The 54,857-nt window shown below is 69.2% G+C and carries 53 protein-coding genes and 1 riboswitch (2 of these 54 cut by a window edge); of the genes, 20 read left to right on the top strand and 33 right to left on the bottom strand.

Going from position 1 to position 54,857, the window contains the following annotated elements; translation table 11 throughout:
* Positions 1–137 carry the 5' portion of a GntR family transcriptional regulator gene (locus NBE95_RS17920; RefSeq protein WP_289896396.1) on the bottom strand. It extends 520 nt beyond the left edge of the window, so only the first 137 of its 657 coding nucleotides appear in the window; the start codon lies at positions 135–137; its stop codon lies off the left edge, out of view.
* 175 nt (positions 138–312) lie between these two features.
* On the opposite strand from NBE95_RS17920, the gene NBE95_RS17925 reads away from it, so the two are divergent.
* From NBE95_RS17925 to NBE95_RS17935, 3 genes are read left to right on the top strand one after another with little or no spacing between them, the layout of a single operon-like run.
* Positions 313–1,695: an SLC13 family permease gene (locus NBE95_RS17925; protein ID WP_289896397.1), complete on the top strand. Its 1,383-nt coding sequence runs from the start codon at positions 313–315 to the stop codon at positions 1,693–1,695.
* Positions 1,696–1,726: 31 nt separating this feature from the next.
* The gene (locus NBE95_RS17930; protein ID WP_289896398.1) at positions 1,727–3,097 is read left to right on the top strand and encodes a malonyl-CoA decarboxylase; all 1,371 of its coding nucleotides are present in this window, start codon (positions 1,727–1,729) and stop codon (positions 3,095–3,097) included.
* A 16-nt stretch (positions 3,098–3,113) separates the two neighbouring features.
* Positions 3,114–4,625, top strand: a complete 1,512-nt coding sequence (locus tag NBE95_RS17935) for a malonyl-CoA synthase (RefSeq protein WP_289896399.1) — start codon at positions 3,114–3,116, stop codon at positions 4,623–4,625.
* 157 nt (positions 4,626–4,782) lie between these two features.
* Here NBE95_RS17935 and NBE95_RS17940 read toward each other — a convergent pair whose 3' ends face one another.
* Positions 4,783–5,235: an Lrp/AsnC family transcriptional regulator gene (locus NBE95_RS17940; protein WP_289896400.1), complete on the bottom strand. Its 453-nt coding sequence runs from the start codon at positions 5,233–5,235 to the stop codon at positions 4,783–4,785.
* 327 nt (positions 5,236–5,562) lie between these two features.
* Between NBE95_RS17940 and NBE95_RS17945 the strand changes: the two genes are divergently transcribed.
* The 6 genes from NBE95_RS17945 to NBE95_RS17970 all read left to right on the top strand — a co-directional run bounded on the left by NBE95_RS17945 (position 5,563) and on the right by NBE95_RS17970 (position 12,695).
* Entirely contained in the window at positions 5,563–6,810 is a 1,248-nt protein-coding gene (locus tag NBE95_RS17945; RefSeq protein WP_289896401.1) for a 3-methyl-2-oxobutanoate dehydrogenase (2-methylpropanoyl-transferring) subunit alpha, read from the top strand.
* A gap of 1 nt (position 6,811) precedes the next feature.
* Positions 6,812–7,828: an alpha-ketoacid dehydrogenase subunit beta gene (locus NBE95_RS17950; protein WP_019352893.1), complete on the top strand. Its 1,017-nt coding sequence runs from the start codon at positions 6,812–6,814 to the stop codon at positions 7,826–7,828.
* 1 nt (position 7,829) lies between these two features.
* Positions 7,830–9,140: a dihydrolipoamide acetyltransferase family protein gene (locus NBE95_RS17955; RefSeq protein WP_289896402.1), complete on the top strand. Its 1,311-nt coding sequence runs from the start codon at positions 7,830–7,832 to the stop codon at positions 9,138–9,140.
* A gap of 1 nt (position 9,141) precedes the next feature.
* Entirely contained in the window at positions 9,142–10,530 is a 1,389-nt protein-coding gene (gene lpdA, locus NBE95_RS17960; RefSeq protein ID WP_289896403.1) for a dihydrolipoyl dehydrogenase, read from the top strand.
* 111 nt (positions 10,531–10,641) lie between these two features.
* Complete coding sequence (locus tag NBE95_RS17965; RefSeq protein WP_289896404.1) at positions 10,642–11,049, top strand: YciI family protein; 408 nt, start codon at positions 10,642–10,644, stop codon at positions 11,047–11,049.
* Positions 11,050–11,369: 320 nt separating this feature from the next.
* On the top strand, positions 11,370–12,695 hold the full coding sequence (locus NBE95_RS17970) for a hypothetical protein (RefSeq protein ID WP_289896405.1): 1,326 nt from the start codon (positions 11,370–11,372) through the stop codon (positions 12,693–12,695).
* On the opposite strand, the gene NBE95_RS17975 is transcribed toward NBE95_RS17970, so the two are convergent.
* Genes NBE95_RS17975 through NBE95_RS17985 form a run of 3 tightly spaced genes read right to left on the bottom strand, consistent with a single transcriptional unit; the run spans position 12,667 to position 14,311 of the window.
* Positions 12,667–13,218 carry a hypothetical protein gene (locus NBE95_RS17975; RefSeq protein WP_289896406.1) on the bottom strand — a complete coding sequence of 184 codons (552 nt, stop codon included), beginning with the start codon at positions 13,216–13,218 and terminating at the stop codon, positions 12,667–12,669. The two genes, NBE95_RS17970 and NBE95_RS17975, sit on opposite strands and share 29 nt — an antisense overlap.
* Positions 13,215–13,763 carry a hypothetical protein gene (locus NBE95_RS17980; protein ID WP_289896407.1) on the bottom strand — a complete coding sequence of 183 codons (549 nt, stop codon included), beginning with the start codon at positions 13,761–13,763 and terminating at the stop codon, positions 13,215–13,217. Before NBE95_RS17980 ends, NBE95_RS17975 begins: the two co-directional genes overlap by 4 nt.
* Positions 13,760–14,311 (bottom strand): hypothetical protein, encoded by a 552-nt coding sequence (locus tag NBE95_RS17985; protein ID WP_289896408.1) that lies wholly within the window; start codon positions 14,309–14,311, stop codon positions 13,760–13,762. Before NBE95_RS17985 ends, NBE95_RS17980 begins: the two co-directional genes overlap by 4 nt.
* Positions 14,312–14,804: 493 nt before the next feature.
* Between NBE95_RS17985 and NBE95_RS17990 the strand changes: the two genes are divergently transcribed.
* Genes NBE95_RS17990 through NBE95_RS18000 form a run of 3 tightly spaced genes read left to right on the top strand, consistent with a single transcriptional unit; the run spans position 14,805 to position 18,397 of the window.
* Entirely contained in the window at positions 14,805–16,349 is a 1,545-nt protein-coding gene (locus NBE95_RS17990; protein ID WP_289896409.1) for a hypothetical protein, read from the top strand.
* Complete coding sequence (locus NBE95_RS17995; protein ID WP_289896410.1) at positions 16,346–17,083, top strand: HAD family hydrolase; 738 nt, start codon at positions 16,346–16,348, stop codon at positions 17,081–17,083. Before NBE95_RS17990 ends, NBE95_RS17995 begins: the two co-directional genes overlap by 4 nt.
* Before the next feature lie 27 nt (positions 17,084–17,110).
* Entirely contained in the window at positions 17,111–18,397 is a 1,287-nt protein-coding gene (locus tag NBE95_RS18000; RefSeq protein ID WP_289896411.1) for a glycosyltransferase, read from the top strand.
* Between the two features lie 293 nt (positions 18,398–18,690).
* Here the strand turns inward: NBE95_RS18000 and NBE95_RS18005 are convergent, their stop codons facing one another.
* The 3 genes from NBE95_RS18005 to fmdA all read right to left on the bottom strand — a co-directional run bounded on the left by NBE95_RS18005 (position 18,691) and on the right by fmdA (position 20,798).
* A complete protein-coding gene (locus NBE95_RS18005; protein ID WP_289896412.1) occupies positions 18,691–18,987 on the bottom strand; it encodes a zinc ribbon domain-containing protein in 297 nt (98 codons plus the stop codon).
* A 10-nt stretch (positions 18,988–18,997) separates the two neighbouring features.
* Positions 18,998–19,510, bottom strand: coding sequence for an AmiS/UreI family transporter (locus NBE95_RS18010; protein WP_289896413.1), 513 nt, complete (start codon positions 19,508–19,510; stop codon positions 18,998–19,000).
* Positions 19,511–19,571: 61 nt separating this feature from the next.
* Entirely contained in the window at positions 19,572–20,798 is a 1,227-nt protein-coding gene (gene fmdA, locus NBE95_RS18015; RefSeq protein WP_263566961.1) for a formamidase, read from the bottom strand.
* 228 nt (positions 20,799–21,026) lie between these two features.
* On the opposite strand from fmdA, the gene NBE95_RS18020 reads away from it, so the two are divergent.
* Entirely contained in the window at positions 21,027–23,648 is a 2,622-nt protein-coding gene (locus tag NBE95_RS18020) for an ATP-binding protein (protein WP_289896414.1), read from the top strand.
* On the top strand, positions 23,645–24,760 hold the full coding sequence (locus tag NBE95_RS18025; RefSeq protein ID WP_289896415.1) for a response regulator: 1,116 nt from the start codon (positions 23,645–23,647) through the stop codon (positions 24,758–24,760). Before NBE95_RS18020 ends, NBE95_RS18025 begins: the two co-directional genes overlap by 4 nt.
* Here NBE95_RS18025 and NBE95_RS18030 read toward each other — a convergent pair.
* A complete protein-coding gene (locus tag NBE95_RS18030; RefSeq protein ID WP_289896416.1) occupies positions 24,736–25,488 on the bottom strand; it encodes a response regulator transcription factor in 753 nt (250 codons plus the stop codon). The genes NBE95_RS18025 and NBE95_RS18030 overlap by 25 nt on opposite strands.
* A 464-nt stretch (positions 25,489–25,952) precedes the next feature.
* Here NBE95_RS18030 and NBE95_RS18035 point away from each other — a divergent pair, with 464 nt between their 5' ends.
* Entirely contained in the window at positions 25,953–26,753 is an 801-nt protein-coding gene (locus tag NBE95_RS18035; RefSeq protein ID WP_289896417.1) for a helix-turn-helix domain-containing protein, read from the top strand.
* A 45-nt stretch (positions 26,754–26,798) separates the two neighbouring features.
* Here the strand turns inward: NBE95_RS18035 and NBE95_RS18040 are convergent, their stop codons facing one another.
* On the bottom strand, positions 26,799–28,316 hold the full coding sequence (locus NBE95_RS18040; RefSeq protein ID WP_289896418.1) for a hypothetical protein: 1,518 nt from the start codon (positions 28,314–28,316) through the stop codon (positions 26,799–26,801).
* Between the two features lie 27 nt (positions 28,317–28,343).
* Entirely contained in the window at positions 28,344–28,778 is a 435-nt protein-coding gene (locus NBE95_RS18045; protein ID WP_289896419.1) for a cupin domain-containing protein, read from the bottom strand.
* A gap of 494 nt (positions 28,779–29,272) precedes the next feature.
* Here NBE95_RS18045 and NBE95_RS18050 point away from each other — a divergent pair, with 494 nt between their 5' ends.
* Positions 29,273–29,974, top strand: a complete 702-nt coding sequence (locus NBE95_RS18050) for a gamma-glutamylcyclotransferase (protein WP_289896420.1) — start codon at positions 29,273–29,275, stop codon at positions 29,972–29,974.
* Positions 29,975–30,017: 43 nt separating this feature from the next.
* Here NBE95_RS18050 and NBE95_RS18055 read toward each other — a convergent pair whose 3' ends face one another.
* Together NBE95_RS18055 and NBE95_RS18060 are read right to left on the bottom strand one after the other, a co-directional pair.
* Entirely contained in the window at positions 30,018–30,473 is a 456-nt protein-coding gene (locus NBE95_RS18055) for a DCC1-like thiol-disulfide oxidoreductase family protein (RefSeq protein ID WP_289896421.1), read from the bottom strand.
* A gap of 137 nt (positions 30,474–30,610) precedes the next feature.
* Positions 30,611–30,805, bottom strand: coding sequence for a DUF1127 domain-containing protein (locus tag NBE95_RS18060; protein ID WP_289896422.1), 195 nt, complete (start codon positions 30,803–30,805; stop codon positions 30,611–30,613).
* A 191-nt stretch (positions 30,806–30,996) separates the two neighbouring features.
* Positions 30,997–31,196, top strand: a riboswitch (cobalamin riboswitch).
* Between the two features lie 167 nt (positions 31,197–31,363).
* Here NBE95_RS18060 and NBE95_RS18065 point away from each other — a divergent pair.
* From NBE95_RS18065 to NBE95_RS18075, 3 genes are read left to right on the top strand one after another with little or no spacing between them, the layout of a single operon-like run.
* A complete protein-coding gene (locus NBE95_RS18065; RefSeq protein WP_289896423.1) occupies positions 31,364–32,374 on the top strand; it encodes an ABC transporter substrate-binding protein in 1,011 nt (336 codons plus the stop codon).
* Positions 32,371–33,429 carry an iron ABC transporter permease gene (locus tag NBE95_RS18070; RefSeq protein WP_289896424.1) on the top strand — a complete coding sequence of 353 codons (1,059 nt, stop codon included), beginning with the start codon at positions 32,371–32,373 and terminating at the stop codon, positions 33,427–33,429. The genes NBE95_RS18065 and NBE95_RS18070 overlap by 4 nt, the downstream gene beginning before the upstream one ends.
* Positions 33,426–34,193, top strand: coding sequence for an ABC transporter ATP-binding protein (locus NBE95_RS18075; RefSeq protein ID WP_289896425.1), 768 nt, complete (start codon positions 33,426–33,428; stop codon positions 34,191–34,193). Before NBE95_RS18070 ends, NBE95_RS18075 begins: the two co-directional genes overlap by 4 nt.
* Positions 34,194–34,380: 187 nt before the next feature.
* Here the strand turns inward: NBE95_RS18075 and NBE95_RS18080 are convergent, their stop codons facing one another.
* From NBE95_RS18080 to NBE95_RS18150, 15 genes are all read right to left on the bottom strand, one after another.
* On the bottom strand, positions 34,381–35,193 hold the full coding sequence (locus tag NBE95_RS18080; RefSeq protein WP_289896426.1) for an alpha/beta hydrolase: 813 nt from the start codon (positions 35,191–35,193) through the stop codon (positions 34,381–34,383).
* On the bottom strand, positions 35,194–35,883 hold the full coding sequence (locus NBE95_RS18085) for an ABC transporter ATP-binding protein (protein ID WP_289896427.1): 690 nt from the start codon (positions 35,881–35,883) through the stop codon (positions 35,194–35,196). It abuts the gene before it with no gap.
* The gene (locus NBE95_RS18090; RefSeq protein WP_289896428.1) at positions 35,880–36,644 is read right to left on the bottom strand and encodes an ABC transporter ATP-binding protein; all 765 of its coding nucleotides are present in this window, start codon (positions 36,642–36,644) and stop codon (positions 35,880–35,882) included. Before NBE95_RS18090 ends, NBE95_RS18085 begins: the two co-directional genes overlap by 4 nt.
* Entirely contained in the window at positions 36,637–37,629 is a 993-nt protein-coding gene (locus NBE95_RS18095) for a branched-chain amino acid ABC transporter permease (protein WP_289896429.1), read from the bottom strand. Before NBE95_RS18095 ends, NBE95_RS18090 begins: the two co-directional genes overlap by 8 nt.
* Before the next feature lie 3 nt (positions 37,630–37,632).
* Positions 37,633–38,544: a branched-chain amino acid ABC transporter permease gene (locus NBE95_RS18100; protein ID WP_289896430.1), complete on the bottom strand. Its 912-nt coding sequence runs from the start codon at positions 38,542–38,544 to the stop codon at positions 37,633–37,635.
* A 60-nt stretch (positions 38,545–38,604) separates the two neighbouring features.
* Complete coding sequence (locus NBE95_RS18105) at positions 38,605–39,750, bottom strand: ABC transporter substrate-binding protein (RefSeq protein WP_289896431.1); 1,146 nt, start codon at positions 39,748–39,750, stop codon at positions 38,605–38,607.
* Between the two features lie 100 nt (positions 39,751–39,850).
* Positions 39,851–41,491 (bottom strand): AMP-binding protein, encoded by a 1,641-nt coding sequence (locus NBE95_RS18110; RefSeq protein WP_289896432.1) that lies wholly within the window; start codon positions 41,489–41,491, stop codon positions 39,851–39,853.
* Between the two features lie 67 nt (positions 41,492–41,558).
* The gene (locus tag NBE95_RS18115; protein WP_289896433.1) at positions 41,559–41,957 is read right to left on the bottom strand and encodes a RidA family protein; all 399 of its coding nucleotides are present in this window, start codon (positions 41,955–41,957) and stop codon (positions 41,559–41,561) included.
* Entirely contained in the window at positions 41,947–42,366 is a 420-nt protein-coding gene (locus NBE95_RS18120; RefSeq protein WP_289896434.1) for an acyl-CoA thioesterase, read from the bottom strand. The genes NBE95_RS18115 and NBE95_RS18120 overlap by 11 nt, the downstream gene beginning before the upstream one ends.
* Positions 42,366–42,818 carry a cupin domain-containing protein gene (locus NBE95_RS18125; protein ID WP_019351525.1) on the bottom strand — a complete coding sequence of 151 codons (453 nt, stop codon included), beginning with the start codon at positions 42,816–42,818 and terminating at the stop codon, positions 42,366–42,368. The genes NBE95_RS18120 and NBE95_RS18125 overlap by 1 nt, the downstream gene beginning before the upstream one ends.
* 16 nt (positions 42,819–42,834) lie before the next feature.
* Complete coding sequence (locus tag NBE95_RS18130) at positions 42,835–43,971, bottom strand: acyl-CoA dehydrogenase family protein (protein WP_289896435.1); 1,137 nt, start codon at positions 43,969–43,971, stop codon at positions 42,835–42,837.
* Between the two features lie 3 nt (positions 43,972–43,974).
* The gene (locus NBE95_RS18135) at positions 43,975–44,787 is read right to left on the bottom strand and encodes an enoyl-CoA hydratase family protein (RefSeq protein WP_289896436.1); all 813 of its coding nucleotides are present in this window, start codon (positions 44,785–44,787) and stop codon (positions 43,975–43,977) included.
* Positions 44,784–45,221: a MarR family transcriptional regulator gene (locus NBE95_RS18140; RefSeq protein WP_289896437.1), complete on the bottom strand. Its 438-nt coding sequence runs from the start codon at positions 45,219–45,221 to the stop codon at positions 44,784–44,786. The genes NBE95_RS18135 and NBE95_RS18140 overlap by 4 nt, the downstream gene beginning before the upstream one ends.
* Positions 45,218–45,958, bottom strand: a complete 741-nt coding sequence (locus tag NBE95_RS18145; RefSeq protein WP_289896438.1) for an SDR family NAD(P)-dependent oxidoreductase — start codon at positions 45,956–45,958, stop codon at positions 45,218–45,220. The genes NBE95_RS18140 and NBE95_RS18145 overlap by 4 nt, the downstream gene beginning before the upstream one ends.
* Entirely contained in the window at positions 45,955–48,240 is a 2,286-nt protein-coding gene (locus NBE95_RS18150) for a bifunctional salicylyl-CoA 5-hydroxylase/oxidoreductase (protein WP_289896439.1), read from the bottom strand. Before NBE95_RS18150 ends, NBE95_RS18145 begins: the two co-directional genes overlap by 4 nt.
* Positions 48,241–48,384: 144 nt before the next feature.
* Between NBE95_RS18150 and NBE95_RS18155 the strand changes: the two genes are divergently transcribed.
* On the top strand, positions 48,385–49,536 hold the full coding sequence (locus NBE95_RS18155; RefSeq protein WP_289896440.1) for a 3-hydroxyacyl-CoA dehydrogenase NAD-binding domain-containing protein: 1,152 nt from the start codon (positions 48,385–48,387) through the stop codon (positions 49,534–49,536).
* 69 nt (positions 49,537–49,605) lie between these two features.
* On the opposite strand, the gene NBE95_RS18160 is transcribed toward NBE95_RS18155, so the two are convergent.
* The 5 genes from NBE95_RS18160 to NBE95_RS18180 form a co-directional block, all read right to left on the bottom strand.
* Positions 49,606–50,547, bottom strand: coding sequence for a 2-hydroxyacid dehydrogenase (locus NBE95_RS18160; protein ID WP_289896441.1), 942 nt, complete (start codon positions 50,545–50,547; stop codon positions 49,606–49,608).
* Positions 50,544–52,166: an ABC transporter ATP-binding protein gene (locus tag NBE95_RS18165; protein WP_289896442.1), complete on the bottom strand. Its 1,623-nt coding sequence runs from the start codon at positions 52,164–52,166 to the stop codon at positions 50,544–50,546. The genes NBE95_RS18160 and NBE95_RS18165 overlap by 4 nt, the downstream gene beginning before the upstream one ends.
* Positions 52,159–53,079, bottom strand: a complete 921-nt coding sequence (locus NBE95_RS18170) for an ABC transporter permease (RefSeq protein WP_289896443.1) — start codon at positions 53,077–53,079, stop codon at positions 52,159–52,161. The genes NBE95_RS18165 and NBE95_RS18170 overlap by 8 nt, the downstream gene beginning before the upstream one ends.
* 9 nt (positions 53,080–53,088) lie before the next feature.
* The gene (locus NBE95_RS18175) at positions 53,089–54,003 is read right to left on the bottom strand and encodes an ABC transporter permease (protein ID WP_289896444.1); all 915 of its coding nucleotides are present in this window, start codon (positions 54,001–54,003) and stop codon (positions 53,089–53,091) included.
* A 129-nt stretch (positions 54,004–54,132) separates the two neighbouring features.
* A protein-coding gene (locus NBE95_RS18180) for a DMT family transporter (protein ID WP_289896445.1) crosses the window boundary here: on the bottom strand, positions 54,133–54,857 show its 3' portion. 151 nt of this gene lie beyond the right edge of the window; 725 of the gene's 876 nt are visible here — the last part of the coding sequence; its start codon lies beyond the right edge, outside the window; the stop codon is at positions 54,133–54,135.

Raw genomic sequence — 54,857 nt, forward strand, 5'->3', positions numbered from 1 at the left:
CGGATCGGGGTGCGCGAAACCTCGAATTCCCGCTCCAGCGCCTCGGGGTCCAGGCGGGCGCCGGGCAGGTATCTGCCTTCCACGATGGCGTTTTCCAGCGCGTTGCGGATACGCAGCGGGGTGGGAATCGTCGCCATGAAAGCCTCCTTCGCCTCTCTGCCCGGGAAGATAGGCGCTTCGCCGGCATTTATCCATGTTCCCTTTTGTTATATACAACAACCAAACGGAAACGTATAACAACCCGGTGAGGATTCGCGCGCCGGAGGAGGGCGCGGGAATCGACAAGGAGGTTTGCATGGAGAGGAGCCGCGCATGACCCCGCATCTGCTTTCAATCTATACGCTGGCGGCGATGTTCGTCGTCGCCACGATCTGGCCGATCAACATGGGCGTGCTGGCCTTTGTCGGCGCCTTCCTGGTCGGCACCCTGCTGGCCGGCCAAGCCGCCAAGGAGATCATCGCCGGTTTCCCCAGCGGCCTGTTCCTGACGCTGGTCGGCATCACCTGGCTGTTCGCGCTGGCGCAGAACAACGGCACCATCGACTGGCTGGTGCGCATGGCGGTGCGCGCCGTCAAGGGCCGCATCGGCGCGATTCCGTGGATCATGTTCGGCATCTCGGCCGTCCTGACCGCCGTCGGCGCGGTCAGCCCCGGCGCCGTCGCCATCGTGGCGCCGATCGCGCTGGGTTTCGCCTTTCGCTATCAGATCTCGCCCCTGCTCATGGGCCTGATGGTGGTGCATGGCGCGCAGGCCGGGGGCTTTTCGCCGATCAGCATCTATGGCGGCATCACCAATGGCGTGGTGGCCAAGGCCGGGTTGCCGCTGTCGCCGATGACCACCTTCGCCGCCAGTTTCTTCGTCAACGCGGCGGTGGCGCTTTTGCTGTTCATGGCCCTGGGCGGCCGCAAGCTGATGCAGGCGCGCTCGGACCGGATCGAGCCGGTGACGGTGCCGCATGTCGAGATCGCCCGCCCCGCCACCGGCCCGCAGATCTTCGGCGACAGCGAGGCCGAGGCGCTGAGCCGCCGCATCGGCGAGGAAGGTGGCGGCGAATCGAACCGACTCGTCGCCGAGGTCGAGGAAGGCAACCAGCCCGACGGCACCCCCTATCAGATCGCGACCCTGGCCGGGCTGGCCTTGCTGGCGGTGCTGGTGCTGGCCTTCAACCTCGACATCGGCTTCGTCTCGCTGACCATCGGCCTGGCGCTGGCGCTCTGGGCCCCGACCATGCAGAAACGCGCCATGGCGCAGGTCGCCTGGCCCGAGATCGTGCTGATCACCGGCGTTTCTACCTATGTCGCGGTGCTGGAACACATGGGCACCATCGACTTCGTCGGCGACAGCGTGGCCGGCATGGCCTCGCCGCTGCTGGCGGCGCTGATGCTGTTCTTCATCGGCGCGGTGGTCTCGGCCTTCGCCTCGTCCACGGCGGTGCTGGGCTCGCTGATCCCGCTGGCGGTGCCGTTCCTGCAGGGCGATACCGGCGTCGGCGCCATCGGCTTCATCGCCGGCATGGCCGTCGCCTCGACCATCGTCGATGTCAGCCCCTTCTCGACCAACGGCGCGCTGGTGCTGGCCAATGCCCGCGGGGTGGACCGCCAGATGTTTTTCCGCAAACTGCTGAACTACGGCGCGCTGGTGACGCTGGTCGCCCCGGTGGTGCTGTGGCTGATCTTCGTCGTGCTGCCGGGGTGATCCCGGCATGCCAACCCCTTCGGAGGCCGATATGATCAAGACCGTCGAGACCCCGCGCCCCGGCCGCCCCGCCTTCCTGGGCGAACTGTTCGAGGTGCTGACCGACCGCGGCCGCCGCCTGCTGGGGCGGCGGGGCACCGACACCGCCACCGAAGCGCCCGACCTGTGCGAACTGGGCGAGGCGCTGCTGTCGCGGCGGGGCGAGGCTTCGGGCGTGGCCATCGCCCAGGGCCTGCTCGCGGCCTTCGAGGATGCCGGCGAAGAGGCGCGGCTGGCCTTCCTGCAGAACCTCGGCGACCGTTTCGGCCCCGATCCGGCGGCGGTCCGCACGGCCTTGGAGGCGGTGCAGCGCGACGCCGGCAATATCGAGGCCATCGAGGCGCTGCACGAGATCGCCGAGCCGCGCCGGCAGGAACTGTTCCGGCGCCTGAACCTGGCCCCCGGCGGCACGGCGGCGCTGGTGCGGATGCGCGAGGAGCTGCTGCGCCATCTGAAGGGCAACCCCGCGCTGCGCCGGGTGAACGGCGATTTCGCGCATCTTTTCGCGTCCTGGTTCAACAGGGGGTTTCTCGTGCTGCGCCATATCGACTGGAACACGCCCGCCAGCATCCTGGAAAAGATCATCCGCTACGAGGCGGTGCATGCCATCCAGAACTGGGACGACCTGCGCAACCGCCTGCAGCCGACCGACCGGCGCTGCTACGGCTTCTTTCACCCGCAGCTGGTGGACGAGCCGCTGATCTTCGTCGAAGTGGCCCTGACCGAGGAGATCCCGGACAATGTCGCCGGGCTGCTCGACCTCGACCGCCAGCCGATCCAGGCGGAACGGGCCAGCACCGCGGTGTTCTATTCCATCTCGAACACCCAACGGGGGCTCGCCGGGGTGTCCTTCGGCAATTTCCTGATCAAGCAGGTGGTCGAGGAACTCAAGGCGGAACTGCCCAACATCCGCACCTTCGTCACGCTGTCGCCGGTGCCGGGCTTTGCCGCCTGGCTGGCCCGGCAGCGTCAGGACGAGATGTCGGAACTGATCGACGCCGACCAGCGCCTGGCCTTCGTCCTGCTGGACGAGCCCGGCTGGCACAAGGATGCGGCGAAGGCCGAAAGCCTGCGCGCGCCGCTGATGGCCGCCGCCGCGACCTATTTCCTGCGCGCCCGCGACGGCAAGGGCCGCGTCGTCGATCCGGTGGCGCGCTTCCACCTGGGCAACGGCGCCCGGCTCGAGCGGTTGAACTTCCTGGGCGACGTCTCGGCCAACGGATTGAAGCAGTCGCATGGGCTGATGGTGAACTATCTCTATGATCTCGGCCGGATCGAGGCGAACCACGAAGCCTTCGCCGAACGCAGCGCCATCGCCGCCTCGGACAATGTCAGGCGCGCGCTGCCGGCCTCCAACCCATGAACCACGGGGATAACTCATGAGTGACAATCTGTTCGACCTTCTCGTCGCCGGCATCCGCGACCCCGGGGCCGTGGCCATCGAGACGCAGGCGGGCGAGCGCATCCGCTATGCCGAGCTGATCGCCCGCAGCGGCCGCATGGCCAATGCGCTGGCGGCCTTCGGCGTCCAGCCCGGCGACCGGGTGGCGGTGCAGGTCGAGAAATCGGTGCAGGCGATCATCCTCTATCTCGCCACCCTGCGGGCGGGCGCGGTGTTCCTGCCGCTGAACACCGGCTACACCCCGGCCGAGATCGGCTACTTCCTCGGCGATGCCGAGCCCCGGGTCTTCGTCTGCGACCCGGCCCGGCAAGAGGCGCTGCGCGAACCCGCCGAGGCCGCCGGCGCCCGCATGGTCACGCTGGATGCCGAGGGGCGGGGCAGCCTGACCGACGCGGCCGAGACGGCGCCCGAGGCTTTCGCCACCGCGGCGCGGGACCGCGACGACCTGGCCGCGCTGCTTTACACCTCGGGCACCACCGGCCGCTCCAAGGGCGCGATGCTGACGCATGGCAACCTGGTCTCGAATGCCCAGGTGCTGCGCGAGGCCTGGCGCTTTACCGCGCAGGACGTGCTGATCCACGCCCTGCCGATCTTTCACACCCATGGCCTGTTCGTGGCCACCAATGTGGTGCTGTTCTCGGGCGCCTCGATGGTCTTCCTGCCGAAATTCGACCTGGACCGGATCTTCGAGGCGATGGCCCGCGCCACCGTGCTGATGGGCGTGCCGACCTTCTATGTCCGCCTGCTTCAGGACGACATGCTGAACGCCGAGACCACGGCCAATATGCGGCTGTTCGTCTCGGGCTCGGCGCCGCTTTTGGCCGAGACGCATCGCGAATGGCAGGCCCGCACCGGCCATGCCATCCTGGAACGCTACGGCATGACCGAGACGAACATGAACGCCTCGAACCCCTATGACGGCGAGCGCATCGCCGGCACCGTCGGCCTGCCGCTGCCGGGGACCGAAATCATCGTCACCGACCCCGAGACCGGCGCCGAACTGCCGCGGGGCGAGATCGGCATGATCGAGGTGCGCGGCCCGAACGTGTTCAAGGGCTATTGGCGCATGCCGGAAAAGACCGCCGCCGAACTGCGCGACAACGGCTTCTTCATCACCGGCGACCTGGGGAAATTCGACGAGCGCGGCTATCTGCACATCGTCGGCCGCGGCAAGGATCTGATCATCACCGGCGGCTACAACGTCTATCCCAAGGAGATCGAGACCGAGATCGACGCGCTGCCCGGCGTGGTCGAATCCGCGGTCATCGGCCTGCCGCATCGCGATTTCGGCGAGGGGGTGACGGCGGTGGTGGTCCCGACCGGCAGCCCCGCCCTGACCGAGGCCGCGGTGCTGGCGCCGCTGGAGGGACGGCTGGCGAAGTTCAAGCAGCCCAAGCGGGTGCTGTTCGTGGACGAACTGCCGCGCAACACCATGGGCAAGGTGCAGAAGAACCTGCTGCGCGACCGCTTCGCCGGGCTCTACGACTGACGCTTCTGCCTTCACCGTTTTGCAAATACCCCCGCGACCGCGCACCCCGCGCCGGCGCGGGCCCCCTGCCCGGGCTTCTTCGTTCCTCAAACGCTCGCGACGCGACGGTCACGCCGCGCGCCGCTTCACCATTTCCCCCAATGCCCGGTCCGCCGCGTCAGACCGGCAGGGGCCGCTCGCTCAGGATGTCGCGCAGGCCGATCCGCGTCGACAGGTGCTGGACGCCCGGCAGCGGCAGCAACTGCTCCTTGAGCAGCAGCTCGAAGGCGCGCAGGTCGCGGACGACGATCTCGAGCATGTAATCCTCGTGCCCGGTCAGCAGCGCGCAGCCGACCACCTCGGGGATCCGCGCCACGGCCGCTTCGAAATCCGGCAGGGTGTGCTTGTCGTGGATCTTCAGCGTCACCATGCACCAGGCCCGCACCTGCAACCCCATCGCCAGCCGGTCCAGCCGATAGCGGCGACCGGCCAGAATGCCCGCCTCCTGCAGGGCCTGCATCCGCTTCCAGCAGGGTGTGTGGCTCAGCCCCACGCGCTCGGCGATCTCGCGGATCGACAGGTCGTCCTCTCTTTGGATCACCTGCAGAATCCGGCGGTCCGTTTCGTCCATCCAGCCATTCCCGTGACATTTGTCCCCTGAAATGACGTCTTTATAGGATACGATTGCAATTTCCAGTGCCGCAGACCCGAAAAAAGCAACACCTGTCTTCGCATTCCCGGATTATCCTGACCCTCACCGGACCGGGTCCGGGCGCTCGGGGGAGGAGTGCATGATCCAGAAACACCTTCTGTGGCCGTGGCGCCGGCCGCGACCGCGGCTGCGCCGCGATCGTGGCGCTGCCGCATCGGAAATCGCGCCATCCCGCATCGCCCGACGCAACCAGCCGCCGCGATCCGGCATTATCCTTTCAGCGTAACCCACGGAGCCGCCACGACCATGCCCGATCCAGACGCGCTTCCTCCGCTTAGCCTGACGGTGCCGGAACCCGAGGTCCGGCCCGGCGGCCAGCCCGATTTCTCGCATGTGGCGATCCCGCGCGCCGGCACCGTCCGCCGCCCGCCGGTCGATGCCGACCCCGAGGAGATCCGCGACCTCGCCTTCACCATCATCCGGGTGATGAACCGCGAGGGCGAAGCGGTCGGACCCTGGGCCGAGGCGCTGGACTTCACCCCCGAGGATCTGCTGGAAGGCCTGCGCCACATGATGACGTTGCGCATCTATGACGCGCGGATGCTGAACGCGCAGCGCCAGCAGAAGACCAGCTTCTACATGCAGCACTTGGGCGAGGAGGCGATCTCCTGCGGCTTCCAGCGTGCCCTGGCACCCGGCGACATGAACTTCCCGACCTATCGGCAGGCCGGCTTGCTGATCGCGGCCGGCTACCCGCTCAGCGCGATGATGAACCAGGTGTTTTCCAACGCCGAGGATCCGATGCGCGGCCGGCAATTGCCGGTCTGCTATTCCTCGCGCGAGCATGGCTTCTTCACCATCTCCGGCAACCTTGCCACGCAATACATCCAGGCGGTGGGCTGGGCCATGGCCTCGGCGATCTCGGGCGACCGCAAGATCTCGGCGGCCTGGATCGGCGACGGCTCGACGGCGGAAAGCGATTTCCACGCCGCGCTGGTCTTCGCCTCGACCTACAAGGCGCCGGTGGTGCTGAACGTGGTCAACAACCAGTGGGCGATCTCGACCTTCCAGGGCATCGCGCGGGGCGGTTCGGGCACTTTCGCGGCGCGCGGCCTGGGTTTCGGCATCCCGTCGCTGCGGGTGGACGGCAACGACTATCTGGCGGTGATGGCGGTGGCGAAATGGGCGGCGGAACGCGCCCGGCGCAACCTCGGCCCGACGATGATCGAATATGTCACCTATCGCGCCGGCGGGCATTCGACCTCGGACGACCCCTCGGCCTATCGCCCGGCCGAGGAAAGCACCGCCTGGCCGCTGGGCGACCCGGTCCTGCGGCTGAAGAACCACCTGATCCGGCTGGGCGTCTGGAGCGACGAGCGCCACGCCCAGGCCGAGGCCGAGATCCTGGCCGAGATCACCGCCGCGCAGAAACGCGCCGAGGCCATCGGCACCCTGCATCACGGCCAGCACCCAAGCCCGGTGGACATGTTCGAGGACGTCTATGCCGAAATGCCGCCGCATCTGCTGAAGCAACGTCACGAGGCGGGATTCTGACATGGCACGCATGACGATGATCGAGGCCATCCGCGACGCGCTGGACGTGGCCATGGGCGCCGACCCGACCGTGGTCGTGTTCGGCGAGGACGTGGGCTATTTCGGCGGCGTCTTCCGCTGCACCGCCGGCCTGCAGGCGAAATACGGCAAGACCCGCTGCTTCGACACGCCGATCAACGAATCCGGCATCGTCGGCGCCGGCATCGGCATGGCCGCCTATGGGCTGAAGCCGGTGGTGGAAATCCAGTTCGCCGATTACGTCTATCCGGCCTATGACCAGATCGTGTCCGAGGCGGCAAGGCTGCGCTACCGCTCGGCCGGGCAGTTCACCTGCCCGATGGTGGTGCGGATGCCGACCGGCGGCGGCATCTTCGGCGGCCAGACCCACAGCCAGTCGCCCGAGGCGCTGTTCACCCATGTCACGGGCTTGAAAACCGTGGTGCCCTCGAACCCGCGCGACGCCAAGGGGCTGCTGCTCTCGGCCATCGAAGACCCGGACCCGGTGATCTTCCTGGAGCCGAAGCGGCTCTACAACGGCCCCTTCGACGGCCATCACGACCGGCCGGTGACCGCATGGAAAACGCACGAGCTGGGCGAGGTGCCCGAAGGCCATTACACCGTGCCGCTGGGCCGCGCGGTGGTGCGCCGCCAGGGCCAGGCCGCCACGATCCTGACCTATGGCACCATGGTCCATGTCGCGCTGGCCGCCGCCGCCGAATCGGGCGTCGATGCCGAGGTGATCGACCTGCGCACCCTGCTGCCCTTGGACATGGAGACGGTGGCGGCTTCGGTCAGCAAGACCGGCCGCTGCCTGGTGCTGCACGAGGCGACGCTGACCTCGGGCTATGGCGCCGAACTGGCGGCGCTGGTGCAGGCGGAATGCTTCTGGCATCTGGAAGCGCCGATCCGGCGGGTGGCGGGCTGGGACACGCCCTATCCGCATACGCATGAATGGAGCTATTTCCCCGGCCCCGCACGGGTGGCCGAGGCATTGCGTCAACTGGTCGAGGTGGCCTGACATGGGTATTCACGCAATCCGCATGCCCGATATCGGCGAAGGCATCGCCGAGGCCGAGATCGCCGAATGGCTGGTCAAGCCCGGCGATGTCCTGCGCGAGGACGATCCCATGGTCGCGGTGATGACCGACAAGGCGACGGTGGAAATCCCCTCGCCCGTCACCGGCACCGTGGTCTGGCAGGCCGGGCAGCCCGGCGACGTGATCGCCGTCGGCGCCGAGCTGGTGCGGCTGGAAGTGGACGGGCCCGGCAACGTCGCCGGTGACGCCCAGACCCCGGCGCCGACCGAGGCGCCGGGATCGTCGCGGCAGGCCGAGACCGCGCCGCCCGATCCCGAACCCGCGGAGGCGAAGCCCGAAGCCGAGCCCCGGCCCGAACCCGAACCGGAACCGCCGGCCCCGAAACCGGCGGCGAGGCCCGCCGCCGCCTCGGCCGCGCCGCTGCGCCCCGAGGGGGAAAAGCCCATCGCCTCGCCCTCGGTCCGGGCGCGGGCGCGCGAGGCCGGAGTGGACCTGCGGCTGGTGCGCGGCTCGGGTCCGGCCGGCCGCATCGGGCACGAGGATCTGGAGGCCTTCATCGCCTCGGGCGGCATTCCCGCACCCTCGGGTCCGCAGCCCGACAACACGGTCGAGGAGATCCGCGTCATCGGCCTGCGCCGCAAGATCGCCGAGCGCATGGAGGTCGCGAGCAGCATCCCGCAGATCACCATCGTCGAGGAGGTGGACGCCACCGCGCTGGAAGATCTGCGCGCCCGCATGAACGCCCATGGCAAGGGCGCCAAGCTGAACCCCCTGGCCTTCATCGCCCGCGCCATCGTGCGGGCGGTGCATGAACAGCCGATCCTGAACGCGCATTACGACGCCGAGGCCCGGCTGATCCGCCGCTTCGGCGCCGTGCATCTGGGCATCGCCGCGCAGACGCCCTCGGGGCTGATGGTGCCGGTCGTGCGCCATGCCGAGGCGCTGGACCTGCGCGCCACCGCCGCCGAGATCGCCCGCATCGGCAATGCCGCCAAGGACGGCACCGCCAAGCGCGACGAGCTTTCCGGCTCGACCATCACCATCACCTCGCTGGGCCCCTTGGGCGCCATCGCCTCGACCCCGATCCTGAACGTGCCCGAGGTCGCCATCGTCGGCGTGAACCGGCTGGCGGTGCGGCCCCACTGGAACGGCGCGGCCTTCGAGCCGCGCAAGATGATGAACCTGTCCTGCAGCTTCGATCACCGGGTGATCGACGGCTGGGACGCCGCCGTCTTCGTGGCGCGGCTGAAAGAGCTGCTGGAAACCCCGGCGCTGATCTTCGTGGAGGGCTGAGATGCGCGAGATCCAATGCAGGCTGCTGGTCATCGGCGCCGGTCCCGGCGGCTATGTCTGCGCCATCCGCGCCGGACAACTGGGCGTCGACACGGTCATCGTCGATGCCGAGCCGCCGGGCGGCACCTGCCTCAATGTCGGCTGCATCCCCTCGAAGGCGCTGATCCATGCCGCCGAGGAGTTCCACCGCCTCACCCAGCTTGCCGCGACGCCGGCCATGGGCATCTCGGCCAGCGGCGCGACGCTGGACCTGGCCGCGACCATGGCCTGGAAGGACGGCATCGTCGAGCGCCTGACCGGCGGCGTGGCCACGCTTCTGCGCAAGGCCAAGGTGCGGCTGGTGACCGGCCGGGCCACGGTGCGCGACGGCAAGACCGTGCTGGTCGAGACGCCCGAGGGCCCGGTGCAGATCCGCACCGAGGTCCTGGTGCTGGCCACCGGCTCGGAACCGATCGAGGTGCCGGCCCTGCCCTTCGGCGGCAAGGTGATCTCCTCGACCGGGGCGCTGGCGCTGACCGAGGTGCCCGAGCGGCTGGCCGTGGTCGGCGGCGGCTATATCGGGCTGGAACTGGGCATCGCCTTTGCCAAGCTGGGCTCGGAGGTCACGGTGGTCGAGGCCGCGCCGCGCATCCTGCCGCAATACGACGCCGAGCTGACCCGGCCGGTGGCGCAGCGCCTGACCCAGCTTGGCGCGCGGGTGCTGACCGGGGCGCGGGCCGGCGGGCTGTCGGACAGCGGCGCGCTGCGCGTCGCCGGCGTCGACGGGGCCGAGGAAATCGCCGCCGACAAGGTGCTGGTGACGGTCGGCCGCCGCCCGCGCGCCACCGGCGCCGGGCTGGACGGGCTGCGGCTGGACATGGCCGGCCCCTATATCCGCATCGACGAGCGTTGCCGCACCTCGATGACCGGGGTGCTGGCCATCGGCGACGTGACCGGCGAGCCGATGCTCGCCCATCGCGCCATGGCCCAGGGCGAGATGGTGGCGGAACTGGTCGCAGGCCAGCCCCGGATCTGGGACAAGCGCGCCATCCCGGCGGTCTGCTTCACCGATCCCGAAATCGTCAGCACCGGCCTGTCCCCGGACGAGGCGAAGGCGCTGGGGCAAGAGGTCGTGACCGGGCTGTTCGCCTTCGCGGCCAACGGCCGGGCGATGACGGCGGATGATGAGGCGGGCTTCATCCGCGTCACCGCCCGCGCCGACACGCATGAGGTGCTGGGCATCCAGGCCGTCGGCGCCGGCGTGGCCGAAATGGCCGGCGGCTTTGCCCTGGCGCTGGAAATGGGCGCCCGGATCGAGGACATCACCGGCACCATTCACGCCCACCCGACCCGCGGCGAGGCGTTGCACGAGGCCTGCCTGCGCGCCCTGGGTCACGCGCTGCACATCTAGCAACCGACAGGCGTGCGAAAAAATTCCGCGCGCCTGTCGGAAACCGGGCCGGCCGATCGTTCCTTGGTCATGGCATCCGATGCGATGCCAGCCAGATGAAAGGAGAGGACGATGCGTGTCATGGTATTGGTCAAGGCGACCGAGGAAAGCGAGGCCGGCGTGATGCCGACCACCGGGGAACTGGACGCGATGACCAGTTTCAACGAGGAACTGGCGGCAGCCGGCGTGATGCTGGCCGGCGAGGGGCTGCACCCCAGCGCCAGAGGGCGCCGCATCCGCTTCGGCGGCGCCGCGCCGCTGGTGCTCGACGGGCCTTTCGCGGAGACCAAGGAGCTGGTGGCCGGCTTCTGGCTCTGGCAGGTCGCCTCGATGCAGGAGGCGCTGGACTGGGCGAAAAGGGCGCCGTTCCGCAGCGGCGAACTGGAGCTGCGCCCGGTCTTCGAAAGCGAGGAATTCGGCGACGAGCTGACCCCGGACCTGCGCGCGCGCGAAGCGGAATTGCGCCGCAAGCAGGGCTAGCCGGCGCGGACCCTTCTGGCGCAGCACCCCCGCCGCGATGGGATAAAGCCTTCGGCGCAGCCGGGGGCGCCGAAGGCGCTTGTCGCCTTCAGCGCGTGACAGCGCATCCTGCCCGCGGCCAGGCTGCAAGCCGGTCGTGTCGCGGCGCGGCGCGGCTTCATGCGCCCGGCGCGCCAGCCTGGCGGCAGATCCAGGGGCGTGCGGCGAAACCGGCAGCGGGCACGGGATCGGACTTTGGCCGTCACACCGGCGGCGCCCGGTCCCGGACCGCAGCAAACGCCCGGCTTGCGATGCGCGGGCGATCCTGCAATTCTGGGACCATGACCGGGGACCTGCATATCCTGCGCCAGCATGTGCTGCTGGCGGCGCGGCTGTTTCGGAATTACGGCGCGGTGCTGGCCGCCACCTGGCTGGCCGGCATGCTGCTTGGCACCGGCTTGATCATGCTGGCGGTCGAGATCGGCTTCGCCGACCGGCTGGCCGGGCTGATTGCGCTGGTGCCGGTGATCCTGCTGCAGCTGGTGCTGTTCGTCGCCATGTTCGTGATCCTGCGCGACGGGCTGCCGGTACTGCGCTTCCGCGCCAGGCGCCGCCGCGAGGCGCCGGCCGCCGAGGCAGACGCTGCCGAGGCTCCGGCGGGGATCGGCATGTTGGCCGGGGCGCTGCTGGCGGTGCTGATCCCGTTCTACGGCTATTATGCCGGCTGGGGCCTGCTCGCGAACACGCTGCGCGACTATTCCAAGGCGTTCCTGTCCACCTCGATGGAGCGCATCGACTTCTCGGAAGTCTCGCCCGAGCGCGCGCCAACCGCGCTCGAGGTGCAGAGCACGTTCTGGGTGGTGGTGGCGGTGCTGCTGATCTGGGCGGTCCGGCGCGGCGCGAAAGCCATGAACAAGCGCAGCGAGGCCGGAATCTGGCCGCTGCTGGTCGTTGCCTGCGAGGCGAGCTGGGCAGTGCTGGGCCTTTACGTCATCTCGGGCTGGCAAGAGGGCTTCGTCGCATGGCTGGCCGGCCTGCCCTCGCCCGGCGAATTGTGGCAGAACCTGTTCCCGCCGGCTGCGGCCGAGGTCGTCGATGCCGCGCGCCGCCCGGTGGACTGGCCGCCCGCCTTCCAACCATGGCCCTGGCTGACCCGGCTGTTCTGGTATGCGCTGCTGCCGCTGATCTGGTTCAATCTCGGCGCCATCGTCTATGGCCACGACCTGAATCTGATGTCCGAGGAGACCCGCCGCTCGGCCGGCAGGGTGCTGGACCGCTGGCAGGGGCTGCCGAAACCGCTGACCGACTTCCTCGGGCATTTCTGGGCCGGGCTGGTCAAGCGCTGGCATGCGGTGGCGAACGGCCTGCTGCTGGCCGGGTCGGCGGGCTTCGCGCTGACCGTCTCGGTTCTGGTGCTGTGGCGGCTGGTCGACTGGGCGGGCCGCTGGGCCTGGGTCGGGCTGGCCGAACTGATCGGGCCGCAGGACCTGGCGGTCTGGCGGGTGGCGCAATACCCGCTGGGCCTGCTTTTCGGCGCCCCGGGCCAGCAACAGGACGGGGTGCTGGTTTGCGTCGCGCAGTTCTGCATCCTCGCCGCCGGGCTGGAACTGGCCGGTCGCGCGCAGGCCGCCCGCGCCGCTACTGCAGATCGCGCAGAACCGGCCTGACCTGGAATTCCAGCGCCTCGGGCCGCGTTCCCAGGGCCGAGACGCGCAGCTGCGCCCCCTTCAGCAATTCCGCCGGCACCAGGAAAATCTGGTCCGACAGGAATTCCTGCCCGTCCGGCGGCGCGTCATAGGGGATGGGGTTGCAGCGCCCCTCGTTCTCGCCGTCGGGGGAAAGCACCTTGACCGCGCCCTCGGCATCGGCGCTGATCAGCGGCAGCCAGACCCGGCCCGCCGCGTTGCGCAGGCTGACGTCGCAGCCTGTCCAGCCCTGGCGTGCCGTTTCGGGACCGCGCAGCGCCAGACGGACCAGGACCAGCGCCCGCTCGGGCAGGTTGGGCGCGCTTCCCGCCCAGACCTCGTCGACCCGGACATGCACGCCGCGCAGCTCGGCCCCCGCCTCGCCCGCCTGCCGCACCCGCCATTCGCGGGCGCGGCGCAGGTCGGTGATCTCGGTCCAGCCCCCGACCACCACGCTGGCGAGCAACAGAACCGCGGCAAGGGTGATCCACAGCAGATGTCTCATGGCTCGAACCGGATGATCGGCTGGCGCTCGGCGGGACCGGCCGGCGGGGCCAGGTGCAGGGCGCTGTCGAAGGCAGCGGTGAAACCGCTAGTCAGCACCAATGCGCCACCCGCCACCTCGTCCTCGGGCAGCTCGAAGACGGCGATGGCGCGGTTGATCAGACCGGGCTGGAACCAGCGGCTTTCCAGCCCGCGCGGAATGTCCTCGGCGCGGTGCGACAGCGCATAGCGCCGCCCGCTCGCGCCCTGCCAGACGGCATCGAGCTGCAACGAGGCCAGCCGGGCCTCGGCCTCGATATCGGCGATCAGGAACAGGCCGTTGCTGTCGCGGACCAGATCGCGGCCGAAGCGCCGAAAGGCGATGCGATCGGCCAGCCGCAGGCCGGTGAAACGGGCGCGGAAGCTGCGCGCCTCGCCCGTCCCGCCCGCCGCGACAGCGCTGCGGAAGGGCTGCACGACGCTGTTGTGGTCGGGGACGGTCTGCATCATCGCGCCCAGCAGCGCCGCCCCGGCCAGCACGATGAGGATGCGGCGCGCCCGGATCATGGCGCCCCCTGCGGCGTGATCGCCATGCGGCCGGCGGGCTGGAACAGCAGCCAGTTCGACATGCCGTAAAGATTGTCCCTGAGCTTGAAGATCTGCCGCTGGAAGGTCAGCGAGACCGGCCCGGGCTGCCAGTCCGGCGGAAGCTGCCAGGCCAGCGTCACCCGCTCGGCCAGCCGCGGATGCAGTTGCGCCAGCACCTCGCCGTCGCGGTCCAGCGTGACTTCCGGCTCGGGCCAGACGACACCGCCGGCGGCAAGCTCGGGCGGATGCGGCGGAAAACCGAAGACGGCGAACTGGGTCTCTCCGGTCAGGTTCAGCAACCGGGCACGCAGCAACAGCCGCCCCGGCTCGCCGGCGCGTTCCGGCGGCGCCAGCGACAAGGACAGCGGCGTGATCTCGGTCCGGCCCTGATCGACCGCCTGCCCAAGACCCACCGCCGGCGGTTCCTGCGGCGCGCGGACCTCCTCGACCTTCAGCCACAGGCCGACCAGAACCGCGGCCGCGACCCCGGCCGAGGCGGCCAAGCGCAGCCTCAGACGCCGAAGCAAAGAGGTCCGTCGCGTTTCCGTCATGCCGGGATTAAGGCCCAGGGCGCGGCGCCGGCACAAGCATTGGGTGCAAAGGATCGGCGCAATTCCGCCGGAACCGGGTGCGGACAGGATCGGCCCGAGGCGTTCCGACCGCCCATGGCCGCCCATGGCCGCCCGACGCGGGCGCGCGCGGCACAGGGATCGACCATATCGGCGATGCCGGGCGTGGCGATGGTGTTGCCGCGCAGCCAGGGCGGCAGGTGTTTACCGCCGGGGTGTCGGGCGGCCGACATCGCCAAGGCCGAGCGGATCGCCGGCGGGCCGATGAGCGGCTGGACACCCGCGACGACCTCCGCCCGGACCACGCGATCCGGTCGCGACCGGGCGCCCCGTTCTGCGTCATCGCCCGCCAGCAACGGTGCGGGCCGCTTGCGGCCGACCGATATGCGGCCTGCCGCCGCCGGCCAGAAAACGGGTTTACCTTTGGACCCGGCTTCGGCAAGTTCGGGGCATGTATGCTTCGCACGGCTTCCTGCGCTCGGATATCGGCGACGTCGACGTGGTGTTTCACGAGGGCATCTATCATCTCTTTCACCTCGTCCTGCCGAACCACGATTTCATTGCCCATGCGGTCAGTTCGGACGGGCTGTCCTGGCGACGGGTGAAGAACGCCTTCTTCGTCGGCGATCCCGGCGCATGGGATGACGACATGCTCTGGACCATGCATGTCACCCCCGATCCGGACCGGCCGGGCCGGTGGCGGATGTTCTATACAGGCCTGACCCGCGCCGAATACGGCCGCGTCCAGCGGGTCGGCATGGCGCGATCGCCGGATCTGTACAGCTGGACGCGCTGCGGCGCCCCTTACCCGCTGGAGATCGGCGGCCCGCATTACGAATCCGGTACCGACGAGGGCCGCTGCTGGGTCAGCTTCCGCGACCCGTTCTTCTTTCACGAACCGGGCAGCGACACCCGGCTGCTGCTGGCGGCGGCACGCGCCAAGGACGGGCCGGTGATCCGCCGCGGCTGCGTCGGCCTGGCGCGCGAGGTGGCGCCGGACCGCTTCGAATTCGGCCCGCCGCTGCACCGGCCCGGGCTTTACGACGACATCGAGGTGCCGAACCTCTTTCACTTCCACGGCCGCTATTATCTGATGGGCTCGATCCGCGAGGATACCAGGATCCATTACTGGTATGCCGACGACATCGAGGGGCCCTACGAGAATTTCAGCGACGACGTGCTGCTGCCGCATGGCAATTACGCCGGCCGCATCTGCCGGGCAGGCGACCGGCTGCTGCTGTTCAGCTTCTTCAGCAAGACCGAGCTGCTGATCAACGGCCATGAATTCATCAAGCGCCTGCTGCCGCCCCCCAAGGAGATCGTCGCCCTGCCCGACGGCCGCCTGCGGCTGAAATCCTTCCACGGCTTCGACGCGCTGGTGACCGACCGGCTGGCCTTCGACAGCGCCGCCGAATGCCGGCTGCTCTGCGGCAATCCCACCGCCCGGGCCGAGACCCGTGGCGAGCGGCTGTTCATCGGCAGCCGCAGCGGCTTCGAGGCCTTCCTGCTGCCCGGCCAGCACGACGAGTTCCGCCTGCGGGCCGAGCTGACCATCGAGGGACCGGGCAAGACCGGCCTGATCCTGCGCGCCAGCGACGAGGGCGACGGCTATCACCTGTCGCTGGACTGCATGAACGGCATCGCGCAGATGCGCGCCTGGGGCGCCAATCCGACGCCGGAATTCGAGCACGCCTTCCGTTACAAGCCGCTGCAGGAGGCACGCTTCCGCGGCGCGGCGCAGGGGCCTTGGCGCATCGAGCTGGTCGCGCATGGCACCTATCTGGAGCTGTCCATCGACGGCCATGTGGTGCTGAGCCTGGTCGATGACAGCTTCCTGACCGGCGCCGTCGGCTTCTGGACCGAATCCGCGGTGCTGGGCCTGCGCGAGGTGACGCTGGAAACGCTGAGCCGGCCGGTCAGCGAACATGCGCCCGAAATGGTCTATACCACCACCCAGGCGCCCGAGATGCTGGCCGCCGCCGGGGCCGGCGAATGAGCAAGCCGACCGGCCGGGGGCCCTGGCTTCTGGTCAGTGATGTCGACGACACGCTGACCGGCGACCGGGCGGCGCTGGAGCGGCTCTGGGCGGCGATCCGGCGCCACCCCCAGCGGCTGCGGCTGGCGCTGAACTCGTCGCGGCCGGCGGCCAGCGTCGATGCGACCCTGGCCCGCGAGTTTCCCGCGGATTTCGCCCCCGATGCCATCATCACCGGCATGGGCACCGAGATCCGCATCGGCGGGGAATGGCTTTCGGACTGGTCGGCGCGCTTCGCCGCCTGGCCGGCCGAGGCGATCTTCGCGCTGGTCACCGGCATGGGCTTCGCCCCGCATCCGGCCGAGTTCCTGACCGCCGGCAAGCTCAGCTTCGCGGTGCCCGATGCCGGGGCGCGCGACCGGGTGCTGCAGGCGCTGGCCGCCGCCGGCCTGCCGGTGCGGGCGGTGTTTTCCGGGCAAAGCGATCTCGACCTGCTGGCGCCTGGTGCCGGCAAGGACGCGGCGGCGCGGTTTCTTGCCGAAAGGCTGGGCATTGCGCCCCAGCGCATGGTCGTGGCCGGGGACTCGGGAAACGATCTGGCGCTGTTCGACGTTGGGTTCCGCGCCATTGCGGTCGGCAATGCGCGGCGCGAGCTGATCGAGGCCATGCCTCGGGCCAAAAGCTATCGCGCCCGGGCGCCCCATGCGGCGGGCGTCCTCGAGGGACTTGTCGCGCTGGGTATCCTGCCCGGCTGACGCCGCAACAAGAGAGGAGAGGAAAGCATGGCCCAATCCGTGGGTTCGCTGCTGATGATTTCATTGCATGGCTATGTCGCGGGCTCGCCCGAACTGGGCAAGCCGGACACCGGCGGCCAGGTGGTCTTCGTGCTGGAGCTTGCCAAGCGTTTCGCGCGGCTGGGCTACAAGGTCGACGTGATGACCCGCCGCTTCGAGGACCAGCCGGCCGAGGACATCATCAACGACAACCTGCGCATCTGGCGCATCCCCTTCGGCGGCCCGGATTTCATCCGCAAGGAGGACATGCACGACTGGTATGGCGATTTCATCACCAATGCGCTGGCCGCCATCCGCCGCCGCGAGCTGCGCTATGACGTGGTAAACAGCCATTACTGGGATGCCGGGGTCTGCGGCCAGAAGATCGCCGAGGAATTGCAGATCCCGCATATCCACACCCCGCATTCGCTGGGCTGGTGGAAAAAGCACGACATGCGCGGCGCCACCGCCGAAGAGATGGCCGGCTACCGCTTCGACGAGCGCATCCAGAAGGAATTCGTGCTTTACCGCAATTGCGACCACATCATCGCCACCTCGGAACAGCAGGTCGAGCTGATCTCGGCCGAATATGCGTTGCCGCGCGAGCATATCACCATGATCCCGCCCGGCATCGACGAGAACCGCTTCACCCCGGCCCCGCCCGACAAGGTGGCGGCGGCGCGGGCGCGGCTGAACATGGGGCCGAACGACATCTATGTCGTCGGCCGCGCCGCCGAAAACAAGGGCTACGACCTGATCATCCAGGCGCTGCCGGCATTGAAGGTGCTGCAGCCCCAGGCGCGGCTGGTCCTGGCCGCCGGCGGCAATTCCGAGGCCGACCTGGCGCTGATCGGCGACTGGAAGGCGGTGGCCGCCCAGGCCGGCGTGGCCGATGCCATCGACTGGCGCGGCTATGTCCCCGACGAGGAGCTGGTGGACCATTACCGCGCGCCCGGGATCTTTGCCCTGCCCTCGCGCTACGAGCCCTTCGGCATGACCGCGGTCGAGGCGATGGCCTGCGGCACCCCCACGGTGATGACCATCCATGGCGGGCTGCACGAGCAGGTGGAATTCGGCCGCCACGCGCTGGTGGCCGATCCCAAGCGGCCCGAGGAATTCGCCGCCATGATCAACATGGCGCTGCACTATCCCTGGCTGCGCGACGTGCTGGCGGTCGAGGGCGCCCGCTTTGCCCGCCGGGTCTTCGGCTGGACCGGCATCGCCCGCCGCACCATCGCCATCTTCGAGCAGTTCCGCGGCCGCTACGACGCCTATCAGGCCGATTTCCAGCCCTAGCATTCCAGTCGCGGTTTCATCCGTCCTCTGAATCAGGGGGCCAGCATGACGGGGATGAGGTCATAGCTCTCGGGATTCTGTGTCGAGGCAATGCCGGCGCCCTGGTCATGCCTCCTGTGGGGTCGCGCGCCGATACACCGGCTTGGCGGACCAGATCACCAATTGCCAGATCGGGGTCTTGGCCGATGTCTCGCACCACGGGCCAGCCCGCGGGCACCCGGCTTCGCCACCAAACCCGCCCAGGTCATCGCATGGCCGCTATGGCGAAAGGTGCATTGAACACAGCCGGGATGCTAGCATTGTCCCAGCATCCAGCGCCGCGACGTGGGCGGCGCCTTCTTCTGGCACAGGTTGCAGCCGCAGCTCGGCAGGTGGCCGCGCTTGACCAGGCGCGGCTCGGCCGAGCTCGCCTCGGCCCGGCGCTCGGCCCGGCGCAGCCCGCTTGAAAGCGTGCTGACCAGCGGCAGGGCCGGCAGCACCCCGGCGGGCGCGCCGCAATGCGGACAGGGCGTGCCGGCCAGGCTGGCCTCGTAGCTCATGCGCTCGGTGAAAAGGCCGTGTTCGGCACAGGTGAAATCATAGATCGGCATGGCATGACCCTCACATCAATCCGTCGAGCAGCAGGAAACCGGGCAGCCAGCCGGTCACGATCCCGGCCAGCAGCGTCACCCAGGCGGTGGCGCGCAGGATCGGCCGCCCCAGCGCCAGCAGCAGGAAATACATGAACCACAGCACGCCCCAGACCAGCCAGTTGCCCGCCAGCCAAAGCTCGGCCGGCGAGCCGGCGGCGCCGAGCGCGCGCAGAAAGACCGGAACCGTGGTGATGGCCACGAACAGGCTGAACCAGCCCAGGCCCCGGCCGTCCACCGCGACGACGCGATTATAGGCCACCCAGAAATAGGTGGTGCTGAACATCAGCGTCAGCGCCGCCGCCCGGACCGTCTGCAGATCCGCCCCCGCACCGAAGGCGCCCTGGACCACCACGCCCGCGGCGACCAGGCCCGAGACCACGTTGATCACCACGATCTCGCGATCCTCGATCCGGCCCATGAGCCACAGCCCGTTCAGAAACAGCACCGCGCCCACATAGAACAATAGAAAACCAAGCAGCATGGACCTCTCCTCCCTGGTGGAGCCGCGCGCCCCGAAAGCCGGGACGCGGGCGCGTGGCACCTCAGCTGGTCTTGGCGACCGGAATGTCCGGGACCGAGCGTTTCGGCCCGTCGCCGTTGGGCCGGATGTCGAAGTCGAAGATGCCGGTCGGGATCGCCAGCGTCGCGCAGACATTGGGGATGTCCACGATGCCGGCGATGCGGCCCTCGACCGGGGCCGTGCCCAGGATCATGTAGCCCTGCTCGCCCGAATAGCCGAATTTCTTCAGGTATTCGATGGCGTTGAGGCAGGCCCGGCGATAGGCGACATGGGCGTCGAGGTAATATTGCTCGCCCGTATGCTCGTCGACCGAGATGCCCTCGAAGATCAGGTAGTCGTCGAAATGCGGGTCGATGGGCGAGGGCCGGAAGATCGGGTTGATGACGCCGTATTTCGCCATGCCGCCCTTGATGATATCGACCTTGATCTCGATCCAGCCGGCCATCTCGATGGCGCCGCAGAAGGTGATCTCGCCGTCGCCCTGGCTGAAATGGATATCGCCCATCGAAAGCCCGCCGCCCTTCACATAGACGGGGAAATAGACCTTGGAGCCGCGCGACAGGTTCTTGATGTCGCAATTGCCGCCATGTTCGCGCGGCGGCACGGTGCGCCAGGCCTCCTCGGCGGCGCTTTGCGCGGCGCTGCCGGTCATCTGCCCCATCAGCGCGGTCGCGGCATGGGGCGGTGCGGCCAGCGGCGGGACTCGGTTCGGATCGGTGGCGATCAGCGCCGCCTCGCGCCGGTTCGCCTCGGCCAGCAGCTTGTGGTCGGGCAGGCAGCCGATCAGCCCGGGATGGATCAGGCCGGGATAACGCACGCCGGGGATATGGCGCGAGGTGGTGTAGATGCCCTCGAAATCCCAGATCGACTTGGTCGCCTGCGGGTAATGTTCGGTCAGGAAGCCGCCGCCGTTCTCCTTGGCGAAAAGCCCGTTGAAGCCCCAGCGCGACTCCGGCAGCGCGCCGATGTCGAGAATGTCGACCACCAGCAGGTCGCCCGGCTCGGCGCCCTCGAAACCGAAGGGACCGGACAGGTAATGCACCCGCGTCAGGTCCACGTCGCGGATGTCGTTGGCGCTGTCGTTGTTGCCGATCTGGCCGCCGGTCCAGTCGTAGCATTCGACGCGCAGCACCTCGCCGGGCTTGAAGGTCTCGACCATCGGGATGTCGGGATGCCAGCGGTTATGCGGCTTTTGCGTGGCCTGTTCGGGGGCCGTGTTGAGATCGACCTTGAATACGGTTTTCGACATGTTCTCCTCCCTCCTTGCGGGCCGGCGGGCAGGCCGGCCCCGCCGCCAGCCTGGGCCGGGCATGTAATCGCCATGCATGCCGCAAGCCGGGGAATTGTAATTCTTTGTAACCGGCGCTGGCGCGGCACGGGTTTCGCGGCGCCATGAACGGCAAGGGCAATTCCCAGCCCGGGCAAAGCCCGCTAGGCTGGCGGCGGCGGCCGCAGGGGACGGCCGCCGGGGGGAGCGATGAACAGGCAGAGCGCCATCGGGGAAGCCGACCTGCCGCCGCGGGACGCAAGCGGCTTTCCCGGCCTGGAGCCCGCGCCGCGCAGCTATCAGTCCTGGGTCGCGGACGAGACCATCGAGGATTACGCGCTGCGCTACGCCCCCGCCAGCCACCGGCGCTGGAGCCCCGCCACCATCACCCACACGGCGCTGGGCGGCATCTCGTTCCTGGCGCTCGAGGCGATCGGGGCGGCGCTGACCCTGTCCTGGGGGGTGCATGTGACGGTGGTGGCGGTGCTGATCGCCTCGGCCTTCATCTTCATCACCAGCCTGCCCATCGCCTATCATGTGGCGCGCGCCAATGTGGACATGGACCTGCTGACGCGGGGCGCGGGCTTCGGCTATATCGGCTCGGCCATCACCTCGCTGATCTATGCCACCTATACCGTCATCTTCTTCGCGCTCGAGGGGGTGATCATCGGCCAGGCGCTGCTGGTCTGCTTCGGCCTGCCGCTGCCCTTGGGCTATCTGCTGTCGGCCTTGGCGATCCTGCCGGTGGCCTCGCGCGGGATGACCGCGATCTCGCGCTTCCAGGTGGCGACGCAGCTGCCCTGGATCGTGCTGGCCCTGCTGCCCTTTGCCGCCATCGCCTGGACCGAGCCCGATGCGGCGGCGCGCTGGCTGGCCGCGCCCGGTCCCGCCTTCAGCCTGCTGTCGCTGGGCGGCGCCATCGGCGTGCTCTGCGCCCTGACGCTGCAGATCGGCGAACAGGTGGACTACCTGCGCTTCCTGCCCCCGCCCGAGGCGACAACGCGGCTGCGCTGGTGGGGCGCGCTGATCCTGGCCGGACCGGGCTGGATCCTGATCGGCGGCGCCAAGGTGCTGATGGGCAGCTTCCTGGTCTGGCTGGCCATCGGCGACGGCATGGCGCCGGAATTCGCGGTCGAGCCCATCGGCATGTTCTGGCACGCCTACGAATACCTGTTCGGGCCGCGCATGGCGCTGCTGGTGGCGACCGCCTATATCCTGGTCGCGCAGGTCAAGATCAACGTCACCAACGCCTATGCCGGCTCGCTGGCGCAGTCGAACTTCTTCCTGCGCGTGGCGCGCTATCATCCCGGGCGGCTGATCTGGCTGCTGATCCATGTCGCGATCAGCTGCGCGCTGATGCTGATGGGGGTGTTTGCCACGCTCGAGGCGGTGCTGGCGATCTATGCCAACCTGGCGCTGGCCTGGCTGGGGGCGATCTTTACCGACCTGGCGGTGCTGAAGCCGCTGGGGCTGAGCCCGGCGCGGATCGAGTTCCGGCGCGCGCATCTGCCAGATTTCAACCCGGTCGGCTGCGGCGGCATGGCGCTGGGGGCGCTGGCCGGGCTGGCGCTTTACGCCGGCCTTGGCGGGCCGATGGCGCAGGCCTGGTCGGCGCCCATCGCCTTTGCCCTGTCGCTGGTCGCGGCGACCGGCCTGGGCCTGATGCGGCACGGCCGCGGCTTCATCGCCCGCGAACCGCATGTCTTCCGCCGCCGCAGCCGCTGCGACTGCGCCATCTGCAGCCATGGCTACGAGACGCGCGACATGGCCTATTGCACCTTCTACGAACGGCCGATCTGCTCGCTCTGTTGCAGCCTCGAGCCGCATTGCCGCGACTTCTGCAAGCGCGGCCGCGCGCCGGGCGCGGTCGATCCCGCCGCGCCTGCCCTGCGGCTGCACCGCATGCCGCCGCGGCTGGGCCGGCGGGCCTGGCAGGTCGCGGCGGTCTTCGCGCTGCTGATGGCCGGGCTCGGCATGCTCTCCCTGCTCGCACGGCACCTGTCGGCCAGCCTGCGCGACATGCAGGTCGTGGCGCATGTCTTCCTGGGCTCGGCACCGCTTCTGGCCCTGCTGGCCTTCTGGGCGGTGATGGCGAACGAGCGCCGCCGCCTGACCGAGGAGGACCTGATCGACGCGCTGCGCCGGCTGGGCTCGACCCAGCGCGAGCTTGCCATCCGCCAGCGCCTTGCCGCGGTGGGCGAAGTCGCGGCCACGATCAGCCACGAGCTGCGCAACCCGCTTGGCACCATCACCAGCTCGGTCGAGGTGCTGTCGCGCAGCCCCGGCCTCGGCCCCGATGCCGAAGAGGACGTGCAGCGCATCCGCCGCAACATCGCCCGTTGCAGCCGCATCATCGACATCCTGCTGGATTTCGCCCGGCAGGGCGCGCATGAGACCGTGCCGGTCGATCTGCGGGACTGGCTTTCGGCCCTGGTGGCCGAGCATCCGGCCGCAGCCCATGTCACGCTGGAGGTGCCCGAGGGGATGCGCTTGCGCTGCGATCCGGCGCGGTTGCAATTCGCCATCCGCAACCTGATCGAGAACGGCTGGCAGGCGGCGGAATCGGTGCCCGGCCGGGTGCCCCGGGTGATCCTGCGCGCCTTTCGCGACGGGGGCCGCAGCATCCTCGAGATCGAGGACAACGGCCCCGGCCTTGCGCCCGAGATCCGCGCCCGCGCCTTCGACCCGCTGGTCACCACCAAGGATTCCGGCGTGGGGCTGGGCCTGTCGCTGGTGCGCCGCGTCGCCGAGCTGCATGGCGGCGACGCCTGGATCGCGCGCACCGGCCCCGAAGGCACGGTCATGCGCCTGAGCATCGCCGAGCCGCCATGACCCGGCGGCTGCTCATTCTGGACGACGACAGCGATTTCGCCGTCTCGACCTCGCGCGCGCTGGCGCTCGAGGGCGTGGAATGCCGCCTCGCGCCGGACGGGGCCTCGGCCTTCGCCCTGCTCGAAGCCGAGCCGGTCGAGGTGGTGCTGATCGACATCCGGCTGCGGCACGAGGACGGGACCGAGCTTGCCGCGCGGCTGCACGCCCGCCATCCCGGCCTGGTCATGGTGATCATGACCGCCTATGCCTCGGTGGACAGCGCCGTCGCGGCGCTGAAGGCGGGCGCCTACGACTATCTGCGCAAGCCCTTCTTCCTGGACGAGCTGATGGGGGCGCTGGAGCGCTGTTTCCAGCTGGTCGAGCTGCGCGCCGCCAAGGCGCGGGCCGAGCGCGAACTGGCGCTGATGCGCCAGATCGAGGCGACCTCGCAGCTGGCCGCCGGCCTGTCGCATGATTTCAAGAACATGCTGGCCGTCATCCGGGCCAATCTGGCGGTGATCGCCGAACGGCTGCCGGCGCAGGACGGGCTGAAACCCTATGCCGGCGACGCGCTGGACGCCGCCGTGACGGCGGGCGATCTGGTCACCCGGTTGATGGGCTTCGCCCGCCAGCCGATCCTGTCGCCCGAGCCCCGGGATCTGCGCCTGCCGGTCCGGACCACCGCCTCCATGCTGGCGCGCACGCTTTGCGCCGGGATGCGGATCGAATGCGACCTGCCCGAACACCCGCTGCTGGCGCCGGTCGATGCCGGCCAGATCGGCACCGCGCTGGTCAACCTGCTGATCAACGCGCGGGATGCCACCGATGGCCGGGGTCGCGTGCGGCTGGCCTTGCGCCATGTCTGGCGCGGCGGCGATTACGCGCGGCTGGTGGTCGAGGACGACGGTCCGGGCTTCGACGCCGGCGGGCTTGACCTTGCGCTGCAACCGCTTTTCACCACCAAGCCCGAGGGGACCGGGCTGGGCCTGCCGATGATCCAGCAGCTGGCGCTGGTCAGCGGCGGCGATTTCCGCATCGGCAATACCGAGGGCGGCGGCGCGCGCGCGGTGCTGGACCTGCCTTGCCTGCGCCCCGGTCCCGCGCCCGGTCAGGGCTCGGGCGAGAACATGTAGCCGGCGCCGCGGATGGTGCGGATCCGGCGCGGCTCGGGACCGCTGTCGCCGATCTTGCGGCGGATCTTGCCGATCATCACGTCGACCGAGCGGTCATAGGGCGACCAGTTGCGGCTGACGGTCAGGTCCAGCAGCTGGTCGCGGCTCAGCACCCGGCCGGGTCGCTGCGCCAGCACGCTGAGCAGGTTGAATTCCTGCGTGGTCAAATCCTGCATTCCGCCCTGCGCGTCCCGCAGCACCCGGGCATCGAGGTCCAGCAGCCAGCCGTCGAAGCCGATCCGGCGCGTCTCGCCCTGCGGCCGGATCGCGGCACCGGGCAGGCGGCGCAGGATGGCACGGATGCGGGCCAGAAGCTCGCGCGGCTCGAAGGGTTTGACCAGGAAATCGTCGGCGCCGATCTCCAGCCCGACGATGCGGTCCAGCGCCTCCTGCCGGGCCGAGAGGAACAGGATGCCGATGTCGCGCTCTTTCTTCAGCTCGCGGGCCAGCGCATAGCCGTCCTCGCGCCCCGGCAGGCCGACGTCCAGCACCACGAGGTCGAACGCCCTGCCCGACAGCGCCCGGCGCATCGCGGTCCCGTCATGCGCCGCTTCGACAAGATAGCCCTGTTCGGTGAAATAGCGGCACAGGAAGGTGCTGAGCTTGCGGTCATCCTCGACGAAGAGGATGCGCTGGGGCGGTTCCGTCTCGGGCGTGTGGACCGGCACGCCGGTCGGGTTGGGGATCATGGCGGGCGTTCCGTCGGGCTTGGATGCAGGCGGTTCAAGCGTCGGGAAATCTGAAGATCTCCTCAACATAGCCGAGCAAAATCGGCCTTCATAGCCCCTCGCAGGGCCTTGGCGCTGTCCGCGAGATCCAGGCATATGCCTGAGAGGCGCGGCGATGGCGGGTCGCCGCCGCGATACCGCGGATTGCCGGGAACATGCCGGACGGACGGTGGCGGGCCGGAATGCCGTGCTGCCCAACCGGCCCGCATCTTCGGCGGCGGCTCGGGCGCGAAGATGTCGCCCGGCCGGGGACGGGCGCAGAGGAAAGGACAACCGCCTGCGCGACCCCGGCGTCGATGCAGGACGCCTGCAGCGCCGCCAGCCCAAGCCCCGCCAAACTGACAGGTTGCCCGGTGGCCTGTCGCTGGCTAATCTGTTCCGACTCCGTGATAACCCAATCAGGCCCTCATGGCCCTTGTGACATCATGCGCGAGCTGATCGAATCGCCTCCGACGCGCAAGCGTCTGAAGGAGATCTTTCTCGATCGCTATCAGCGGCAGCAGCATCCGGCCGAGATGCTGAACTGCGTCGCACACATGATCCTGGCCATCGACACGTCCGAGGAGATGGTGGTGGTCGCGCTGGAATATATCTCGCGCAGGCTTGGGGTCTGCCGGGGCGACCTGGGCTTTCCCACGCCGCGCGATCCGGTCTATGCACCGATCATCGTGCATTACAATGCCGGCTCCGATCCGCAGCGCTGCGATGGCGCGACCTATCGCAACCACAGCCGGGTTTTCCGCCAGGCCTGGGCCCAGCCCGGCCCGGTCGCCTGCAACGATGTCGCATCGCATCCGCTGCTGGCCGACTGCCGCGAGGAGTTCACCGCCATCGACAGCCGCTCGATTCTGTTCCAGCGCCTGTCCTTTGCGCATCGCGCGGTGGGGATGATGTGCCTGGACTATACCCACGACCCCCATGCCTGGACCGACGCGGACAAGGGTTTCGTGCGCGAGTTCACCGCCGACTTCCTGGGACCGCTGGCCGGGATCAGCCACCACTGGCATGGCAAGACCGCGGCACCGTCCAATGGCCCGGCGCGCCGGCCCTCGCTGGCCGAACTGCAGGCGATCCGGCTGGCCGCGCAGGGCCTGAGCTGCGACGAGATCGGCGCGCTGCTCGGCAAGTCCGCCCGCACCGTCGAGAACCAGTTGCGCAATGCCCGGATCGGCCTGCAGGCCGCGAACCGCGCCGAGCTGATCCGCAAATGCGAGGTCTGGCTTTAGGCCCGGGCCGGAAGCGTCGGCCCGGGCCATGGCACGATCCCGGGCTCAGCCCGGGATCGGCCGGCAGGAGGTGCTGGGAGCAGGCACCGCCACGCGATAATCCTCGGAAGGCGCCGGCACCTCGGCATATTCGACCGGCGCCCCGGCAGTGGGATAGGTAAGGGTGATGGTCTCCGGCACGTCCATCTGCTGCGGGTTCGTGATGCCGCGCGCCACGTTATAGGGATCGGTGAACGTCCCGTAGGTGCCGGGCTGCACGGTATATTGCACCTGCCTGGTCCCCACCCCGGCATTGGCCAGGTATTTGTGCGGGTCGTTCCAGTCGCGGCCGTCCAGATTGGCATAGAATTTCAGGTCGACCAGCACCGCGTCGCAAAGCGGCGTGACCTCCTCGTATTGCGTCGGCCAGCCGCTGCCGCCGCTGGTGTCGGGATAGCGGCCCCAGTCGCCGCCCTTCAGCGGGCAGGCGCCGCCGGCACCGAAGGCCGCGCGGTTCGGGTGATGCACACCGTAAAGCGGCAGGCCGACCGCATCGGCAATCTCGCCGCCTTCCAGATGGAAGCGCGGGGCAAGCGTCACCTCGGTCTTCAGCCCGTCCTTGTCGGGCAGGTCGTTCCAATAGGCGCCGTCCGGGCGGACATAGCGGAAGTCCGCATTGTCCGGATTGTCGAACACCGCCATCAGGAACAGATAGGGCTTGTTGAAGAACGGCCGCTCGACCAGGTAATATTCCGCCTGCATGCGGCCGGCATCGACGGGCTTCCAGTCGACATGCAGCGCGTCCTGCCCCGGCTGGCCGACATTCACCCAGGAACGCGCATCCGGGAACTGCGTCAGTTGCAGCACCCGGGTGTAGTTTTCCCTGATGTCCAGCCCGGCGCGCTTGCCCAGCGGCCCGACCTGGTTGGCGCCGGGCTGCGAGAAGGCGAAATCCATGGCCAGCCGGGCATAGGGGAAATCGTTCTCGGACATGGTGCAGTAGAAATTGGGCAGGTCGATGGGCACATGCCCGGCATACCGGCCCTCGTATTTCGGATGCGTCACCGGCAGGTCGACGAAGGTCAGCCGGCCCTCGGCATCGACCTGCTGATCGGGATAGCGATAGCCGTCCCAGCCCTCGCTGGGCAGATAGGAGGCGTAGTCCTGGCGCACGGCCTCCAGGTTTTCGGGCGCCAGCGGATCGGCGCCGGGGGCCAGGCCCTTGGCGCCGGGCTTGAGATATTCGCGGATGGTGCCGTTTTCCTGCACCCGCCACAGCCCATGCTTGCCCTCGCCGATCATCGTCAGCACCTGCTCGGCGACGGTGACGAAGCGATAGGTGTAGTTGGTGCTCATGTAGCCGATATAGACCGGCAGATGCGGGATCTGCGAATGGGTCCGCGACGGCCGGCCGGTACCGAGCAGCTTCGACTGCCCGTCATCGGCCTTGATCGACTGGTCGGCGGTATAGAAGAACGGGTCGCCCTGCGTCAGGTCGCCCAGGTTGAGCCTTTCCTCGGCAGCGGCCGCGCCCGCGATCAGCGCGACCGCCACGGGGATCATCCCCGTGCTGATCTTTTTCATTTTTTCCTCCCCTTTCCGATCCCGCGCCTAGGCGGTGTCGCGCAGGCGTGCGCCGCAGACGTAAGCCTTGCCGGCGGTCTTGGTGGTGAATGTCACCTTGGCGCCCTTGGGCAGCAGAAGCACATCGCCCGCGGTCGCGTCGAAGCTGTTCGTGCCATCCGAAACCGTGATCTCCCCTTCCAGGATCAGCTTGGTCTCGTCGTAATCATAAGTATAGACCAGCGGCTCGGCCGAGGCTTCCAGCCGGAAGAAGCCGCAGGTGATCGGCTTGTCGGGATTGTCCGAACCGACCACGTCCTGAAGGAAGGCGTTCACGCCGGGCGTCTCCATGGGCGCGATCTCCATCGACTGGGCATCGTCGATATGGGTGATCTGGGCAGCGTCCTCGGCGCTGACCATGCCGCCCAGCCACATCGACACGGTCGCGATGGCCATACCCGCAGCCCGAGTGAATTGCGTCATCTTGCTCTCCTCCTGCATGACGTTTCCGGGCTTCAGACTAACATCGGCGCGCCGCCCCCCGCATGACAGAGAACCCCTAATCCGAAACGGTGATCCCGGGGGAAGCATCGGCCGGCGGTGAAGGCGCGCGCCGGAACATGGCCGCACCGGCCCGAGGTTTTTCCTCGGCAACCGAAACGGGGGCCGCCGTGACGGACGCATGATTCTGCCATCCGCTGCCCCGAGATCCAGCGTCGGGGCGATTCCCGCTCCGGCCTGGCCGACGGTCGAGGTGACCGAGGTGCAGACCGGCCCGATGCGACAATGGCGCAACGGGCGCGGCTGTGCGGCCGGCTTCTGGACATGTCCCCGCCGGGCATGCCGGCGACCGCGCCGAAATCCCGCGAAAGACCCTTGCAGGGCGCGGCATAGGGCATCGCGGTTTCGGGGTTGACCCGTCCCTTGCCGGCGGAAACCTTGCGGGGGTGGATTCGTCACCGCCCGCAGGAGAGCCCATGACCACTTGCCGCCCCATCGCGCTGTCCGACGATCATGTCGCCCGCGTGGCCGCGGCCGAGGGACCGCTGCACGACCCGCGCTGGCGGATGCTCGAGGATGACGATCTGGACCTTCTGGCCGACCGGCTGACGCGCGGGCGGCCGCGGCCGATCCCAGTCTTCGCCTATGGCTCGCTGATCTGGAACCCCGGCTTTGCCGTCGGCGCCCGCCGCCGCGCCACCGCGCTTGGCTGGCATCGCAGCTTCTCGATCTCGCTCGAACATTTCCGCGGCACCCCGGACCGGCCGGGGCTGATGCTCGCCCTTGCCTCGGGCGGCTGCTGCGACGGGTTGGTGCTGGACATCGCCCCGGGAACCGAGACGCAATCGCTGCGCGCCATCCTGCGGCGCGAGCTGGTCGCCCATGAACTCGCGGCCAATGCCTGCTGGATCGAGGTCGAGACCGAACGCGGGCGCGAACCGGCCCTGACCTTCTATGCCGATCCGGTCGGCACGCAGCTTGCCGAACTGACCGTCGAGGAACAGGCCCGGCGGCTGGCCCGTGCGGCCGGGGCGGCCGGGTCCGGCGCGGAATACCTGCTGCGCACGGTCCGGGGTCTGGCGGAACACGGCATCCATGACGATTACATCTGGACGCTGCAGCAACTGGTGGCCGAGGAAATAGATGCGGCACCGGGCAAGGCCCGGCGCGGCGAATGACGGCCGGCTCCCGGCCCTCCTTGCTCCTCCGGGGCGGAGACCGTCAGCGAAGCAGTCGCCGCTGGAAGGCCGGATCGGGCAGGGCGCACATGTCCGACCTGCCGAACAGCCGGTAACGGTTGCGCGCGACGCGCCGGTAAAGCCAGTTGCGCAGCCCGCGCGGCAGCAGGCGCAGCGGCGCGGCCAGCCGGCCGGCTCCGCCCAGCCGCCGCCCGGCATGGATCAGCGCGTCGCAATCGGAATGGGCGATGCCATCCTCGATGAACAGCCAGCTCGGGGGATCTTCCGCATCCAGCCCGTAATGCCGCAGCAGCGCCGCCCCGAGCGGCGTCTGGACCGGACATATCCGCACGTCTCCCGAGCGGTCCATACGATGGATCATCCGCGCCCCCCAACTGCAAAGCGCGCATTCCGCATCCATCACGGCCAGCGGTGCGGAATCGTCGAAGCCCGGCACCAGCGGGTCGTCGCGAAAGGAATGGGAACGGGCCGCGGTCATGCCGCCAGCATCAGGCAAGGGCGGCGGCCGGGCAAGCCCAATCGCCCGCCGGCGGGCGATCTGCGCCCGGGCCGGGCCGGCGGACATGAAAAAACCCCGAGGCATCGCCGCGGGGTCCGTTCATCGCCGGCTACGCCTCAGGCGCGGCGGGCAATCCGCTCGATATCGCCGCGGGTCAGGCCGATATCGTCAAGCTCGCGATCGGTCAGCAGGTTCAGCTCGCGGCGGGTGATGCGGGCGTTGTTCCAGCCGGCAACCGTGGCGGTCACACGCGCAACGATGCGGCCCAAGCCACCGGCAGCGGGGTTATGGCTCATTTCGACAGCGGACATCTTGGCACCTTTTTCATCTTGCCCGTTCAGCGGGCCTGTTTCGGACAGGACGGATATAGGCCGCGACAGCCGGCGGCAGTAGCCATGCCCGTGGCAAACCCGCCATGCGTTCTGCGCTGCAGCATGAGCGGCGGGCGGGAAGCCGCACGGCGGTTCGGCGGACGATACGGCTTGCCATCGGCCGGCGGGCGGGCTAGTCCGACATCGTCGGTTTCCGCAAGGAATTGAAAGGGAATCCGCCGCCGGACCTGTCCGGCGAACCGGAACTGCCCCCGCAACTGTAGGCGGCAAGGGATTTCGCGACGACGCCACTGTGGCAACCGCCATGGGAAGGCCGCGACGCCCCGATGACCCGCCAGTCAGGAGACCTGCCGACGTCAATCTCAACCCAGCCCGGGCGGGGTGCCCGGGGAGGTGCCGGATGAATTTTGCCCCGAGGTGCCTTGCCGCACCGGTTCCAGCCAGCCGCCGCGACCGCCTTCGGGGCGGGGCGCCGGCCGGTCTTGGGCCGCGCTCTCCCCTCCTGTCTTCGGCTGCCGTCATCATCGGAGACATGCCATGTTCGTCCGCTTCCTGACCGCCGCGCTGCTTTGCGCGACCGGCTTCGCGCCGCCCGTCACAGCCGGGGCGCAATACCCGCTGAAGCTGCAGAATTGCGGGGTCGATCTGACCTTCGACCAGGCGCCCGACAGCGCCGTCACCCTGGGTCAGGCCGCGACCGAGATCCTGTATTCGCTGGGACTGGCCGAGAAGGTGACCGCCACCTCGGTCTGGTTCACCGAAGTCCTGCCCGAATTTCGCGACACGAATGCCGGGATCGAGCGGCTGGCCGACAACGACCCGAGCTTCGAATCGGTGGTGGCGAGGAAGCCCGGCCTCGTCGCCGCGCAATACGAATGGCATGTCGGCCCGCAGGGCATCGTCGCCACGCGCGAACAATTCGCCGATGTCGGCATCCCGACCTATGTCCTGCCCGCCGACTGCTGGCACAAGGACAATGCCAGCGGCTCTGACGGCACCCGCTCGACCATGTTCGAGATGCAGTCGGTCTATGCCGGCGTCAACGAGCTGGGCCGCATCTTCGACGTGCCCGAGCGGGCCGAGGCGCTGGTGGCGCAGCTGCAGGCGCGCGAGGCGGCGGCCAGCGACAAGGCGAAGGCGCTGAACCTGCAGGACGCCTCGGCGGTATTCTGGTTCTCCTCGGCGGAAATGGATGTCGATCCTTATGTCGCCGGGCGCAAGGGACCGCCCGGCTACCTGATGGCGAAGCTGGGGCTGAGAAACATCGTCGAAAGCGACGAGGAATGGCCGGCCATCAGCTGGGAGACCATCGCGCGGGCCAACCCGTCGATCATCGTCATCGCCCGGATGGACCGTCGCCGGTACGAGGCCGACGATCACGAGAAGAAGATCGCCTTCCTGAAATCCGATCCGGTCACCCGCCAGATGGATGCGGTCGAAAACGACAGGATCGTGATCCTGGACGCCCATGCGATGGATCCCTCGATCCGCAACATCGCCGCGCTCGAGACGCTGGCCGCGGCGCTGCCGGTGCTTGGGCTGCGATGACCGAGACGGCGACCCTTGCCGGCCGGCTTCGGGTCCGGCCCCACCTCTGGCTTCTCGTCTGGCGCGGGGCCTTCGGGCTGGGCCTGCTGCTGGCGGCGATCCTGGCCGGGGTCGTCATCGGCGAGACGCCGCTGCCGGTTGCGACGGTGACGGCGGAGCTTGCCAACAAGCTCGGGGGGGCCGGGTTTCCGGTCGATCCCATCGACGCGGCCATCGTCTGGAACTACCGGATACCGCGCATCCTGGTCGCCGCCGCCTGCGGGGCGGGGCTGGCGCTGTCGGGCGTGGTGCTGCAGGCGCTGATCCGCAACGCCCTTGCCGATCCCTACCTGCTGGGCGTCTCGGCCGGGGCCTCCACCGGCGCGGTGGCGGTGGCGATCCTGGGGGTCGGCGGCGGGACGCTGGGGCTTTCGACCGGCGCCTTCATCGGCGCGCTGCTGGCTTTCGCACTGGTCTCGACCCTGGCGCGGGCCGCGGGCGGCGGGTCGGCGCAACTGGTTCTGGCCGGAATCGCCGGGTCGCAGCTTTTCAACGCGCTGACCAGCTTCTTCATCGCCAAATCCGCCAATGCCGAACAGGCGCGCGGGATCATGTTCTGGCTTCTGGGCAACCTGTCCGGCGTACGCTGGCCCGACGTCGCGCTGGCCGGGCCGGTCGCGCTGGCGGGGTTCCTGGCCTGCTGCTGGCACATCCGCGCGCTGGACGGCTTTGCCTTCGGCGCGCAATCCGCGGCGGCGCTTGGCATCCCGGTCCGCTGGGTGCAGGCGGTGCTGATCGGGGCAATCACGCTGATGACGGCGGTGATGGTCAGCCTTGTCGGCTCCATCGGCTTCGTCGGCCTTGTCATCCCCCATGCCGTGCGCCTTGCGGTCGGGCCTCGGCATGGCCGTTTGGTGCCCTGGTCGGCATTGGCCGGGGCGGTGTTCCTGATCGTCGCCGACATCGCCTCGCGGATGTTGATCCCCGGGCAGGTGGTGTCGATCGGCGTCGTCACCGCCTTGGTCGGCGCGCCGGGCTTCGCCCTGATCCTGATCCGCAGCCGGAGACGGGGATGAGACTGTCCACCACCGCCCTGGGCTGGAAGGCCGGGCCGCGCCGCATCGTCGAGGACGTGACGCTTGAGATCGCGTCAGGCGAGACCTTCGGCCTGATCGGCCCCAACGGCTCGGGCAAGTCGACGCTGCTGCGGCTGATCGCCGGGCTGCTGCCGCGCGCCGAGGGCGAGGTGCGGCTGGACGGCACATCGCTGTCCCGGCTGTCCCGGCGGCAGATCGCCCGTCGCATCGCCCTGGTCGAACAGCAGGCCGATACCGACGAGTCGCTCTCTGTCCGCGCTGCCGTCGAGCTGGGCCGCACCCCATGGCTGTCGGCGCTGCAGCCGCTTGGCGCGGCGGATGCGCAGATCGTCGATCAGGCGCTGGCCGCGGTCGGCATGGCCCAGATGACCGGCGCGCATTGGCCCACCCTGTCGGGGGGCGAGCGCCAGCGCGTGCATATCGCCCGCGCCCTGGCGCAGCGCCCCCGGCTTCTGCTGCTGGACGAGCCGACCAACCATCTGGACATCCACCACCAGCTTGCGCTGCTGCGGCTGGTGGACCGCCTGCCGGTGACGGTGATCCTGGCGCTGCACGACCTGAACCAGGCCATGGGCTGCGACCGGTTGGGGGTGATGGCGGACGGGCGCCTGATCGCCTGCGGCCGGCCCCGGGATGTGCTGACCCCTGCCCGCCTGGCCCGGACCTTCCGCGTCGGCGCGACGGCCCTGACCGACCCGGCCGACCACGCCACTCTGCTTCGCTTTCGCTGCCTCGAAGAATAGCGGCGGACCCCGCGTGCCGCGCCGCTGCATTCATCAGGCGCGGATGTTCAACCGCAAGGGAAGCGGGTTCCTCCTTTGCGGCCCGCGCCGCATCGCGTCAGAATGACGCCGCGCTGCCAGCAGGCAGTCTGCAGTCTGCCGGGGGCTTCGGCACGTTTCAGGCCCGGTTCAGCGCCCTGCGCCCCCCTCACCGGCCCAGCCGGGCCAGCGCGGTCAGTTGCGCGCCGGCCGGGTCGGCAAGGTCGTCCAGCACCTGGAAATGGTCGCAACCGGCAACATGCAGCAGCGCCGCCGGCTGGCCCGCCCGCCGGCAGGCCGCGGCGTAATCGTCGGATTGCCGCATCAGTTCGGGCAGCTCCCCGGCCCCGACCGCGACCAGCGTCGGCGCGCCGGCAGCGATGTGGCGCTGCGGGCTGCAGGCGGCGATCTCGGCCGGGGTCAGTTGCAGCTTGTCGTTCAGCGCCCCCAGGCCGATGGGCTCAAGATCGAACAGGCCGCTGATCGCCAGCACCGAGCCCACCGCCGGGTGGCCGCGATGCATGGCGGCCAGGTGCCCGCCGGCGGAATGCCCGGCCAGGCAGAGCGGCCGCCCGGCAATCCGGGGCGCCAGATGATCGAGCAGGCGCCCGATCTCGGCCACGATCTGCGTCATCGGGGCCTCGGGCGCCAGCGTGTATTCGGCCAGGATCACGTCATGGCCGCGCGCCATCGGCCCGGCGGCGCAAAAGGCGAAATCCTCCTTGACGCAGCTTTGCCAATAGCCGCCGTGGATGAAGACGAAGACCGGCGCATCCGGCCTGCCGCAGGACAACCAGTCGTAGGTCTGGCGCGCGCCGGGGCCGTAATGCAGGTCGCGCCGGCAATCCTGCTCGGCATAGAGGGCGGCGCTGCGGGCGCGGAAGTCCCGCATCAGCCCCGGAAAATCCGCAAGCCTGCCGGTGTTGCTGTAGGCCGTGTCCAGGTCCTGTCGGGTCATGCCGCGATAGATCGCCGTCGCCATTCATACCCCCAGATAGCGGTCGGTCAGGTCCGGGGTCAGATCGGCGATGCCGCCCTGCCAGACCGTCGCGCCGCGTTCGACGATCACCGCCCGGTCGGCAACCGAGGCGATCTCGCTGAGCGACTTGTCCACCAGCAGGATCGACAATCCCTCGGCTTTCAGCCGCCGCACGCCCTCCCAGATCTCCTGCCGCACCACCGGCGCCAGCCCCTCGGTCGCCTCGTCCAGCACCAGCAGGCGCGGATTGGTCATCAGCGCCCGGCCGATGGCCAGCATCTGCTGCTCGCCCCCCGACAGGGTGCGCGCGACCTGGCCCATGCGTTCCTGCAGGCGGGGAAACAGCGCGCAGACCCGGGCCATGTCCCAGGGGCCGGGACGGGCGGCGACGGTCAGGTTCTCGGCCACGGTCAGCGGCGCGAAACAGCGCCGGCCCTCGGGGACCAGCCCGACGCCCAGCCGCGCCACCTTGGGCGCGGAAAGCCCGGCGACATCGCGGCCGGCCAGGCGCAGGCTGCCGCCGGAATGCGGTATCAGCCGGCTGATGCAGCGGATCGTCGTGGTCTTGCCCATGCCGTTGCGGCCCATCAGCGCCACCAGCTCGCCCTGGTCCAGATCCAGGGTGATGCCGAACAGCGCCTGCACCGGGCCGTAGGATGCGGTCACGTCGCGCAGTTCCAGAAGCCGGGTCATGCCTCCTCTCCCAGGTAGGAGCGCCGCACCTCGGGATTGGCGCGGATCTCGGCGACGCTGCCGCTGGCGATGATCCGGCCGTAGACCAGCACCGAGATGCGGTCGGCCAGCGCGAAGACCGCGTCCATGTCATGCTCGACCAGCAGGATCGGCGCCTCGGCGCGCAGTTCCGACAGGATGGCGGTCAATTGCCGCCCGCCCTCCAGCCCCATGCCGGCCATCGGCTCGTCCAGCAGGAAGGCGCGCGGGCGCAGCGCCAGGGCCATGGCGATCTCCAGCTTGCGGCGCTCGCCATGCGACAGCGTCGCGGCGGGGACCAGCTGCCGCCCGGCCAGACCCGCCTGCTCGATATGGAACAGGGCGGGCTCGGTCAGCTTGCGGTCGGCCAGCGCCGGCAGGTGAAAGCGGAACACCGCGCCGCTGGCCCCGGCCACGGCCAGCATGACGTTCTGCAGCACGGTGAAATCCGGGATCACCGAGGACACCTGGAAGCTGCGCGCCAGCCCCAGCCGTGCCCGCGCCGCCGCGTCCAGCGTATCGATCACCTGCCCCTCGAAGCGGATGCTGCCGACGTCGGGCCGGATCTCGCCGACGATCTGCTTGATCAGCGTGGACTTGCCGGCGCCGTTCGGGCCGATCAGGGCGTGGATCTCGCCCGCCCGCAGGTCCAGGCTGACATCGTCGGTCGCCAGCAAGGCGCCGAAGGACTTGCGCAGGCCGCGGATCTCCAGGATGGGCTCGTTGCGTTTCGGCTCAGGCATGGCGGCCCCTTCCCGTAACGATGCCGATCAGTCCGCCCGGCGCGAACAGAACGATGGCCAGCAGCAGAAGGCCCAGCAGCGCCTGCCAGTAATCGCTGATGCCACCCAGCACATGCTCCAGCAGGATGAAGATCGCCGCACCCGCGACCGGGCCGCAAAGCCGCCCCACGCCGCCCAGGATGACGAAGACCATGATCTCGCCCGACATGTGCCAGGACAGCATGGCCGGGCTGACGAAACGGTTGAGATCGGCGTAAAGCGACCCCGCCAGCCCGACGATCATCCCCGACAGCACGAAAGCCATCAGCCGGATGGCATAGGGGCGGATGCCGACGGCGACGGTGCGCTGGTCGTTCTGCCGCGCCGCCTGCAAGGCCAGGCCGAAGCGCGACTGCGTGACCACGGCGGTAAAGCCCAGCGCCACGGCCAGCAGCACGGCGCAGATGGCGAAATACTGGATCGGGGCGAAGGTGTTCAGGCCGGGAAAGCTGTTGCGGACATAGAAGCTCAGCCCGTCCTCGCCGCCATAGCGCGGCCAGCTGATGGCGAAGTAATAAAGCATCTGCGCGAAGGCCAGCGTCACCATGATGAAATAGACGCCCGAGGTGCGCAAGGACAGCGCCCCGATGGCCAGCGCCGCCAGCCCCGCCGCCAGCATCGCCATGGGCCAGATGCCCAGCATCTCGTTGCTGCCCATGACGGTGAAGGGCAGCGTGGCGACCGGCGTGCCGGCGGCGGCATGGCTGGCCAGGATCCCGGTCACATAGCCGCCGATGCCGAAGAAGGCGGCATGGCCGAACGAGATCAGCCCGCCATAGCCCAGCGCCAGGTTCAGCCCCACCCCGGCCAGGCCGAAGATCGCCGCCTTGGTCGCCAGCGTGACGGCAAAGCCCTCGCCCAGCAGATGCGCGGCGATGGCGGTGGCGACCAGCAGGGCCAGGATGGCCAGGTTGATCGCGGTGTCGCGGGTCAGCATCGCGCGCATGGTTCAGCTCCTCGCCCCGAACAGCCCCTGCGGCCGCAGGATCAGTACCACGGCCATCAGCACATAGATCAGCACCGAGGCCAGCGAGGCCCCGACGGTATTGGCGCTCGAGGCGTCCAGCACCTGCCCGAACAGATCCGGCAGCAGCGCCTTGCCCAGCGTGTCGGTCATGCCGACCAGCAGCGCGCCGATGAAGGCGCCCTTGATCGAGCCGATGCCGCCGATCACCACCACCACGAAGGCCAGGATCAGCACCGGCTCGCCCATGCCGACCTGCACCGACTGGATCGTGCCGACCAGCGCCCCCGCCAACCCCGCCAGCGCCGCGCCAAGCGCGAAGACGATGGTGTAGAGCCGGGCGATATCCACCCCCAGCGCGCCGATCATCTCGCGATCCGCCTCGCCGGCGCGGATGCGGATGCCCAGCCGCGTGCGGGTGATCAGCCACCACAGGCCCAGGGCCACCGCCGCGCCGAAGCCGATGATCACCAGCCGGAACAGCGGATAATGCAGCCCGCCCGGCAGCAGCACCGCCCCGGAAAGCGAGGGCGGCAGCTTGAGGTAAAGCGGAAACGATCCGAACAGCCAGCGCGTGCCCTCGGAAAACACCAGGATCAGCGCGAAGGTCGCCAGCACCTGGTCCAGATGGTCGCGGGCGTAAAGCCGGCGGATCACCGCGATCTCGACCAGCGCGCCCGCGGCGGCGGCCGCCGCCAGGCTCGCCGCCAGCCCCAGCCAGAACGAGCCGGTGGCCGCCGCCACCACCGCGCAGGCGAAGGCCCCGGTCATGTAGAGCGAGCCATGCGCAAGGTTGATCAGCCCCATGACGCCGAAGACCAGGGTCAGCCCGGCCGCCATCAGAAACAGCATCATCCCGTATTGCAGGCCGTTCAGCGCCTGCTCGGCCAGAAGCATCACCGCTTTCTCTCCCGATTGGCCAGGGGGCCGGGCCGTGTCGGTCCGGCCCGGCAGGGCTTACATCTTGCACTGCTCGGCATAGGCGTCGCCATGGTCGGCCATGGCCGGGCCGATGATCTTGTTGGTCAGCACGTCGCCTTCCTTGACCACCTCGCGCACGTAATAGTCCTGGATCGGGTGCTGGTTCGGGCCAAAGCGGAACTTGCCGCGCACGCTGGGGAAATCCGCCTCGGCCAGCGCGGCGCGGAAGGCGTCGGCATCGCCCACATCGGCCTTGGCGATGGCCGAGAGGAGCAGGTTGGCCGTGTCATAGGCCTGCGCCGCGTAAAGCGAGGGCAGCCGGCCGTATTCGGCCTGGAAGGTTTCGACGAAGGTCTTGTTCGCCTCGTTCTCCAGGTCCTTGGACCATTGCGCGGTGTTCTTGACCCCCAGCGCGGCATCGCCCACGGCGGGCAGGATGTCCTGGCTGAAGCTGAAGGCCGGGCCGATCAGCGGCTTGCCGACGCCGGATTCGGCATATTGCTTCATGAAGGCGATGCCCATGCCGCCCGGCAGGAAGAAGAACACCGCATCCGCGTCGCTGGCGCGGATCTGGGCGATCTCGCCGGCGTAATCGGTCTGGCCGACCTGGGTATAGACCTCGCTGACCACCTCGCCCTTGTAATAGCGCTTGAAACCCGCCAGCGAATCCTGCCCGGCGGGATAGTTCGGCGCCATGATGAAGACCTTGCCGATGCCGGCATCGGTGGCATGGGCCCCCGCCGCCTCGTGCAGGTTGTCATTCTGGTAGGAAACCGAGAAATATTTCGGGTTGCAGCCGGCCCCGGCAAGCTGCGAGGGCGCGGCATTGGTGGACAGGTAGAACTTGTCCTGCGCCACCGCCGCCGGCACCACCGCCATGGCGAGGTTCGACCAGACGATGCCGGTCAGCACGTCCACCTGCTTGGACTGGATCATCTTGTCGGCGATCTGCACCGCGACATCGGGTTTCTGCTGGTCGTCCTCGATCACCAGCTCGACCGCCTGGCCCGCCTCGCCGGCGTTCTTCAACGCCAGCAGGAAGCCGTCGCGCGTATCGACGCCCAGCCCGGCGCCGCCGCCCGACAGCGTGGTGATCATCCCGACCTTGACGCCCTCGGCCTGGGCGGCCCCGGCCAGCGCCAGCGCGGCGGCGCCGCCGATCAGCAGCCTTTTCAGTTTCATGACAAACTCCCTGTTTTGAAGCGACGATTGGTTGTCGCATGTTTTTATGATGCGGCGGCGGGCTGCAACGGCTTTCGCGCCCCCGGCCCGCCACCCGTGGTCATGCCCGCCCTTCCAGCAGGCGAAAACGCTGGATCTTGCCGCTTTCGGTCTTGGGCAGCGCCTCGGTGAACACCACCCGGCGCGGATACTTGAAGGGCGCGATCACCGCCTTGACGTGATCCTGCAGACCCTTGGCCATGGCCTCGCCCGCCGCGGCGCCGGGGCGCAGGACGACATGCGCCTCGACGATCTGGCCGCGCGCCTCGTCCGGGGCGCCGACCACGGCGCATTCCAGCACGTCGGGATGCGCCAGCAGCGCCGCCTCGACCTCGGGGCCGGCGATATTGTAGCCAGAGGAGATGATGATGCCGTCGGTGCGGGCGGCAAAGTGGAAATAGCCCTGCTCGTCCTGCCAGAAACTGTCGCCGGTCAGGTTCCAGCCGTCCTGCACATAGGCGCGCTGCTTGTCGGGGTCGGCCAGATAGCGGCAGCCGACCGGGCCGCGCACCGCCAGCCGCCCGGTCTCGCCCGGCGGCAGCCCGCAGCCGTCCGGGCCGACGATCCGCGCCTCGTAGCCCGCGACGGGGCGGCCGGTGCAGGCCGGGCGGCTGTCGCTGACGCGGTTGGTCAGGAAGATGTGCAGCATCTCGGTCGAACCGATGCCGTCCAGCATCGGCTTGCCGGTCTTCTGCATCCATTCCTCGTAGACCGGCGCCGGCAGCGTCTCGCCGGCCGAGACGGCGGCGCGCAGGCTGGACAGGTCCGCCCCCTCGTCCATCGCCCGCATCATCACCCGATAGGCGGTCGGCGCGGTGAAGCAGATGGTGGCGCGGTATTTCTGGATGATCTCGACCATGTTCGGCGGCGTGGCGTTTTCCAGCAGCGCGGCCGAGGCGCCGAAGCGCAGCGGAAACACCGCCAGCCCGCCCAGCCCGAAGGTGAAGGCCAGCGGCGGCGAGCCGACGAAGACATCCTCGGGCCGCACCTGCAGCACCTCCCGGGCATAGCCGTCGGCGATGATCAGGATGTCGCGGTGGAAATGCATCGTCGCCTTGGGTTCGCCCGTGGTGCCCGAGGTGAAGCCCAGCAGCGCCACGTCGTCGCGGCCGGTCCGCACCGCCTGAAACCGCACCGGCTGGGACAGGGCGGCGCGGTCCAGCTCGGCATCGTGGTTCGCGGTGCCGTCGAAGCCGATCACGGTCTTCAGGTGCCGGCTGTCCTTGGCGGCCAGCGCCAGCTCGTCGATCAGCCTTGTGTCGCAAAGCGCGTGGCTGACCTGTGCCTTGTCGATGATCTTGGCCAGCTCGGCCGCGCGCAGCATCGGCATGGTGTTGACCACCACCGCGCCGGCCTTGGTCGCCGCCAGCCAGCAGGCCACCATGGCCGGGTTGTTGGCCGAGCGGATCAGCACCCGGTTGCCGGGCCGCAGGCCGTAAGTTTCGACCAGCGCATGGGCGATGCGGTTGGTCCAGTCGGTCAGCTCCTTGTAGCTGCGGATGCGGCCGTTGCCGATCAGCGCGATATGGTCGCCGAAACCCTTCTCGACCATGCGGTCGGTCAGCTCGACCGCGGCATTCAGGTATTCGGGATAGTCGAAACCCTCGAGCAGCAGCCGCGGCCAAAGCTCGGCCGGCGGCAGGTTGTCGCGCGGGAAGGTATCGACATGCGCCGAGGGTCCGAGCGGCGGATTGCCTGTCATCTTCAATCTCCCTGTTGGGCGGGCCGGCATCTTGTCGTGCCTTGGCCCGCGGGCGCCCCGCCCCCGGTCAGCCGGGGATCACGGCGGTTGCCTCGATCTCGACCTTGGCGCGGTCCTCGACCAGGGCCACGACCTGCACCAGCGCCATGGCTGGGTAGTGCCGGCCGATGATCTGCTTGTAGGCCTGACCGATGCCCTTGAGCGCCGCCAGGTATTCGCGCTTGTCGGTGACATACCAGGTCAGCCGGACCAGATGCTCGGGCCGGGCGCCGGCCTCGGCCAGCACGGCGACGATGGATCGCAGGGTGATGCGCACCTGTTCGGCGAAATCGTCGGTCTCGAATTCCTGCTGCTCGTTCCAGCCGATCATGCCGCCGGTGAACACCATGCGCCCGGTGGCGGCGATGCCGTTGGAATAGCCCGGCGTCGCCTTCCAGTTCCTCGGATGCAGAACCTCATGCACCATCGCATGCCTCCATGAATGCGGTCATCTTGCGGCGGATCGCCTCGGGCCAGGGCGCCGCGCGGCCCTCGGGCGTGACCCAGACCAGGGTCGAGACGCAATGCAGGCGTTGCTGCCCGCCGGCGCTGGCCCGCTGCGCCAGCCGGGCGCTGGAGCGGCCGACATGCTGCACCTCCAGCGCGAATTCCAGCATCTCGCCCAAGCGCGAGGGCGCGCGGAAGCCGGCGTCGATCTGCACCGTCGGGACCGAGCAGCGTTCCTCGACATGGATGCGGGCGAAGGGATAGGCCAGCACCTCGGCGAAGAAGTTCTCGATCACCGAGTTCAGCATCTCGAAGTAACGGGGATAGAAGACGATCCCCGCCGGGTCGCAATGGTTGAACTCGACCTGGATCCGGCGGCGATAGCGCATCAGTCATTGGCCTCCGGCGGCAGGAAGTCGACCTGGTGGCGGGCCGACAGTTCGACGACGGTCGGAATGTCGGTCAGGTCGTGCAGCGCCTCGAACAGCGCGCGCAGGTTGCCGGCGGGCGAGACCCAGAACAGCGCCCGCGCCGGCTTGTCGGACTTGTTGAAATAGCCATGCGGAACGCCGCGCGGCATCCGCACCAGGTCGCCCGCCTTCGCCACCGACCAGATGCCGTCCAGCTTCACATGCAGCTCGCCCTCCTGCACCAGGATGAACTCGTCCTGCGTCGGGTGGACATGCACCGGCACGAATTGGCCGGGCTCGCTGTTGGTCTCGAAGGCGAAGGCGCTGCCGCAATCCGCCTTGGGGAAATAGCGCTGGCCGAGGATGTTCCATTCGCGGCCCTCGATCCCGTCGCCCCGGCGGGTGATGCCGCCGTCCAATGCCTTGTCCATGCCGTCCTCCCGTTGCTCAGCCCAGCACGCTCCGGGCGATGACCACGCGCTGCACGTCGCTGGCGCCCTCGTAGATGCGCAGGGCGCGGATGTCGCGGTAAAGCGCCTCGACCGCACTGCCGTGGCGCACGCCGTCGCCGCCATGCAGCTGCAGCGCCGTGTCGATCACCTTCTGCGCCGCCTCGGTGGCGTAGAGTTTCGCCATCGCCGCCTCGCGGGTGATGCGCGGTGCGCCCATGTCCTTGGTCCAGGCGGCGCGATAGACCAGCAGCGCCGCCGCATCGACCCTTACGGCCATGTCGGCCAGGTGGCCCTGCACGATCTGGTGATCGGCCAAGGTGCCGCCGCCGGCCCGCGGCCGCCGCACCCGCGCCAATGCCTCGTCCAACCCCCGCCGCGCCATGCCCAGCGCCGCCGCCCCGACCGTGGGGCGGAACACGTCCAGCACCGACATGGCGATCTTGAAGCCCTCGCCCGGCCGGCCGATCAGCGCCGCATCCGGCAGCATCACGCCGTCCAGCTTCAGCCGCGCCAGCGGATGCGGGGCGATGACCTCGATCCGCTCGGCAATGGTCAGGCCGGCACTGTCCGCCGGCATCAGAAAGGCCGACAACCCGCGCGCGCCGGGCGCCTCGCCGGTGCGGGCGAAGATCACGTAGAGATCGGCGATGCCGCCATTCGAGATATAGGTCTTTTCGCCGCTCAGCCGCCAGCCGCCCGGCGCGCGCTCGGCCAGGGTCGCGGTGTTGGCCACGTCCGATCCGGCGCCCGGCTCGGTCAGGGCGAAGGCCGCGATGGCCCGGCCGCTGCGGGTCTTTTCCAGCCAGGCGCGCTGCGCCTCCGAGCCGAACAGCGTGACCGCCCCCATGCCCAGCCCCTGCATGGCAAAGGCGAAATCGGCCAGCGCGTCGTGGCGGGCCAGCGTCTCGCGGATCAGGCACAGGCTGCGCACGTCCAGCGCCTCGTCCGCATCCGCACCGCTATGGCGCAGGAAGCCCGCCTGTCCCAGCGCCGCGACCAGCGCCTTGCAGGCCGCGTCCACGTCGCCGTGATCCACCGGCAGATGCGCCGCGCACCAGGCCTCCAGCGCCGCCGAAAGTTCGCGGTGGCGCGGCTCGAAGAACGGCCAGTCCAGAAAGCTGCGATCCGCCATGTCTCAATCCCCCTGAAAGACGGGTTTCTCCCTGGCGACAAAGGCACGATAGGCGCGCTCGAAATCGCGGGTCTGCATGCAGATCGCCTGCGCCTGCGCCTCGGCCTCGATGGCCTGTTCCAGCCCCATGTTCCATTCCTGGTTCAGCTGGGTCTTGGTGATGCCATGGGCAAAGACCGGCCCGGCCGCCAGCCGCCGCGCCAGAGCCTGCGCCTCGGCCTCCAGCGCCTCGGCGCCGTGCAGCGCGTTCCAGAAGCCCCAGGCATGGCCCTCCTCGGCGCTCATCGCCCGGCCGGTGTACAGCAGCTCGGCCGCCCGGCCCTGGCCGATGATGCGCGGCAGCATGGCGCAGGCGCCCATGTCGCAGCCGGCCAGCCCGACCCGGGTGAACAGGAAGGCGCATTTCGCGTCATGCGCGGCCAGCCGCAGGTCCGAGGCCATGGCCAGGATCGCGCCGGCGCCGGCGCAGATCCCGTCCACCGCCGCGATCACCGGCTTGCCGCAGCCGATCATCGCCTTGACCAGATCGCCGGTCATGCGGGTAAAGGCCAGAAGCCCTTTCATGTCCATGCCGACCAGCGGGCCGATGATGTCATGCACATCCCCGCCCGAGCAGAAATTGCCGCCGTTCGGGGCCAGAACCACCACATCCACGTCGCTGGCATGGGCCAGCGCCCGGAAGGTGTCGCGCAGCTCGGCATAGCTGTCGAAGGTCAGCGGGTTCTTGCGCTCGGGGCGGTTCAGGCGGATGGTGGCGACGCGGTCCCGCACCTGCCACAGGAAATGCTGCGGCTTCAGCCCGGCCAGCTTGGTCATTTCACACCCCCCATGCGTTTCAGGATCTCGGTCAGCAACTCGATGTCCTCCTCGGTCAGGCCGGCGAGGATGCGGTTCACCTCGGCCTCGTGATCGGCGGCGAAACCCTCGAAGGCCGCCAGTCCCGCCGGCGTCAGCGCCACCAGCACCGTGCGCCGGTCGGTCTCGGACGGCGTGCGCCGGACCAGCCCGTCCTTTTCCAGCCGGTCCACCACCGCCGTGGCATTGCCGTTCGAGACCAGCAGCATCCGCGACAGCTCGGTCATGCTCAGCCCCTCGCGCCGGCGATACAGCGCGGCCATCACGTCGAAGCGCGGCAGCGTCGTGTCGTGCCGGACCCGCAGGAATTCGCGCAACTGGCCCTCGGCCGCGCGGGTGACGCCCAGCAGGCGGATCCACAGCTTCAGCCGGCGCTTGGACAGCGGATCGCTCATGCCTCGCCCCCCGAAATGGCGATGGCCTGGCCGTTGACGCCTTCGGAACCCGGCCCGCACAGCCACAGCGCCGCGGCGCTGACCTCGGCGGGCTGGACCAGCCGGCCCTGCGGATTGGTGGCGGTCAGCGCGGCCAGCGCCTGATCCCGGCTCTGGCCGGTCTTGTCCATGATGGTGGCGACGGATCGCGCCGTCATCTCGGTATCCAGGAAACCGGGGCACAGCGCGTTCACCGTCACCGGCCGCCGCGCCACCTCCAGCGCCAGGCTGCGCACCAGCCCGACCACGCCATGCTTGGCCGCCGCATAGGGCGCGACATAGGCATAGCCCCGCAGGCCGGCGGTCGAGGCCACGGCGATCAGCCGGCCCCAGCCGGGCAATTGCGCCAGCCCCTCGCGGAAGGTCAGGAAGGTGCCGGTCAGGTTCACCGCCAGCATGGCGTGCCACTGCGCCAGCGTGGTGCGGCCCAGGGGGGCGCTGTCCGCCGCGCCGGCATTGGCGATGACGATGTCGCAGGGGCCGGCCGCGGCGAACATCGCCTTGACGCTGGCCTCGTCGGTCACGTCGGCGGTCAGGGCGCGGGCGCCGATCCGTTCGGCCACCGCCTCCAGCGGCGCCTTGCGGCGGCCGCAGATCACCACCTCGGCCCCGGCCCCGGCGAAGACGCGGGCCAGATCGGCGCCGGTGCCGGTGCCGCCCCCGGTGATCAATACCCGCTTGCCCGCCATCGCCGTCATGCCCGGATCGCCTCTTGCGCGCGGCTGCGCAGCCGCAGCGCCTGGTCGCGGCCGGCCAGATAGGGCAAGGGCCATGCGGCCGCTTCATCCCCGGCCTCGACGGCGGCATGCAGCGCCCAATAGGGATCGGCCAGATGCGGCCGCGCCAGGCAGACCAGATCGGCCCGGCCGGCCAGCAGGATGCCGTTCACCTGATCGGCCTCGGTGATGTTGCCCACCGCCATCGTCGCCAGCCCGGCCTCGTTGCGGATGCGGTCGCTGAACGGGGTCTGGAACATCCGACCATAGATCGGCCGCGCCTCGGTGCTGGTCTGCCCGGCCGAAACGTCGATGATATCGGCGCCGGCGGCCGCGAACATCCGGGCGATCTCGACCGCCTCCTCGGGCGTCACGCCCTCGTCCCCCAGCCAGTCATTGGCCGAGATGCGCACCGATATCGGCTTTTCCGCCGGCCAGGCGGCGCGCATCGCCGCGAACACCTCGAGCGGATAGCGCATGCGGTTTTCCAGGCTGCCGCCATATGCGTCCTCGCGCCGGTTCGACAGCGGCGAGATGAAGCTGGAGATCAGATAGCCATGCGCCGCGTGCAGCTCGACCATGTCGAAACCCGCCCGCGCCGCCATCCCGGTCGCGGCGGCGAACTGGTCGCGCACCCGGTCCATGTCGGCGCGGTCCATGGCCTTCGGCACCGCATTGCCGTCCTGCCACGGGATGGCGCTGGCCGAGATCAGCGGCCAGTTGCCCTCGGCCAGCGGCCGGTCGGCATCCTGCCAACCCAGCTGGGTCGAGCCCTTGCGGCCGGAATGGCCGATCTGCATGCAGATCCTGGCCCGGGTCTCGGCATGGGTGAAATCGACGATCCGCTTCCAGGCCGCCTCGTGCTCGGGCGCGTAAAGACCCGGGCAGCCGGGGCTGATCCGCCCCTCGGCCGAGACGCAGGTCATCTCGGTATAGACCAGCCCGGCGCCGCCCTTGGCGCGTTCGGCGTAATGGACGAAATGCCAGTCGGTCGGGCAGCCGTCCACCGCCTTGTATTGCGCCATGGGCGAGACGACGACGCGGTTTTCCAGCACCATGTCGCGCAGGCGGAAGGGCGCGAACATCGGCCGGCGGCCCTTGCGCCCGCCGGCGCGTTCCTGAAACCAGTCCTCGGCCCGGCCCAGCCATGCGGGGTCGCGCAGACGCAGGTTCTCGTGGCTGATGCGCTGCGAACGGGTCAGCAGCGAATAGGCGAATTGCAGAGGCTCCATGTCCAGATAGCGCTCGACCTGCTCGAACCATTCCAGGCTGTTGCGGGCGGCGGATTGCAGGCGCAGCACCTCGACGCGGCGCTCCTCCTGATAGCGCTCGAAGGCGCGCTGCATGGTCGGTTCGGAATGCAGGTATTCGGCCAGCGCGATGGCGCTGTCGAAGGCCAGCCGCGTGCCCGAGCCGATCGAGAAATGCCCGGTCGCCGCCGCGTCGCCCATCAGCACGACATTCTCGTGATACCAGCGCTCGCAGATCACCCGCGGGAACTGGGTCCAGACCGCCGAGCCGCGTAGATGCGCGGCATTCGACATCAGCGCGTGGCCGCCCAGATGGCGCTCGAAGATCCTGCGGCAGGTCTCGACCGATTCCTCCTTGGACATCCCGGCGAAGCCCAGCTTCTCCCAGGTCTCGGGCAGGGTCTCGACGATGAAGGTCGCGGTGTCGCCGTCGAACTGGTAGACATGCGCCCAGACCCAGCCATGCTCGGTCCGCTCGAAGATGAAGGTGAAGGCGTCGTCGAATTTCTGATGCGTGCCCAGCCAGATGAACTTGCAGCGGCGGGTGTCGATATCGGGCTGGAACACCTGGGCATATTCGCTGCGCACCAGGCTGTTGATGCCGTCGCACCCCACCACCAGATCATAGTCCCGGCGGTATTCCCCGGCCGATCCGAACACCGTCTCGAAGCGCAGGTCGATGCCCAGCGCCCGCGCCCGGGCTTGCAGCAGGACCAGCATCTGCTTGCGGCCGATGCCCGCGAAGCCGTGCCCGCCCGAGACGGTGCGCACCCCGTCATGCACCACGGCAATGTCGTCCCAATAGGCGAAATGGCTGCGGATCGCCTCGGTGCTGGCGGGGTCGTTCTGCTGCATCCGTCCCAGCGCGTCGTCCGACAGCACCACGCCCCAGCCGAAGGTGTCGTTGGCCTTGTTGCGCTCCAGCACGGTGATCTGGTGCGAGGGGTCGCGCAGCTTCATCGAGATGGCGAAATACAGTCCCGCCGGCCCGCCGCCCATGCACAAGATCTTCATCGCCGCCTCCCTGCGCCTTTCCGGCCCGTTGCGGAAAAAGCTGACAGCGAATCGGATTCCTTTCAAGTTTAAAACTTCAAACTTGAAAGGAATTCCGGCCGTGGCATGATGGATGGGCCAAGGACAGGGGGCAGAGATTCCGACATGACCACCATCGCCGTGATCGGGCTGGGGACGATGGGACTGGGCATTGCCCAGACCTATGCCGCCGCGGGCTTCGCCGTGCTGGCGACCGATGCCGCGGCGGATGTGCGCGACACGGCGCTGCAGCGGCTGCGCGCCCGTCTGGCCCGGCGGGTTCAGGCGGGCAAGCTGGCGCCATCCGATCTGGACGCGCTTGTGTCGCGCATCACCCTGGTCGACGGTCCCGAGGCCATGGGCCGCGCCGATCTGGCCATCGAGGCGGTGGTCGAGCGCATGGAGGTCAAGCGCGCATTGTTCGCGGCGCTGGAATCGGTGGTGGCGCCCGATGCGGTTCTGGCCAGCAACACCTCGTCGCTGTCGGTCGCCGCCATGACCCAGGGGCTTTCGCGGCCCCAGCGCCTGCTGGGCCTGCATTTCTTCAACCCGGCGCCGGTGATGAAACTGGTCGAACTGGTGGCGCATCCCGGCTCCGGCGCGGCGGCGCTGGCGCGCGCCCGGCAGTTGACCGAACGGGCCGGCAAGACGCTGATCCCCTGCCCCGACCGGCCCGGCTTCATCGTCAACCGCTGCGCCCGGCCGTTCTATGGCGAGGCGCTGGCGCTGCTCGAGGAAGGCCGCTGCGCCGGTGAAATCGACGCGGCGATGCTGGCGGCGGGCTATCCCCTGGGCCCCTTCGGACTGATCGACCTGGTGGGGGCCGACATCAACCTGGCCGCCACCGAAAGCCTGGCCGCGGCCATGCAGGACCACCCGCGCTATCACGTCTTCGCGGCGCTGCGCCGGCAGGTCGCCGCGGGCGATCTGGGGCGCAAGACCGGCCGGGGTTTCCTTTTCCCCGAAAAGCCCGGCCCCGCCCCGGGGGATGCCGAGGCCATCGTCCTGCGCATCGAGGCGGCGCTGGTCAACGAGGCCGGCTGGCTGCTGGCCGAGGGCGGCACCACGCAGGACGGCATCGACACGGCGCTGAAACTGGGGCTGAATTTCCCGCGCGGACCGTTCGAGATCCTGGCCGCGCAGGGGCGCGAACCGGTGCTGGCCCGGCTGCAGCGGCTTGCCGCCGCCGCGCCGGCGCATCTGCAAGGGCGCTACCGGCCGGCCCCGGGTCTGGCCATGCCGCACCCCGCGGCCGGGCCGGCGCCTGGCACGCGTTGAGCTTTGCCGCGTGCCGTATCGCGGGCACGGCAGTGGCGCGCCCCGATGCCGACCGCCGACGCGCCGGCTTCAGTTCACCGGGGTCGGCAGCGGCCTGCCGGCAAAGAAGGCATCCAGATTCTCCACCGTCAATTGCGCCATGCGGTCGCGGGTTTCCTCGGTGCCGCTGGCGTGATGGGGATACAGCGTCACATTCGGCAGCGCCGTCAGCGCCGGGTCGGGCTGCGGCTCGTTCAGGAACACGTCCAGCCCGGCCGAGGCGATGCGGCCGTCGCGCAGCGCCGCGATCAGCGCCGCCTCGTCCACCACCGTGCCGCGCGCGACATTGACCAGCGTGCCGGCCGGCCCCAGCGCGGTCAGCACCGCCCCGGAAACCAGTCCCCGGGTCGCGGTCCCGCCGGGCGTCGCGACGATCAGGATGTCGGCCCAGGCCGCCAGGGCGGCCGGATCGGCGAAATAATCGTAGCCCACGCCAGGCTTGGGCTGGCGGCCGCAATAGCCGATGCGCAGCCCCATCGCCTCGCAGCGCCGGGCGATGGCGCGGCCGATATTGCCCAGGCCGACGATCCCCGCCCGCTTGCCGGCGGCCGAGGCGGTCAGCGGGAACATGCCCTGCCGCCCCCAATCGCCGGAACGGACATAGGCATCGGCCTGAACCAGCCGCCGCCGCGCCGCCAGCATCAGCAGGATCGCCATGTCGGCCACGTCGTCGACCAGCGCCACCGAGGTGTTGGTCAGGGTGATGCCGCGCCGCGTCATCTCGGGCAGGTCCATCAGGTCGAACCCGGCCGAGGAACAGGCCGCCAGCCGCAGCGCCGGCAGCCGGTCCAGCAGCGCCGCATCGACGGCGACATGGCAGTTCACCACCATCGCCGTGCAGAGCGGCCCGGCCTGGGCCAACACCGCCTCGCGGTCCGGGGCCAGGTCCAGCCGGTGCAGGGTATAGCGCGCCTCGAGCTCCTGCATGAACCGGGGGCGCAGGGGATAGGCGACAAGGACATCAGGCTTCATGCGGTCTCCGGCTGGCGGGCGGCGCGGCGGGCGGCCTGGATCTCGGGATCGGGATCAAGGCTCGCCGCCAGCAGCGCCCTGGTATAGGGATGGGCGGGGGCGTCGAAGATCTGGCGCACCGGCCCTTCCTCGACGATCTCGCCGGATTTCATGACGATGACGCGATCGGCGAAATCGCGCACCACCGGCAGGTCATGGGCGATGAACAGATAGGACAGGCCGAATTCCCGGCGCAAGCCGTCCAGCAACCCGATCACCTGCGCCTGGATCGACACGTCGAGGGCCGAAACCGCCTCGTCGCAGACGATCAGCTTCGGCTCCATCGCCAGGGCGCGGGCGGTGGCGATGCGCTGGCGCTGGCCGCCGGAAAACTGGTGCGGATAGCGCGCGGCCATCTCGGGGTGCAGGCCGACCTTGACCAGCAGATCGGCCACCCGGTCGCGCCACCCGGCCCGGGGCAGGATGTCGGGATGGATGACCCAGGCTTCCGAGATCAGCTGGAACACCGTCATGCGCGGGTTCAGCGATTGCGTCGGATCCTGGAACACCATCTGCAGGTCGCGGCGCAGCCCGAACAGCTGCCGCGGCGCCATCGCCATCAGGTCGTTGCCGCGATAAAGGATGCGGCCGCCGTCCGGGTCGTCCAGCCGCAGGATCGCGCGGGCGAGCGTGGACTTGCCGGACCCGCTTTCGCCCACCACCGCGACGGTTTCTCCCGGCATGATGGTCAGATCGACGCCCTTCAGCGCGCGGAAGGCGCCATAGGATTTCGTCAACCGCTCGGCCCGCAGCAGCGGCTGGCCGCTCCGGTCGCGCTCGTCCGGCATCGCCCCCTTGCCGGGCGCGGCGTCGATCAGCTTGCGGGTATAGGGATGGCGGGGATTGGCATAGACCTCGGCGGCCGGGCCGGTCTCGACGATGCAGCCGCCGTTCATCACCACCACCCGGTCGGCGATCTCGGCCACCACGCCCAGGTCATGGGTGATCAGCAGCAGGCCCATGCCGGTTTCGGCCTGCAACTCGCCCAGCAGGTCCAGCACCTGCGCCTGCACGGTCACGTCCAGCGCGGTCGTTGGCTCGTCGGCGATCAGGATGTCGGGCTTGCAGGCCAGGGCCATGGCAATCATCAGCCGCTGCCGCTGCCCGCCCGAGAACTGGTGCGGATATTTCCGCATCGCCGCCTCGGGCTCGGGGATGCCGACGCGGCGCAGCAGCTCCAGCGCGCGGACCCGCGCCTGGCCGCGGCTGCCGCCATGGGTCGTCACCATCTCGGCGATCTGCCAGCCGACGGTATAGACCGGGTTCAGATGCGCCAGCGGATCCTGGAAGATCATCGCGATCTTGCAGCCGTTGATCCGGCGGCGCTGCTCGGCGGTCATCGTCAGCATGTCTTGCCCGTTCAGCAGGATCGCGCCCGAGGTGATCCGGCCCGGCGGCATGTCGATCAGGTTCATCACCGCCGAGGCCGAGACCGACTTGCCCGACCCGCTTTCGCCCAGGATCGCCAGCGTCTCGCCGCGGTCCAGATGCCAGCTGACATTCTGCACGGCCGTCACGGTGCCGGCGGCGGTGTGGAACTCGACCGACAGGTCGCGCACTTCCAGCAGGGGCTCAGCCATTCTTGCGGCCTTTCATTTCCAGCCGCCAGCGTTGGGCGGGGTCCAGCGCGATGCGCATCCAGTTCGACAGCAGGTTCAGCGACAGCGTGGTCAGGATGATCGCCAGTCCCGGCCAGAAGGACAGCCACCAGGCGGTGGTCAGGTATTCGCGGCCCTGCGCCACCATCAGGCCCCAGGTGATCTCGGGCGGCTGGATGCCGATGCCCAGGAACGAGAGCGAGCTTTCCGCCAGCATCACGAAGGCGAAATCCAGCGTGGCGATGGTCAGCAACGTCGGCAGCACCACCGGCAGGATGTGGCGGAAGATGATGCGCCGGTCCGAGGCGCCCATGACGCGGGCGGCCTGCACGAACATGCGTTCCCGCACCTCCAGCACCTCGGCGCGGGTGGTGCGCAGATAGACCGGGATGCGGGTGATCGCCAGCACCAGCACGATATTGGCGACCGAGGGCTCCAGCATGTACAGCACGATCACCGCCAGCAGCAGCGACGGGAAGGACATGATCACGTCGCCCAGCCGCATGATCCATTGCGCGGCGCGCTTGCGGCTATAGCCCGCGACCAGGCCCAGCCCGCAGCCCATCACGGCCGAGCACAGCACCGCCGCGCCCGCCACCATCAGCGTGTTCTGCGCCGCGACCACGATGCGCGGCAGCAGCGGCCGGCCCAGCGCATCGGCGCCCAGGACCATCAGCCAGCCCCGCGCCAGGTCGAAGGGCGGGGCGTTGCGGCCGCGCAGGTTCTGCTTCGTCGCCAGATCGCCCATCAGCCAGGGGCCCAGGATCGCGCAGAGCACGGCGACCAGCAGGAACAGGGCGGCGAAGAAGGCCAGCTTGTCGGCCCACAGCATCGCCAGCCAGGTCGGGACCGGGCCGCGCGGCTTGGGGTCTGCGTGGAGTCGGGTGTCGGTCATTGCCATCGCTCAATACCGGATGCGGGGATCGAGCATGGCATAGGCGATGTCGATCAACAGGTTCATGATGAAGATGGCGACCGCCGAGACCATGATCGAGGCCAGCACCACCGAGAAGTCGCGCAGCAGGATCGAGTCGATCATCAGCTTGCCGATGCCGGGAAAGCCGAAGATCGTCTCGATCACCACGGCGCCGTTCAGGATCGCCGCCGCCTGGTCGCCGATCACGGTGATGACCGGCAGCATGGCGTTGCGCAGCCCGTGCACGAAGATGATCGGCCGGCTGCGCACCCCCTTGGCCCGCGCCGTCTTGACATAGGCCGAGGACAGCACCGTGATCATCGCGCCGCGCACCACCTGCAGGATCAGGCCGAAGGGCCGCACGAACAAGACCGCCACCGGCAGCACCCAGTGCCAGGGCGTCCCGGTGCCCGAGGTCGGCAGCCAGTGCAGGTTCACCGCGAAGATGACGATGGCGACGATGGCCAGCCAGAAATCCGGGGCCGAGGCGCCGATCAGCGAAAAGAAGGTGGCGATGCGGTCGAAGACGCCGCCGACCCTGAAGGCCGCCAGCGAGCCGATGACGATGGCGGCGACCGTCACGCAGGTCATGGTGATGACCGCCAGCCGCAGCGTCCAGCCGAAGGCTTGCAGCACCACCTCCATCGCCGGGCGGGCCTGCTGCAGCGATTCCCCGAAATCGCCCTGCGCCAGATCCAGCACATAGCGGCCGAACTGCACGGCCAGCTGGTCGTTGAAGCCGTGCAGCTCGCGGAACTGCTCGCGCGCCTCGATCGAGGCATCCAAGGGCAGGTACAGGTTGGTGGGGTCGCCGGTCAGCCGGGACAGGAAAAAGACTAGGATGACAAGGCCGACCAGCGATATGCCGCTGGCAAGCGCCCGTTTCCCGATGAAGCTGGTCATGGGGTCGACCCCTCCTCCGTTGCGTGGCAGTTCCGACCCTGCCCTCTGGCCGCAGCCCCGGGGGCGACGGCGCCGGCCCTGATCCTCCGCCGGGCCGATGGGGCGAATCGTCGCACCTGAATTGATATATTAGTATCTCTGACGCTCTTGGGAAGAATTTTTTTGCCGCTTGCCGGCCTGCAGCGAAATCAGGCTGGCGGCGACGATGATCCCGGCGCCGATCCAGGTCGAACCGGGCGCGACCTCGGCAAAGACCAGCCAGGCCAGGATCGCCACCGCCGGCAGGCGCAGGAAGTCCAGCGGTGCCAGGAACGAGACATCGGCCAGCGCGAAGGCCCGGGTGATCAGCGTCATGTTCAGCGCCCCCAGCGCGCCCTGCAGGGCCAGTAGCCCAAGCTGCGCCGGGCTGGGTGTCGTCCAGACCGCCGCCGCGGCCAGCAGCCCCAGCGGCACCATGGCGATCAGGTTCCAGGCCACCAGCCGCTGGGTGGTGTCGGCATGGGTCATGTGGCGCAGCATCAGCTGGATCGCCGCCGTCAGCACCGCGCCCGCGAAGGCGAACAGCAGCCAGGGATCGAAGCCGGCGCCGGGGCGCACGACGATCAGCACGCCGCCGAAACCGGCCAGGGCGCCCAGCAGGCGCGCGCGGCCGATGCTCTCGCCCAGAAAGACCCAGGCACCCAGCGTGACCAGCAGCGGCATGGTGAAGGTCAGCGCCATCGCATCGGCCAGCGGCGCATGGGCGAAGGCCACGAAGACCGCGACCAGCGCGGCCAGTTTCAGCCCGGCGCGCAGCACATGCATCCACCGCCAGGGCGAGGCGCGCAGATCGACGCGCCGGATCCAGGGCAGCA

The organism is Paracoccus sp. TOH, assembly GCF_030388245.1.
In the GTDB taxonomy this organism is placed as follows: Bacteria; Pseudomonadota; Alphaproteobacteria; order Rhodobacterales; family Rhodobacteraceae; genus Paracoccus; species Paracoccus simplex.

Excerpts from the sequence above, each read along its gene's own strand:
- NBE95_RS17925 (WP_289896397.1), top strand. The coding sequence starts at position 313 with ATGACCCCGCATCTGCTTTCAATCTATACGCTGGCGGCGATGTTCGTC.
- NBE95_RS17930 (WP_289896398.1), top strand. The coding sequence starts at position 1,727 with ATGATCAAGACCGTCGAGACCCCGCGCCCCGGCCGCCCCGCCTTCCTG.
- NBE95_RS17935 (WP_289896399.1), top strand. The coding sequence starts at position 3,114 with ATGAGTGACAATCTGTTCGACCTTCTCGTCGCCGGCATCCGCGACCCC.
- NBE95_RS17940 (WP_289896400.1), bottom strand. The coding sequence starts at position 5,235 with ATGGACGAAACGGACCGCCGGATTCTGCAGGTGATCCAAAGAGAGGAC.
- NBE95_RS17945 (WP_289896401.1), top strand. The coding sequence starts at position 5,563 with ATGCCCGATCCAGACGCGCTTCCTCCGCTTAGCCTGACGGTGCCGGAA.
- NBE95_RS17950 (WP_019352893.1), top strand. The coding sequence starts at position 6,812 with ATGGCACGCATGACGATGATCGAGGCCATCCGCGACGCGCTGGACGTG.
- NBE95_RS17955 (WP_289896402.1), top strand. The coding sequence starts at position 7,830 with ATGGGTATTCACGCAATCCGCATGCCCGATATCGGCGAAGGCATCGCC.
- lpdA (WP_289896403.1), top strand. The coding sequence starts at position 9,142 with ATGCGCGAGATCCAATGCAGGCTGCTGGTCATCGGCGCCGGTCCCGGC.
- NBE95_RS17965 (WP_289896404.1), top strand. The coding sequence starts at position 10,642 with ATGCGTGTCATGGTATTGGTCAAGGCGACCGAGGAAAGCGAGGCCGGC.
- NBE95_RS17970 (WP_289896405.1), top strand. The coding sequence starts at position 11,370 with ATGACCGGGGACCTGCATATCCTGCGCCAGCATGTGCTGCTGGCGGCG.
- NBE95_RS17975 (WP_289896406.1), bottom strand. The coding sequence starts at position 13,218 with ATGAGACATCTGCTGTGGATCACCCTTGCCGCGGTTCTGTTGCTCGCC.
- NBE95_RS17980 (WP_289896407.1), bottom strand. The coding sequence starts at position 13,763 with ATGATCCGGGCGCGCCGCATCCTCATCGTGCTGGCCGGGGCGGCGCTG.
- NBE95_RS17990 (WP_289896409.1), top strand. The coding sequence starts at position 14,805 with ATGTATGCTTCGCACGGCTTCCTGCGCTCGGATATCGGCGACGTCGAC.
- NBE95_RS17995 (WP_289896410.1), top strand. The coding sequence starts at position 16,346 with ATGAGCAAGCCGACCGGCCGGGGGCCCTGGCTTCTGGTCAGTGATGTC.
- NBE95_RS18000 (WP_289896411.1), top strand. The coding sequence starts at position 17,111 with ATGGCCCAATCCGTGGGTTCGCTGCTGATGATTTCATTGCATGGCTAT.
- NBE95_RS18005 (WP_289896412.1), bottom strand. The coding sequence starts at position 18,987 with ATGCCGATCTATGATTTCACCTGTGCCGAACACGGCCTTTTCACCGAG.
- NBE95_RS18010 (WP_289896413.1), bottom strand. The coding sequence starts at position 19,510 with ATGCTGCTTGGTTTTCTATTGTTCTATGTGGGCGCGGTGCTGTTTCTG.
- fmdA (WP_263566961.1), bottom strand. The coding sequence starts at position 20,798 with ATGTCGAAAACCGTATTCAAGGTCGATCTCAACACGGCCCCCGAACAG.
- NBE95_RS18020 (WP_289896414.1), top strand. The coding sequence starts at position 21,027 with ATGAACAGGCAGAGCGCCATCGGGGAAGCCGACCTGCCGCCGCGGGAC.
- NBE95_RS18025 (WP_289896415.1), top strand. The coding sequence starts at position 23,645 with ATGACCCGGCGGCTGCTCATTCTGGACGACGACAGCGATTTCGCCGTC.
- NBE95_RS18030 (WP_289896416.1), bottom strand. The coding sequence starts at position 25,488 with ATGATCCCCAACCCGACCGGCGTGCCGGTCCACACGCCCGAGACGGAA.
- NBE95_RS18035 (WP_289896417.1), top strand. The coding sequence starts at position 25,953 with ATGCGCGAGCTGATCGAATCGCCTCCGACGCGCAAGCGTCTGAAGGAG.
- NBE95_RS18040 (WP_289896418.1), bottom strand. The coding sequence starts at position 28,316 with ATGAAAAAGATCAGCACGGGGATGATCCCCGTGGCGGTCGCGCTGATC.
- NBE95_RS18045 (WP_289896419.1), bottom strand. The coding sequence starts at position 28,778 with ATGACGCAATTCACTCGGGCTGCGGGTATGGCCATCGCGACCGTGTCG.
- NBE95_RS18050 (WP_289896420.1), top strand. The coding sequence starts at position 29,273 with ATGACCACTTGCCGCCCCATCGCGCTGTCCGACGATCATGTCGCCCGC.
- NBE95_RS18055 (WP_289896421.1), bottom strand. The coding sequence starts at position 30,473 with ATGACCGCGGCCCGTTCCCATTCCTTTCGCGACGACCCGCTGGTGCCG.
- NBE95_RS18060 (WP_289896422.1), bottom strand. The coding sequence starts at position 30,805 with ATGTCCGCTGTCGAAATGAGCCATAACCCCGCTGCCGGTGGCTTGGGC.
- NBE95_RS18065 (WP_289896423.1), top strand. The coding sequence starts at position 31,364 with ATGTTCGTCCGCTTCCTGACCGCCGCGCTGCTTTGCGCGACCGGCTTC.
- NBE95_RS18070 (WP_289896424.1), top strand. The coding sequence starts at position 32,371 with ATGACCGAGACGGCGACCCTTGCCGGCCGGCTTCGGGTCCGGCCCCAC.
- NBE95_RS18075 (WP_289896425.1), top strand. The coding sequence starts at position 33,426 with ATGAGACTGTCCACCACCGCCCTGGGCTGGAAGGCCGGGCCGCGCCGC.
- NBE95_RS18080 (WP_289896426.1), bottom strand. The coding sequence starts at position 35,193 with ATGGCGACGGCGATCTATCGCGGCATGACCCGACAGGACCTGGACACG.
- NBE95_RS18085 (WP_289896427.1), bottom strand. The coding sequence starts at position 35,883 with ATGACCCGGCTTCTGGAACTGCGCGACGTGACCGCATCCTACGGCCCG.
- NBE95_RS18090 (WP_289896428.1), bottom strand. The coding sequence starts at position 36,644 with ATGCCTGAGCCGAAACGCAACGAGCCCATCCTGGAGATCCGCGGCCTG.
- NBE95_RS18095 (WP_289896429.1), bottom strand. The coding sequence starts at position 37,629 with ATGCGCGCGATGCTGACCCGCGACACCGCGATCAACCTGGCCATCCTG.
- NBE95_RS18100 (WP_289896430.1), bottom strand. The coding sequence starts at position 38,544 with ATGCTTCTGGCCGAGCAGGCGCTGAACGGCCTGCAATACGGGATGATG.
- NBE95_RS18105 (WP_289896431.1), bottom strand. The coding sequence starts at position 39,750 with ATGAAACTGAAAAGGCTGCTGATCGGCGGCGCCGCCGCGCTGGCGCTG.
- NBE95_RS18110 (WP_289896432.1), bottom strand. The coding sequence starts at position 41,491 with ATGACAGGCAATCCGCCGCTCGGACCCTCGGCGCATGTCGATACCTTC.
- NBE95_RS18115 (WP_289896433.1), bottom strand. The coding sequence starts at position 41,957 with ATGGTGCATGAGGTTCTGCATCCGAGGAACTGGAAGGCGACGCCGGGC.
- NBE95_RS18120 (WP_289896434.1), bottom strand. The coding sequence starts at position 42,366 with ATGCGCTATCGCCGCCGGATCCAGGTCGAGTTCAACCATTGCGACCCG.
- NBE95_RS18125 (WP_019351525.1), bottom strand. The coding sequence starts at position 42,818 with ATGGACAAGGCATTGGACGGCGGCATCACCCGCCGGGGCGACGGGATC.
- NBE95_RS18130 (WP_289896435.1), bottom strand. The coding sequence starts at position 43,971 with ATGGCGGATCGCAGCTTTCTGGACTGGCCGTTCTTCGAGCCGCGCCAC.
- NBE95_RS18135 (WP_289896436.1), bottom strand. The coding sequence starts at position 44,787 with ATGACCAAGCTGGCCGGGCTGAAGCCGCAGCATTTCCTGTGGCAGGTG.
- NBE95_RS18140 (WP_289896437.1), bottom strand. The coding sequence starts at position 45,221 with ATGAGCGATCCGCTGTCCAAGCGCCGGCTGAAGCTGTGGATCCGCCTG.
- NBE95_RS18145 (WP_289896438.1), bottom strand. The coding sequence starts at position 45,958 with ATGACGGCGATGGCGGGCAAGCGGGTATTGATCACCGGGGGCGGCACC.
- NBE95_RS18150 (WP_289896439.1), bottom strand. The coding sequence starts at position 48,240 with ATGAAGATCTTGTGCATGGGCGGCGGGCCGGCGGGACTGTATTTCGCC.
- NBE95_RS18155 (WP_289896440.1), top strand. The coding sequence starts at position 48,385 with ATGACCACCATCGCCGTGATCGGGCTGGGGACGATGGGACTGGGCATT.
- NBE95_RS18160 (WP_289896441.1), bottom strand. The coding sequence starts at position 50,547 with ATGAAGCCTGATGTCCTTGTCGCCTATCCCCTGCGCCCCCGGTTCATG.
- NBE95_RS18165 (WP_289896442.1), bottom strand. The coding sequence starts at position 52,166 with ATGGCTGAGCCCCTGCTGGAAGTGCGCGACCTGTCGGTCGAGTTCCAC.
- NBE95_RS18170 (WP_289896443.1), bottom strand. The coding sequence starts at position 53,079 with ATGACCGACACCCGACTCCACGCAGACCCCAAGCCGCGCGGCCCGGTC.
- NBE95_RS18175 (WP_289896444.1), bottom strand. The coding sequence starts at position 54,003 with ATGACCAGCTTCATCGGGAAACGGGCGCTTGCCAGCGGCATATCGCTG.